52 protein-coding genes and 9 pseudogenes (1 of these 61 running past the window's edge) are annotated in these 56,822 nt (G+C 70.4%); 36 read left to right on the plus strand and 25 right to left on the minus strand.

Features of this window, described 5'->3' with window-relative positions:
• Together IO24_RS44280 and IO24_RS0107415 are read left to right on the plus strand one after the other, a co-directional pair.
• A pseudogene (locus IO24_RS44280) lies at positions 1-89 on the plus strand (IS5/IS1182 family transposase); the annotation flags it as partial.
• A 195-nt stretch (positions 90-284) separates the two neighbouring features.
• A complete protein-coding gene (locus tag IO24_RS0107415; protein WP_031133155.1) occupies positions 285-668 on the plus strand; it encodes a hypothetical protein in 384 nt (127 codons plus the stop codon).
• Between the two features lie 575 nt (positions 669-1,243).
• Here the strand turns inward: IO24_RS0107415 and IO24_RS0107425 are convergent.
• The 3 genes from IO24_RS0107425 to IO24_RS0107435 all read right to left on the minus strand — a co-directional run bounded on the left by IO24_RS0107425 (position 1,244) and on the right by IO24_RS0107435 (position 3,283).
• A complete protein-coding gene (locus IO24_RS0107425) occupies positions 1,244-2,128 on the minus strand; it encodes an SAM-dependent methyltransferase (protein WP_031133157.1) in 885 nt (294 codons plus the stop codon).
• Complete coding sequence (locus tag IO24_RS0107430) at positions 2,125-2,631, minus strand: GbsR/MarR family transcriptional regulator (RefSeq protein WP_234335168.1); 507 nt, start codon at positions 2,629-2,631, stop codon at positions 2,125-2,127. The genes IO24_RS0107425 and IO24_RS0107430 overlap by 4 nt, the downstream gene beginning before the upstream one ends.
• Before the next feature lie 136 nt (positions 2,632-2,767).
• Positions 2,768-3,283, minus strand: coding sequence for a GbsR/MarR family transcriptional regulator (locus tag IO24_RS0107435; RefSeq protein WP_078899029.1), 516 nt, complete (start codon positions 3,281-3,283; stop codon positions 2,768-2,770).
• 83 nt (positions 3,284-3,366) lie between these two features.
• Between IO24_RS0107435 and IO24_RS0107440 the strand changes: the two genes are divergently transcribed.
• The 10 genes from IO24_RS0107440 (at position 3,367) to IO24_RS0107490 (ending at position 14,149) form a co-directional block, all read left to right on the plus strand.
• Complete coding sequence (locus IO24_RS0107440) at positions 3,367-4,290, plus strand: ABC transporter ATP-binding protein (protein WP_031133163.1); 924 nt, start codon at positions 3,367-3,369, stop codon at positions 4,288-4,290.
• Positions 4,291-4,345: 55 nt separating this feature from the next.
• Positions 4,346-5,116, plus strand: a complete 771-nt coding sequence (locus IO24_RS0107445; RefSeq protein ID WP_031133165.1) for an ABC transporter permease subunit — start codon at positions 4,346-4,348, stop codon at positions 5,114-5,116.
• Positions 5,117-5,272: 156 nt separating this feature from the next.
• Positions 5,273-6,646 (plus strand): TrkH family potassium uptake protein, encoded by a 1,374-nt coding sequence (locus IO24_RS0107450; RefSeq protein ID WP_037667568.1) that lies wholly within the window; start codon positions 5,273-5,275, stop codon positions 6,644-6,646.
• Positions 6,639-7,361, plus strand: a complete 723-nt coding sequence (locus IO24_RS0107455) for a potassium channel family protein (RefSeq protein ID WP_031133169.1) — start codon at positions 6,639-6,641, stop codon at positions 7,359-7,361. Before IO24_RS0107450 ends, IO24_RS0107455 begins: the two co-directional genes overlap by 8 nt.
• Positions 7,362-7,567: 206 nt before the next feature.
• Positions 7,568-7,657: a K(+)-transporting ATPase subunit F gene (kdpF, locus tag IO24_RS42450; RefSeq protein ID WP_037667570.1), complete on the plus strand. Its 90-nt coding sequence runs from the start codon at positions 7,568-7,570 to the stop codon at positions 7,655-7,657.
• Between the two features lie 8 nt (positions 7,658-7,665).
• Positions 7,666-9,330 carry a potassium-transporting ATPase subunit KdpA gene (gene kdpA, locus IO24_RS0107470; protein ID WP_031133171.1) on the plus strand — a complete coding sequence of 555 codons (1,665 nt, stop codon included), beginning with the start codon at positions 7,666-7,668 and terminating at the stop codon, positions 9,328-9,330.
• The gene (gene kdpB, locus IO24_RS0107475; RefSeq protein WP_031133173.1) at positions 9,327-11,465 is read left to right on the plus strand and encodes a potassium-transporting ATPase subunit KdpB; all 2,139 of its coding nucleotides are present in this window, start codon (positions 9,327-9,329) and stop codon (positions 11,463-11,465) included. Before kdpA ends, kdpB begins: the two co-directional genes overlap by 4 nt.
• A gap of 5 nt (positions 11,466-11,470) precedes the next feature.
• On the plus strand, positions 11,471-12,082 hold the full coding sequence (gene kdpC / locus IO24_RS0107480) for a potassium-transporting ATPase subunit KdpC (protein ID WP_031133175.1): 612 nt from the start codon (positions 11,471-11,473) through the stop codon (positions 12,080-12,082).
• Between the two features lie 121 nt (positions 12,083-12,203).
• A complete protein-coding gene (locus tag IO24_RS0107485; RefSeq protein WP_031133177.1) occupies positions 12,204-12,887 on the plus strand; it encodes a response regulator in 684 nt (227 codons plus the stop codon).
• A 380-nt stretch (positions 12,888-13,267) separates the two neighbouring features.
• Positions 13,268-14,149: a universal stress protein gene (locus tag IO24_RS0107490; RefSeq protein WP_031133178.1), complete on the plus strand. Its 882-nt coding sequence runs from the start codon at positions 13,268-13,270 to the stop codon at positions 14,147-14,149.
• Between the two features lie 50 nt (positions 14,150-14,199).
• Here the strand turns inward: IO24_RS0107490 and IO24_RS0107495 are convergent, their stop codons facing one another.
• Positions 14,200-15,087, minus strand: a complete 888-nt coding sequence (locus IO24_RS0107495; RefSeq protein WP_031133180.1) for a universal stress protein — start codon at positions 15,085-15,087, stop codon at positions 14,200-14,202.
• A 235-nt stretch (positions 15,088-15,322) separates the two neighbouring features.
• Between IO24_RS0107495 and IO24_RS0107500 the strand changes: the two genes are divergently transcribed.
• From IO24_RS0107500 to IO24_RS0107515, 6 genes and pseudogenes are all read left to right on the plus strand, one after another.
• On the plus strand, positions 15,323-16,195 hold the full coding sequence (locus IO24_RS0107500) for a universal stress protein (RefSeq protein ID WP_031133182.1): 873 nt from the start codon (positions 15,323-15,325) through the stop codon (positions 16,193-16,195).
• An 85-nt stretch (positions 16,196-16,280) separates the two neighbouring features.
• Positions 16,281-16,811: a cation-transporting P-type ATPase gene (locus IO24_RS47330; RefSeq protein WP_338055550.1), complete on the plus strand. Its 531-nt coding sequence runs from the start codon at positions 16,281-16,283 to the stop codon at positions 16,809-16,811.
• Positions 16,784-18,793, plus strand: a pseudogene (locus IO24_RS40415) (cation-translocating P-type ATPase); the annotation flags it as partial. The gene IO24_RS47330 and the pseudogene IO24_RS40415, both read left to right, overlap by 28 nt.
• 80 nt (positions 18,794-18,873) lie before the next feature.
• On the plus strand, positions 18,874-19,047 hold the full coding sequence (locus IO24_RS47335; RefSeq protein ID WP_338055549.1) for a cation transporting ATPase C-terminal domain-containing protein: 174 nt from the start codon (positions 18,874-18,876) through the stop codon (positions 19,045-19,047).
• Positions 19,044-19,703, plus strand: a complete 660-nt coding sequence (locus IO24_RS0107510) for a potassium channel family protein (protein WP_031133184.1) — start codon at positions 19,044-19,046, stop codon at positions 19,701-19,703. The genes IO24_RS47335 and IO24_RS0107510 overlap by 4 nt, the downstream gene beginning before the upstream one ends.
• Positions 19,704-19,717: 14 nt before the next feature.
• Positions 19,718-20,359, plus strand: a pseudogene (locus IO24_RS0107515) (potassium channel family protein); the annotation flags it as partial.
• A 95-nt stretch (positions 20,360-20,454) separates the two neighbouring features.
• Here the strand turns inward: IO24_RS0107515 and IO24_RS0107520 are convergent.
• The 16 genes and pseudogenes from IO24_RS0107520 to IO24_RS0107590 all read right to left on the minus strand — a co-directional run bounded on the left by IO24_RS0107520 (position 20,455) and on the right by IO24_RS0107590 (position 34,813).
• On the minus strand, positions 20,455-21,354 hold the full coding sequence (locus tag IO24_RS0107520) for a universal stress protein (RefSeq protein WP_031133188.1): 900 nt from the start codon (positions 21,352-21,354) through the stop codon (positions 20,455-20,457).
• A gap of 24 nt (positions 21,355-21,378) precedes the next feature.
• Complete coding sequence (locus IO24_RS40420) at positions 21,379-22,065, minus strand: V-type ATP synthase subunit D (protein WP_234335167.1); 687 nt, start codon at positions 22,063-22,065, stop codon at positions 21,379-21,381.
• Complete coding sequence (locus tag IO24_RS0107530; protein ID WP_031133190.1) at positions 22,062-23,465, minus strand: V-type ATP synthase subunit B; 1,404 nt, start codon at positions 23,463-23,465, stop codon at positions 22,062-22,064. Before IO24_RS0107530 ends, IO24_RS40420 begins: the two co-directional genes overlap by 4 nt.
• A complete protein-coding gene (locus tag IO24_RS0107535; RefSeq protein WP_045295992.1) occupies positions 23,462-25,225 on the minus strand; it encodes a V-type ATP synthase subunit A in 1,764 nt (587 codons plus the stop codon). The genes IO24_RS0107530 and IO24_RS0107535 overlap by 4 nt, the downstream gene beginning before the upstream one ends.
• Positions 25,222-25,749 (minus strand): V-type ATP synthase subunit E, encoded by a 528-nt coding sequence (locus IO24_RS41955; protein ID WP_051905866.1) that lies wholly within the window; start codon positions 25,747-25,749, stop codon positions 25,222-25,224. The genes IO24_RS0107535 and IO24_RS41955 overlap by 4 nt, the downstream gene beginning before the upstream one ends.
• On the minus strand, positions 25,746-25,979 hold the full coding sequence (locus tag IO24_RS0107550; RefSeq protein WP_031133194.1) for a V-type ATP synthase subunit F: 234 nt from the start codon (positions 25,977-25,979) through the stop codon (positions 25,746-25,748). The genes IO24_RS41955 and IO24_RS0107550 overlap by 4 nt, the downstream gene beginning before the upstream one ends.
• Positions 25,976-26,392 (minus strand): ATP synthase subunit C, encoded by a 417-nt coding sequence (locus IO24_RS0107555; RefSeq protein WP_031133196.1) that lies wholly within the window; start codon positions 26,390-26,392, stop codon positions 25,976-25,978. The genes IO24_RS0107550 and IO24_RS0107555 overlap by 4 nt, the downstream gene beginning before the upstream one ends.
• A gap of 2 nt (positions 26,393-26,394) precedes the next feature.
• Positions 26,395-27,426, minus strand: a complete 1,032-nt coding sequence (locus IO24_RS0107560) for a V-type ATPase 116kDa subunit family protein (protein ID WP_234335166.1) — start codon at positions 27,424-27,426, stop codon at positions 26,395-26,397.
• 118 nt (positions 27,427-27,544) lie between these two features.
• Positions 27,545-28,513, minus strand: a pseudogene (locus tag IO24_RS42740) (E3 binding domain-containing protein); the annotation flags it as partial.
• Between the two features lie 2 nt (positions 28,514-28,515).
• Positions 28,516-29,514, minus strand: coding sequence for an alpha-ketoacid dehydrogenase subunit beta (locus IO24_RS0107565; protein WP_031133200.1), 999 nt, complete (start codon positions 29,512-29,514; stop codon positions 28,516-28,518).
• A gap of 2 nt (positions 29,515-29,516) precedes the next feature.
• The gene (locus IO24_RS46220) at positions 29,517-29,999 is read right to left on the minus strand and encodes a thiamine pyrophosphate-dependent enzyme (protein ID WP_425274820.1); all 483 of its coding nucleotides are present in this window, start codon (positions 29,997-29,999) and stop codon (positions 29,517-29,519) included.
• A 112-nt stretch (positions 30,000-30,111) separates the two neighbouring features.
• Positions 30,112-30,588 (minus strand): annotated as a pseudogene (locus tag IO24_RS46225) (thiamine pyrophosphate-dependent enzyme); the annotation flags it as partial.
• A complete protein-coding gene (locus tag IO24_RS47105; protein WP_341866234.1) occupies positions 30,585-31,121 on the minus strand; it encodes an AMP-binding enzyme in 537 nt (178 codons plus the stop codon). The gene IO24_RS47105 and the pseudogene IO24_RS46225, both read right to left, overlap by 4 nt.
• 84 nt (positions 31,122-31,205) lie before the next feature.
• Positions 31,206-32,233, minus strand: a pseudogene (locus IO24_RS40430) (alcohol dehydrogenase catalytic domain-containing protein).
• 161 nt (positions 32,234-32,394) lie between these two features.
• Complete coding sequence (locus IO24_RS0107585) at positions 32,395-33,870, minus strand: bifunctional aminoglycoside phosphotransferase/ATP-binding protein (RefSeq protein WP_031133204.1); 1,476 nt, start codon at positions 33,868-33,870, stop codon at positions 32,395-32,397.
• Between the two features lie 103 nt (positions 33,871-33,973).
• Positions 33,974-34,813 carry a universal stress protein gene (locus tag IO24_RS0107590; RefSeq protein ID WP_031133205.1) on the minus strand — a complete coding sequence of 280 codons (840 nt, stop codon included), beginning with the start codon at positions 34,811-34,813 and terminating at the stop codon, positions 33,974-33,976.
• Positions 34,814-35,005: 192 nt separating this feature from the next.
• Here IO24_RS0107590 and IO24_RS0107595 point away from each other — a divergent pair, with 192 nt between their 5' ends.
• The 4 genes and pseudogenes from IO24_RS0107595 (at position 35,006) to IO24_RS0107610 (ending at position 38,315) form a co-directional block, all read left to right on the plus strand.
• Entirely contained in the window at positions 35,006-35,827 is an 822-nt protein-coding gene (locus tag IO24_RS0107595; RefSeq protein WP_031133207.1) for a universal stress protein, read from the plus strand.
• Between the two features lie 160 nt (positions 35,828-35,987).
• Complete coding sequence (locus IO24_RS0107600) at positions 35,988-36,593, plus strand: Rv1733c family protein (RefSeq protein WP_031133209.1); 606 nt, start codon at positions 35,988-35,990, stop codon at positions 36,591-36,593.
• A gap of 37 nt (positions 36,594-36,630) precedes the next feature.
• A pseudogene (locus tag IO24_RS40435) lies at positions 36,631-37,993 on the plus strand (nicotinate phosphoribosyltransferase).
• Between the two features lie 34 nt (positions 37,994-38,027).
• Positions 38,028-38,315: a DUF1876 domain-containing protein gene (locus IO24_RS0107610; RefSeq protein WP_031133211.1), complete on the plus strand. Its 288-nt coding sequence runs from the start codon at positions 38,028-38,030 to the stop codon at positions 38,313-38,315.
• Positions 38,316-38,556: 241 nt separating this feature from the next.
• Here the strand turns inward: IO24_RS0107610 and IO24_RS0107620 are convergent, their stop codons facing one another.
• A complete protein-coding gene (locus IO24_RS0107620; protein ID WP_031133213.1) occupies positions 38,557-39,231 on the minus strand; it encodes a CBS domain-containing protein in 675 nt (224 codons plus the stop codon).
• A gap of 133 nt (positions 39,232-39,364) precedes the next feature.
• Between IO24_RS0107620 and IO24_RS0107625 the strand changes: the two genes are divergently transcribed.
• Both IO24_RS0107625 and IO24_RS0107630 read left to right on the plus strand, forming a co-directional pair.
• Positions 39,365-40,291: a DUF1918 domain-containing protein gene (locus tag IO24_RS0107625; RefSeq protein ID WP_031133215.1), complete on the plus strand. Its 927-nt coding sequence runs from the start codon at positions 39,365-39,367 to the stop codon at positions 40,289-40,291.
• Between the two features lie 54 nt (positions 40,292-40,345).
• Positions 40,346-41,338, plus strand: coding sequence for an Acg family FMN-binding oxidoreductase (locus IO24_RS0107630; RefSeq protein ID WP_420823202.1), 993 nt, complete (start codon positions 40,346-40,348; stop codon positions 41,336-41,338).
• Positions 41,339-41,392: 54 nt separating this feature from the next.
• On the opposite strand, the gene IO24_RS0107635 is transcribed toward IO24_RS0107630, so the two are convergent.
• Together IO24_RS0107635 and IO24_RS0107640 are read right to left on the minus strand one after the other, a co-directional pair.
• The gene (locus IO24_RS0107635) at positions 41,393-42,070 is read right to left on the minus strand and encodes a CBS domain-containing protein (protein ID WP_031133218.1); all 678 of its coding nucleotides are present in this window, start codon (positions 42,068-42,070) and stop codon (positions 41,393-41,395) included.
• A 24-nt stretch (positions 42,071-42,094) separates the two neighbouring features.
• On the minus strand, positions 42,095-42,496 hold the full coding sequence (locus IO24_RS0107640) for a Crp/Fnr family transcriptional regulator (RefSeq protein WP_045295989.1): 402 nt from the start codon (positions 42,494-42,496) through the stop codon (positions 42,095-42,097).
• 317 nt (positions 42,497-42,813) lie between these two features.
• Between IO24_RS0107640 and IO24_RS40440 the strand changes: the two are divergent.
• The 6 genes and pseudogenes from IO24_RS40440 to IO24_RS0107670 all read left to right on the plus strand — a co-directional run bounded on the left by IO24_RS40440 (position 42,814) and on the right by IO24_RS0107670 (position 51,673).
• Positions 42,814-43,685: pseudogene (locus IO24_RS40440) on the plus strand (universal stress protein).
• Positions 43,686-43,742: 57 nt separating this feature from the next.
• Positions 43,743-46,142 carry a glycoside hydrolase family 65 protein gene (locus IO24_RS0107650; RefSeq protein WP_031133222.1) on the plus strand — a complete coding sequence of 800 codons (2,400 nt, stop codon included), beginning with the start codon at positions 43,743-43,745 and terminating at the stop codon, positions 46,140-46,142.
• A gap of 113 nt (positions 46,143-46,255) precedes the next feature.
• Complete coding sequence (locus IO24_RS0107655; protein ID WP_031133224.1) at positions 46,256-47,134, plus strand: potassium channel family protein; 879 nt, start codon at positions 46,256-46,258, stop codon at positions 47,132-47,134.
• Between the two features lie 119 nt (positions 47,135-47,253).
• The gene (locus IO24_RS0107660; protein ID WP_031133227.1) at positions 47,254-49,890 is read left to right on the plus strand and encodes a cation-translocating P-type ATPase; all 2,637 of its coding nucleotides are present in this window, start codon (positions 47,254-47,256) and stop codon (positions 49,888-49,890) included.
• 236 nt (positions 49,891-50,126) lie between these two features.
• Entirely contained in the window at positions 50,127-50,876 is a 750-nt protein-coding gene (locus IO24_RS0107665; RefSeq protein ID WP_031133229.1) for a glucose 1-dehydrogenase, read from the plus strand.
• A gap of 119 nt (positions 50,877-50,995) precedes the next feature.
• Positions 50,996-51,673, plus strand: a complete 678-nt coding sequence (locus IO24_RS0107670) for a hypothetical protein (RefSeq protein WP_031133230.1) — start codon at positions 50,996-50,998, stop codon at positions 51,671-51,673.
• 127 nt (positions 51,674-51,800) lie between these two features.
• Here IO24_RS0107670 and IO24_RS0107675 read toward each other — a convergent pair whose 3' ends face one another.
• Positions 51,801-52,328 carry a DUF6448 family protein gene (locus IO24_RS0107675; RefSeq protein WP_031133231.1) on the minus strand — a complete coding sequence of 176 codons (528 nt, stop codon included), beginning with the start codon at positions 52,326-52,328 and terminating at the stop codon, positions 51,801-51,803.
• Between the two features lie 197 nt (positions 52,329-52,525).
• Between IO24_RS0107675 and IO24_RS0107680 the strand changes: the two genes are divergently transcribed.
• Positions 52,526-53,302, plus strand: coding sequence for a PspA/IM30 family protein (locus IO24_RS0107680; RefSeq protein WP_031133234.1), 777 nt, complete (start codon positions 52,526-52,528; stop codon positions 53,300-53,302).
• Positions 53,299-53,577 (plus strand): PspA-associated protein PspAA, encoded by a 279-nt coding sequence (gene pspAA, locus IO24_RS0107685; protein WP_031133236.1) that lies wholly within the window; start codon positions 53,299-53,301, stop codon positions 53,575-53,577. The genes IO24_RS0107680 and pspAA overlap by 4 nt, the downstream gene beginning before the upstream one ends.
• 67 nt (positions 53,578-53,644) lie before the next feature.
• Here pspAA and IO24_RS0107690 read toward each other — a convergent pair whose 3' ends face one another.
• Positions 53,645-54,880, minus strand: coding sequence for a SpoIIE family protein phosphatase (locus IO24_RS0107690; protein ID WP_031133238.1), 1,236 nt, complete (start codon positions 54,878-54,880; stop codon positions 53,645-53,647).
• Positions 54,881-55,516: 636 nt separating this feature from the next.
• Between IO24_RS0107690 and IO24_RS47110 the strand changes: the two are divergent.
• From IO24_RS47110 to IO24_RS0107700, 4 genes and pseudogenes are all read left to right on the plus strand, one after another.
• A pseudogene (locus tag IO24_RS47110) lies at positions 55,517-55,633 on the plus strand (diacylglycerol/lipid kinase family protein); the annotation flags it as partial.
• 107 nt (positions 55,634-55,740) lie between these two features.
• The gene (locus IO24_RS47115) at positions 55,741-56,055 is read left to right on the plus strand and encodes a diacylglycerol kinase family protein (protein WP_267886812.1); all 315 of its coding nucleotides are present in this window, start codon (positions 55,741-55,743) and stop codon (positions 56,053-56,055) included.
• A complete protein-coding gene (locus tag IO24_RS46230) occupies positions 56,009-56,200 on the plus strand; it encodes a hypothetical protein (protein ID WP_234335173.1) in 192 nt (63 codons plus the stop codon). Before IO24_RS47115 ends, IO24_RS46230 begins: the two co-directional genes overlap by 47 nt.
• Before the next feature lie 230 nt (positions 56,201-56,430).
• A protein-coding gene (locus IO24_RS0107700; protein ID WP_031133240.1) for a zinc-dependent alcohol dehydrogenase family protein crosses the window boundary here: on the plus strand, positions 56,431-56,822 show its start. The gene runs 679 nt beyond the window's last position; 392 of the gene's 1,071 nt are visible here — the first part of the coding sequence; the start codon lies at positions 56,431-56,433; its stop codon lies beyond the right edge, outside the window.

The raw sequence follows: 56,822 nt of genomic DNA on the forward strand, positions 1-56,822 counted from the left end.
ACCGCCGCTACGAGCGAAAGGCCGAACACTTCCTGGCCTTCGTCGGCATCGCCGCAGCCCTCATCAGCTACCGCCGACTCACCAAGTGAAACAACGTCTTATGCGACGTAAGGGTGTCCCGGAGGGAATGTGAAAGAAGTTACTGGAGGTGGTTTCGGAGATGCTGCATCTCGATTTAAACGGACTCCCCAAAATGAGCAGAGTGGATTTCACTAGTTCAGGACCTTTCGCCCACCTATGTCTCTGTGGTCACAGCGACTCACTTGAATGGCAAAGGAGTACGCGTGTTGCGCCTGCTGGAAAGAGCGTGCGCGGTCATCGCGGTGCTCTACGCCACGCTGTTGGCGTTTTTTACCGACTGCGACGCCTTCCTGGTCACGTACAAGAACGGCGACCTCACCCCGACGATCGCGGTCTTCACAGGGGCATGTGTCGGCTGGCTGGGCCTGCGCCTGGTGCGGTCACCGCGACGCCCGCCGGTTGGGCTGTTCGTCGGTGGTGTGTGCACCGTTGGTCTGGTGGCCGTGCTGTGGTGGATGCTCCACCCCACCGTGGAGGAGCAGCAACACGTCACGCCCACCCCGAGCACCGGCGGCTTGAAGTCCCAGTCCCCCGACAGCGCTCCGGGCACGGCGCCCCTTCCGGCACCGCCGACCGCCCGACCATAGCCAGCCCGGTTTGAAGCGCTCGGCCACCGCATCAGCGGCGTGCACTGGCGGCGAAATACGCACTGCACCGCCGTACGGTTCGGCGGGCGTTGACGTCGGCGGTGCCACCACCGGAATTTCGCCGATCCCACCCTTCGTGATGGAGACGACGCGGTGAACGCGGACCGCGAGCCGACCGAGCACTCGCCGTCGGCTCTGCGGTCCCCGGCGCTGGCAGGCACCCGTTCGCCATCGTGCCCGGCTCTCGGTCAAACCCCGCCTGCGAACGGCACGATGCCGAACGACTTCTTCTGGCACGACGACAGAACGGTTCGACGACATGAGCTACGGGACACGGGGGCCGAAGGTGCAGAATCCATTCAGGCAGGGCGATGTGGTCGACATCGCGATGGGGTGGCTCGCTGCATGAGGCTTCGCGTTGGTGGCCGATGATCGCAGGCGCGATGGTCGTACTCGGCCTGCACGGCCTGTATCGGATCCGCCGGGACAGTCGCCAGAGCAGGCTGTGAGTGCCCCTCGCCGACTGGCCGCGGCCCTCCAATCACGCGCCAAGTCGGCCACGGGCAAGAGCCGTCTCACTCCTTCTCGCCATAGACGAATCGCTCGATCTCGGATACGGGCAGGTCCCGCCCGGTCGGCCGGATATAGCGGGCGAGGTAGTCCCGCCTGCCGACCTGCTCCCTCTCGGCCCAGCCGTACCCCAGAAGCAGACTCCGAGCGTCGTCGGGGTCGAGACCGAAGTGCCACATCCGTTGCTTCACGACGAAGTCCTGGTGGGCTCGCTCGGCGCCGTAGAAGTCGATTCCGTCGAGGAAGTCCTTGCGGACGTAGGTGAAGATCAACCGGCTGCCTACGGCGGCCTGGGCGAGGAATGCGAGGGTCCTGCGCACGCCATCCTCCGACAGGTACTGCGTCACGGCCTCCCAAACGAACATCGTCGGAGTCTTCGGACTGAGGCCATGGGCGTGCAGCACGTCGGCGAGGTCATCGGTCTGGAAGTCGACCGGGACCAGAACCACGTGATCGGGTACCCGGCCGTAGACCGCCTCCAGCCGTTGCCGCTTGTAGGCGATGTTGGCGGGCAAGTCGATTTCGAACGCTCGTCCGCCAGCCGACGGCACCAGTCGGTACGCCCGGGTGTCCAGGCCCGCGCCGAGAAACACGAACTGCTCGATCCCCGCCAGCACCGCTTCGGAGACCTTGTCGTCGGCATACCGTTTCCGGGACAGGACGCTCGCCCAAAGACCCAGGGCCTTCTTGTCCGTCGCGTCGGTCAGGAGATCGCGCACGGGGCGCCACCTGCAGGCCCCGACGACGAGCCGCAGTCCGGGCGGCAGGAACTGGACGGCCAGCTCGTCGCTGAGCACCCGCTGGGAAGCGGGAAGGTGCTGCTCGCACGCCGCGATCACCATCGGGCCTAACGCGGTCTGAGCTGCGGGGGGTCGCTTCGTCACAGTCATCTCTCCTTCGCGGAACGGGCTGCGGAAGGCGGTGGCGGCGCGTCGGCGAAGACCTGCTCCATCCAGAGGAAAACCTCGTGGGCGGCGCCGATCCGGGCGCTGCGGGTGGTGGAGGGGCCGGCCAACGTCATGCCGTCCCGCATGATCTGGCCGAGCGAAGCGAGCGAGGCGATCTGTCGTTGTACGACCTTCTCCCAGGCGTCGTCGTCGACCCGGTAGTACACCGTGCGGCTTCCCGGCTTGGTGAGCCGGTGCACGAAACCGACCGAGCTCAGCAACCGCAGGTTGGTCGACAGCGAGGCCCGGCTCGCCCCGATCGCGGCGGCGATCTCCTCCGCGGACTGCTCAGGTGGGTCGCAGATCATCAACCAGCCCAACACCCGGCCGGCGATCAGCGGCACACCGTCCTGGTCCGCGCAGTACTTCGCGATCCGCTCGACCCACTCCAGCACGTCCTCGTTGCCCGACTCCGCCATACGCGCACCGCTCTTCAGCTGATTCATTAATACCTAGGGATTTCACTCTCAACTGAAACTAGGGTCCACGCTGCCATGCGGCAAGACCGTGGCTGGGAACCTTGCCCGATTTCCGCAGCGCCGATCGCCTGGACGATGACCGGCCTGCCCGGGAAGGGTGTGGTCAGCGCTCCACGTCGTACTGATCCCGCCACCGGTCGACGAGGGCGGCCATCTCGCGCTGGAAGAAGGCGTAGAAGTCCCGCATTTCGTGCAGGCGCCGTCCCGCGGTGCTGTCCTCGCCCGCGGCCTTGATGCCCTCGGTGGCGGCGTCGCCCATGACGGCGAGCATGGCGTTCTGGTTGCTCATCAGCCTTGCCCAGGCGTGTTCACGGAAGCGGTAGTGGTCGCGCCGGCTGCCGGGTGCCGGAACCCGCTCGATCATGCCGATGGGGAGGAGTTGCTTGACCGCGCCCGACACCGCACCGGAGCTGATCTGCAGCTCGTCGCACAGGTCGTTGGCCGTCATGGTCTCCTGGCGGCTGAAGAGGAGCGCGGTCATCACGCGCGCGGTGGTCTTCTGCATCCCGCCCTGGGCCAGGGTGAGCGCGAGCCGCTCCGCGGCCTCGCGCAGTTGCCTGCCCTGTTCGTCGTCCGTGGCTCGAGTCTGTGCCGTCTCGCGGGTCTGCTCGCTGTCCATGACCTGCATCGTACCCGGAACTCTCAACACTCGGATATCTCAATACGTTTACAGATCTCTGAAACTTCGGTACGTTCTGGTTCATGGAGAACGCGATCGAGCTCCGTGAGCTCACCAAGACGTACGGCGCCCGACGCGGCCTGAGCGGGCTCACCCTGGACGTCCGTGTCGGTGAAGTCTTCGGCTTTCTCGGCCCCAACGGTGCGGGCAAGTCCACCACCATCCGGCTCCTGCTCGACCTGATCCGCCCCACCTCGGGGAGCGCCGTCGTGCTCGGCCTGGACCCGCGCGCCGACGGCCTGCGACTGCGTTCCCGGGTCGGTTACCTGGCCGGCGACTTCGTCTGTGACGTGCGGCAGAACGTGCGTGGCTACCTGCGCTTCCTCGCCGCCCTGCGCGGTGGCGTGCCGCAGGAGCGCATCGACGGCCTGGCCGACCGGCTCGGCCTCGACCAGGGCACGAGGATCAAGAAGCTGTCCAAGGGCAACCGGCAGAAGCTCGGCCTGGTGCAGGCGTTCATGCACACCCCGGAGTTGCTGGTCCTGGACGAGCCCACCTCCGGGCTCGACCCGCTGGTCCAGCAGACCTTCCTCGACCTGGTCACCGAAGCTGCCGTGAACGGTCAGACCGTGTTCATGTCCAGCCACATCGTGAGCGAGGTCGAGGCTGTCGCCGACCGGGTCGGCATCATCCGCGACGGCCTCCTCGTCGCCCTGGACACCGTCGCCGCCCTGCGTGCCGGGGCCGTCCGCGACATCGAGGTCACCTTCGCGCACCCCGTAACCGCAGACGCCTTCGCGGGCGTTGACGGACGGCTGCACCTCGACGCGGACGGCACCACCCTCACCGGCCAGATCACCGGCAGCCCCGACGCCCTCGTCAAGGCCCTCGCCGTACACACCGTCACCGGCCTGCGCGCCACCGAACCCGCTCTCGAAGAGCTCTTCCACTCCTACTACGAGGGTGCGGAAGCCGCCCCGCGCACCACGACAGGCCAGCCCGCCTGACCGGAGTCGGCTGCCTGCTGCCCCGACCCTCGCGCTCCCATCGAAAGGCCCCTCGATGAACCTGGCCGTCTACACCAAGTCCCTTTCCGACAGTCGCCGCGGCCTCGTCGGCTGGATGCTCGGCACCGCCGCCGTCGGCATGATGTACGCCTCCACGTACCCCTCGCAGAAGGACAACACCGCGAGCCTGCCCGAGGCCCTGCGCGAGTCGCTGCACATTGACGCCACCGCCGCCGGCTACCTCCAGGCCAGCGTTTTCGGAGTGATCCTGCCCCTGTTGGCCATGATCTACGGCGCCGCCACCGGATCCCGGGCTGTCGCGGGCGAGGAGGAGTTCGGGCAGCTCGACCTTGTCCTCGCCCACCCCCTCACCCGCACCCGGCTCGTCCTCCAGCGCTTCGCCGCGCTGGCCACCGGGGCAGGCGCGATCTCCGCCCTGGTCTGGCTCGCCCTGCTCGCCATCCGCGACAGCGCCGAACTCACCAGCGTCACTCCGGCCGAACTGCTCGCCCAGTGCATGAACCTGGCCCTGCTCGGCATCGTCTTCGGCGCCCTCGCCCTCGGGCTCGGGGCCGCCTTCGGCCGCCGTAACGTCGCCCTCGCCGGCACCGCCGCCATAGGGCTCCTGGCCTACACCGCGCACACCTTCGCCGCGCAGATCGGCGCAGACCGGCTCGCGTACCTCTCGCCCTTCCACCACTACATCGGCGGCCAGCCGCTGCGGCACGGCTTCCAGTGGGCCGACATCGGCATCCTTGCCGCGACGGCTAGTGCCCTCGTGGCTCTGGGCACGTGGCGCTTCGCGCGCCGGGACATCAACACCTGACGCCCTGCCCCGGGCGACGAGAGCAGGCCGCGTCTGAGCCGGACGGTCCCTGCGAGCGACTGCGGGGTAGGGTGACGGCCGCGCGGGGTTTGACGGGCTCCGTACGAAGTCCATACCAATCCTTGACGGACTGGACGTACACGAGGAAGGCAGCCGGTGGCAGGACGTTCCGCGCGGGTGCGCCGGTCGCTGTTCACCGCGCATCCGGCCCGCACGGTCGTGCTGGCCTTCGCCGCGGTGATCGCCCTGGGGACTGCGCTGCTGGCGCTGCCGGTCGCCGCCGAGGACGGCATGGCCACCGGGATGGTGACCGCGCTGTTCACGTCCACGTCGGCTGTCTGCGTGACGGGCCTGGCGGTGGTGGACACGGGCACGTACTGGAGCGGCTTCGGTGAGGGCGTGATCCTCGCGTTGATCCAGGTCGGTGGCTTCGGCATCATGACGATGGCCTCCCTGCTCGCCCTGCTGGTCTCCGGGAAGCTGCGGCTGAGGATGCAGCTCACGGCGCAGGCGGAGACCAAGAGTCTGGACATCGGTGACGTCCGCCGGGTGCTGCTCGGTGTGGCCGGCACGACGCTGATCGTGGAACTCGCGGTCGGCGCGGTCCTCTCCCTGCGGTTCCGCTTCGGCTACGGCAACTCCATCGGCGACGCCGTGTACCTGGGCTACTTCCATGCCGTGTCGGCGTTCAACAACGCCGGCTTCGGCCTGCACGCCGACAGTCTCACCCGCTACGCCGATGATCCGTGGGTCACCCTGCCCGTCGCCGTGGCCGTGATCCTCGGCGGTCTCGGCTTCCCTGTCCTCCTGGAACTGCTGCGCCACCGGAACCGCCGCCGCACCACCGGCCGCCGCAACTGGACCCTGCACACGAAGCTGACGCTGGCCACGACCGTCGTTCTGCTCGCCGTGGGCACTTTGCTGACCTGTCTGCTGGAGTGGACCAACTCGGGCACCCTGGGCCCGCACGACTGGCCCGAGAAGCTTCTGAACGGGTTCTTCCATTCCACGATGACCAGGACCGCGGGCTTCAACTCCCTGGATATCGGGGCGATGCACGCCTCCACGCTCCTGATGACCTGCATGCTCATGTTCGTCGGCGGCGGCAGCGCGGGCACCGCCGGCGGCATCAAGGTCACCACGTTCGCGGTCCTGGCCGTCGCGATCATCGCCGAGGTGCGGGGCGAACCCAACTCCGCGGTCCTCGGACGCAAGCTGGGCCCGCACGTGTTGCGCCAGGCCCTGACCGTGGCGCTGCTCGGCGTCGGACTGGTCATGACCGCCACGCTCGCCCTGCTGAGCACCACCTCCCTGCCCTTCGAGCAGGTCCTGTTCGAGGTCGTCTCGGCCTTCGCAACCGTCGGCCTGTCCACCGGCATCACCGCCGACCTCCCGGCCACCGGGCAGCTGATTTTGACCCTGCTGATGTTCATCGGCCGTCTGGGACCGGTCACCCTGGTCTCGGCGCTGGCCCTGCGCGAGCGCAAACGCCGCTACGACCTGCCCGAGGAGCGACCCGTCATTGGCTGACTACCTGCACAAACTGCGGCTTCGGCGCCGCAAGCGTCTCGCCGAGCAGCACGCCCAGAGCGTCGGCGACCAGCGGGTCGCGGTCATCGGCCTGGGCCGCTTCGGTTCCTCCCTCGCCAACGAGCTGATGCGGCGCGGCTGGGACGTCCTCGGCATCGACACCGACGCCCGCCTCGTCCAGAAGTACAGCGACGGCCTGACGCACTCGGCGGTCGCCGACTGCACCGACCCGGAGGTGCTGCACCAGCTCGGCGTGCACGAGTTCACCAGCGCCGTGGTCGGCATCGGCACCGACATCGAGGCCAGCATCCTCATCGCCTCCAACCTGCTGGAGGCCGAGGTCCCCAACCTCTGGGCCAAGGCCATCAGCCGACAGCACGGCAAGATCCTCGAACGCCTCGGCGTCCACCACGTCGTCCTGCCCGAGCACGAGATGGGCGAGCGCGTCGCCCACCTGGTCACCGGGCGGATGCTGGACTTCATCGAGTTCGACGACGATTACGCCCTGGTCAAGACCGTCGCCCCGGACATCGCGACCGGTGTCCCGCTCGGCCAGAGCCAGGTGCGCACCAAGTACGGAGTCACGGTCGTCGGCATCAAGCGCCCCGGCGAGGGCTTCACCTACGCCAGCGCGGAGACGGTCGTCCAGAAGGGCGACGTCATCGTGGTCACCGGCAAGATCCACGCGGTGGAAGCCTTCGCCGAGCTCAGCTGAGGCGTATGGAGTGCGTCAAAGATGTACGGGGCGCCTTCAGGGAGGCGTTAAGGACGGCCGCAGCCGCCTGGAAAGAGGGTTCCCTCTAGAGGTCCGTTCTTCCCGAACCTCATCCAGGAGCTTGCGATGGCCGACGTGGCCTTCGTCCTCACCACGATCGCGGTGTTCGCGCTTGTGGCTCTCGTCGCCAAGGGGGTGACGAAGCTGTGACCGCCGAGAACGTCATCGGACTGGTCGTGGCCGTCGCCCTGCTGGGTTATCTCGTCCTCGCCCTGATTTTCCCGGAGAGGTTCTGAGCACGCCCATAAGCTCCGTTCTTGCTGACGTGCTCCTGGTGGCCGCGCTCATCGGCGCGCTCGCCCTGGTGCACCGCCCCCTCGGCGACTACATGGCCGCCGTCTACAGCTCCAAGAACCACCTGCGCGTCGAGAAGTGGATCTACCGCTCGGTCGGCGCGAACCCGGACGCGGAGATGCGCTGGCCCGCCTACCTGCGCGGGGTACTGGCGTTCTCCGCGGTCGGCGTGATCTTCCTGTACGTGCTCCAGCGGGTGCAGGACAAGCTGCCGCTGTCGCTCGGCTTCAAGCCGATCAGCCCGGACCAGGCGTTCAACACGGCCGTGTCGTTCGCGTCGAACACCAACTGGCAGTCGTATTCGGGTGAGACGGTGATGAGCCACGTCACCCAGACCGCCGGGCTGGCCGTGCAGAACTTCGTGTCGGCGGCCGTCGGCATCGCCGTCGCCGTGGCGCTGGTGCGCGGCTTCGCCCGGTCCCGCACCGGGGACCTGGGCAACTTCTGGACGGACCTGGTGCGCGGCGTCGTCCGTATCCTGCTGCCGCTCTCCGTAATCGCGGCCGTGCTCCTCATCGCGGCCGGAGCCATCCAGAACTTCGGCGACCTCCACACCATCACCACGCTGACCGGCGACAAGCAGGCCATCAGCCCCGGCGCCGTGGCCTCGCAGGAGGCCATCAAGGATGTCGGCACGAACGGCGGCGGCTTCTTCAACGCCAACTCCGCCCACCCCTTCGAGAACCCCAACGGCTTCACCAACCTGCTGGAGATCTTCCTGCTGCTGTTGATCCCGTTCTCCCTGCCGCGCACCTTCGGCAAGATGGTCGGCAACGTGCGTCAGGGCTACGCGATCGTCGCGGCGATGGGGATCATCTGGTTCCTCGCCGTCGTCGCGGTGACCTGGATCGAATACGCCCACCCGGGCACCGCCTCGCAGATCGCGGGCGGTTCCATGGAGGGCAAGGAACAGCGCTTCGGCGAGGGCCCGTCCTCACTCTTCGCGGTCTCCACGACGATGACCTCGACCGGCTCGGTCAACTCCTTCCACGACTCCTACCAGGGGCTGTCCGGCGGGGTTCTGCTGCTCGGCATGATGCTCGGTGAGATCGCGCCCGGCGGCGTCGGCTCGGGCCTCTACGGCATGCTGATCATGGCGATCATCGCGGTGTTCCTCGCCGGGCTGATGGTCGGCCGGACGCCCGAGTACCTGGGCAAGAAGATCGGCACCCGCGAGATAAAGCTGGCCGCCTGCTACATCCTCATCCCCCCGGCCCTGGTGCTGATCGGCACCGCGGTGGCCATGGCCCTGCCGGACGGCAAGGAAGCCATGACCAACATCGGCGCGCACGGCTTCTCCGAAGTCCTGTACGCCTACACGTCGGCTTCCAACAACAACGGTTCCGCCTTCGCGGGCTTCGGCGCGAACACCCCGTTCTTCAACACCACGCTGGGGCTGTGCATGACGCTGGGCCGGTTCCTGCCCATGGTGTTCGTGCTGGCCCTGGCGGGCTCGCTCGCCGAGCAGAAGCCCATCCCCGCCACCGCGGGCACCCTGCGCACCGAGAAGCCGCTGTTCACCGGTCTGCTGGTAGGCGCGATCATGATCATCACCGGTCTGACATTCTTCCCGGCTCTCGCCCTGGGCCCGCTCGCCGAAGGGCTGGCGACATGACCACCAACACGAAGAAGCAAGAGGACCCGATGTCCACGGTTACCCCGACCCGGGCACCGCACCAGGACGTACCGACCGGACACAAGCACCCCGAGGGCCGCGTCGGCGCCGGTCTCTTCGACCCCAAGCAACTGGTGAAGTCGCTGCCGGACGCCTGCCGCAAGCTCGACCCGCGGGTAATGGTCAAAGCGCCCGTCATGTTCGTGGTGCTGGTCGGCTCGGTGGTCACCACCGTGCTCGCGATCAAGGATCCTGGCGACTGGTTCGGCTGGGTCATCACCGCCTGGCTCTGGCTGACCGTCGTCTTCGCCAACCTGGCGGAGGCGGTCGCCGAGGGCCGCGGCAAGGCGCAGGCCGACACCCTGCGCAAGGCCAAGACCGACACCGTCGCCCGCCGCCTCGCCGGAGACATCGAGGAGCAGGTGCCGGGCACCGAGCTGAAGATCGGCGACCTGGTCGTCTGCGAGGCCAGCGACATCATTCCCGGCGACGGTGACGTCGTCGAAGGTGTCGCGAGCGTCGATGAGTCGGCGATCACCGGCGAGTCGGCGCCCGTGATCCGCGAGTCCGGCGGTGACCGCTCGGCCGTCACGGGCGGTACGAAGGTCCTCTCCGACCGCATCGTCATCAAGATCACGACGAAGCCCGGTGAGACCTTCATCGACCGCATGATCAACCTGGTCGAGGGCGCGGCGAGGCAGAAGACGCCGAACGAGATCGCCCTGAACATCCTGCTCGCCTCGCTGACCATCGTCTTCCTGCTCGCCGTCGTGACGCTGAAGCCGTTCGCCATCTACGCGGGCGCCGACAAACAGACCTCGATGATCGTGCTCACGGCCCTGCTGGTCTGCCTGATCCCGACCACGATCGGCGCGCTGCTCTCCGCGATCGGCATCGCAGGCATGGACCGCCTGGTGCAGCGCAATGTGCTGGCCATGTCCGGGCGGGCCGTCGAGGCCGCCGGTGACGTGTCGACGCTGCTGCTGGACAAGACCGGCACCATCACGCTCGGCAACCGGCAGGCCGCCGAATTCGTACCCGTGCGCGGCACCACCGAGGCCGAGGTCGCCGACGCCGCCCAGCTCTCCTCGCTGGCTGATGAGACCCCTGAAGGCCGCTCCATCGTCGTCCTCGCCAAGGAGAAGTACGGGCTGCGCGAGCGCCACCAGGGGGAGCTGGCCGGCGCCGAGTGGATCGCCTTCACCGCCCAGACCCGGATGTCTGGTGTGGATGTCGACGGGCGCAAGGTCCGCAAGGGCGCGGCCGGGTCGGTCATCGCCTGGGTGCGGGAACAGGGCGGCGAGGTCGCCGAGGACGCGGACACCCTCACCGACCGCATCTCCGAGGCCGGCGGCACGCCCTTGCTGGTCGCCGTCCAGGACGATCAGGGCGCCCGCGTCCTGGGTGTCATCCACCTCAAGGACGTCGTCAAGGACGGCATGCGGGAGCGGTTCGAGGAGCTGCGCCGCATGGGCATCAAGACGATCATGATCACGGGCGACAACCCCCTGACCGCCAAGGCGATCGCCGAGGAGGCCGGCGTCGACGACTTCCTCGCCGAGGCCACACCCGAGGACAAGATGGCCCTCATCAAACGCGAGCAGGCCGGCGGCAAGCTCGTCGCGATGACCGGCGACGGCACCAATGACGCCCCCGCACTCGCGCAGGCGGACGTGGGCGTCGCGATGAACACGGGCACGTCGGCCGCCAAGGAGGCCGGCAACATGGTCGACCTCGACTCCAACCCGACCAAGCTCATCGAGATCGTCGAGATCGGCAAGCAGCTCCTCATCACCCGGGGCGCGTTGACGACGTTCTCCATCGCCAACGACGTCGCCAAGTACTTCGCGATCATCCCGGCGATGTTCGCCGTCGCCTACCCGTCGTTGGACAAGCTCAACATCATGGGCCTGGCCTCGCCGGAGTCTGCGATCCTCTCCGCCGTCATCTTCAACGCGCTGATCATCATCGCGCTCGTACCACTTGCCCTGCGCGGTGTGCAGTACCGGCCGATGAGCGCGGACAAGATGCTCCGCCGCAACCTCGGCATCTACGGCCTGGGCGGCCTCGTCGCCCCGTTCATCGGCATCAAACTCATCGACGTACTCATCTCGCTGATCCCCGGGATCGGATGAAGGACATGAACACTTCTGTGGTGAACACCGCGCGGATGCTGTGGGCCGCGCTGCGCATGCTGCTCGTCCTCACTCTGGTGACCGGCGTCATCTACCCGCTGGTGGTGACGGGCATCGGACAGGTCGCCTTCCACGACCAGGCCAACGGCTCGATGGTAAAGGCCGACGGCAAGGAGGTCGGCTCCAAGCTGATCGGGCAGAGCTGGAACATCAAGGGCACCGACAAGCCGGACCCGAAGTGGTTCCAGGGCCGCCCCTCCAACAGCGGCTACGACCCGCTGGCCACCGGCTCCAGCCAGCTGGGCGCCAGTGACCCGACGCTGGTCAAGCACGTGAAGGCGGCGAAAGAGCAGGTCGCCGAGTTCAACGGCGTCCCCGAGTCCGAGGTGCCCGTCGATGCGGTCACCGGCTCGGCCTCCGCCATCGACCCGGACATCTCCCCGCAGTACGCGGACATCCAGGTCAAGAGGGTCGCCGAGGCGAACGGGCTGACGGTCGCCCAAGTCGAGAAGCTGGTCAAGGACCATACCCAGGGCCGTTCGTTCGGCTTCCTCGACCAGCCGCGCGTCAACGTCCTCGAACTCAACATCGCGCTCAAGGAAGCGGCCAAGAACTGATGGCCTTAGCAGGCAGGACCGCGACCGAGGGCCGGTGGGCCGAGAGCTTCCGCTCCCCCGGCCCCCGGCGCGGCTCCGAACGCCTGACCCCGTCCACCGAAGACAGGAAGGCCGCACACCGATGACCCGGGTGCTGGTGGTGGAGGACGATCCACAGCTCGTACGAGCCCTCGTGATCAACATGCAGGCCCGGCATTACGGAGTGGACGCGGCGCCGGACGGCACCACGGCCCTCCGGCTCGCCGCCGCCCGCCAGCCCGACGTGGTCGTCCTCGACCTCGGGCTGCCCGACATGGACGGCGTCGAGGTGATCAAGGCGCTGCGCGGATGGACCCGGACACCCATCCTCGTCCTGTCCGCACGCCGCGCCTCCGAGGAGAAGGTCGCCGCGCTGGACGCGGGCGCCGACGACTACATCACCAAGCCGTTCAGCATGGACGAGCTGCTGGCCCGGCTGCGGGCCGCCGTCCGCCGCACCGAGGCCGTGCCCCTGGCCCCCGAGACGACGGTGGTGACGACCGACGACTTCACCGTCGACCTGCTGGCCAAGAAGGCCGGCCGTGACGGCCACGACATCCGCCTCACCCCCACGGAGTGGCATCTGCTGGAGATCCTGGTGTCCAATCCTGGCCGCCTGGTGACGCAGAAGCAGCTGCTCCAGGAGGTCTGGGGCCCCACGTACGCCACCAAGACGAACTACCTTCGGGTGTACATGGCACAGCTCAGGCGCAAACTCGAACCGGACCCCGCCCACCCCCGCTACCTGATCACCGAGCCGGGAATGGGCTACCGCTTCGAGACCTGACCTGCCAGGCGATCCTAAGCAGTTCGTCTACGGCCACTACACTCCGCTGCCGACCGGGGCGAAGGGCGACGAGGCCACGGCGAACTACCAGCATGGCGTCCTGACCATCAGGATGCCGGTGCTGGAGACGGGGCCCGGCACCGGAGCCACCCCGGTGCGGGAGCCTCTGAGCGTGACTGTGCCCTGAGTCGCGCATGAATGCGCCGTGACTCGCACGGTTTTGCGACCCCCGCGAACGGCCGGCTTGCCGGTCACGGGCGGGCCTGACCGCTGGGCCGAACGTCCCCGGTAGGGACTGAACAGCCCCTCGCCACCGGCTGTACCGGGTGTGACGGCGAGGGTGAACCTGGAGACTGCCCGGCAGTGAGGCGGTGGGAACGATGAGACTGGAACTGCCCCTGGTCATGGGCGTGGACGGATCGGACGGTTGCCTGGTGGCGCTCGACTGGGCGGTGGATGAGGCCGCTCGGCACGGACTTTCGCTGCGGCTGGTGTACGCCTCCCGCTGGGAGCGCTACGAGGGCATCACCCCGTCGGTCAGTACCGAACGCCCGTCGGAGCAGGTGATGGCCGACCACATCGTCGCCTCCGCGGCGGAGCGCGCCCGGCGGCGCAACCCCGACGTGAAGGTGTCCACCGAGGTCCTCCCGGCCGAAGCGGCGGACGCGCTTCTGCGGGAGAGCAACAACGCCTCCGCCCTGGTCACCGGTTCGCGGGGCCGTGGCGAGCTGAAGGGACTGCTGCTCGGTTCCGTCGGGCTGGCCGTCGCGGCCCGTGCGCACTGTCCGGTGATCGTGGTGCGGGGCGACACGGCCGGCCTGACCGGTACCCACGAGCGGATCCTCCTCGGGGCCGGGGACCCCGCTGCCGGCGGGGAAGCGGCGCGGTTCGCCTTCCGTGAGGCCGAGGTGCGCGGGTGCACCCTCGACGTGGTCCGGGCCTGGCGCAAACCCGCACACGAGCCCGCCGACACGGGCGGGCTCGCCGAGGCACCCGCCCGGTACCACGAGGAGCGGGCCCGCGCCCAGCTGGACGAGCTGATCCGTGACCCGGTCGCCGAACACCCGGACGTGAGGGTGCGCCGCACGACGGTGGAGGGATCCGCCCGCAAGGTACTGGTGGACCGCTCGGCTGCGGCCGACCTCGTGATCGTCGGAGCGCGGCGACGGCAGGACCACTTCGGGCTCCAGCTCGGCCGGGTGGCCCACACACTCCTGCATCACGCCCAGTGCCCTGTTGCGGTCGTGCCGCAGCACGTATGAGTACTGCGGCGTCGGCAGCCGCGCAGGCGGCACTCGAGGGTCATGGCCCATCAGCTTTCCCGCTTTCCGCCACGTACTACGGCGACGGGGCAGTGCGCGTGGTGCAGCAGTGCCTGGCTGACCGAGCCGAGCAGCAGCCCCGTGAAGCCGCCGCGGCCGCGGGCACCGGCCACGACCAGCTGTGCCTCGCGGCTGGCCTCGATCAGGGCCGGGCGGACCCGGGAGCGGGCCAAGACCCGCCGCACGGTGACCCTGGGATGGCGTTCCTGCCACGGAGACAGCGTGTCGTCCAGCAGCCGCTGCTCCTCGTCGCGGAGCCGCTCGATGTTCACCACCACGTTCAGAGGATCACCAGGACCCTCGTAGGCCCGCTCGCTCCGGGTGTTCCACACGTGCAGGGTCACCAGGTCCACGCCGCGCAGAGACGCCTCGGCGAAGGCGAACTCGACGGCTTTCTCGCCCGCCGGTGAGCCGTCGACCGCCAGCAGCACGGGACCGTTCGGGTCCGGCCGGCCGCGCACCACCAGCACCGGGCAGCGACCGTGCGCGGCCAGGTGCACGGCGGTGGAGCCCAGCAGAAGGCTGCCGAACGCGCCCAGTCCCCGGCTGCCGACCACGACGAGCGTCGCGGTGCGCGACTCGATCTCCAGCACCATCAACGGCTCACCGACGCTGACCTCCCGGGTGATCTCCACCTGCGGCGCGGCTCTGCGGGCCCGCTGTTCGGCCTTGATCAGTGTGCCGTCTACCAGTTCACGCACCCCTGCCGCGGCCGGATTCCACGGGGGGCCGCCGGGTGGTACGTGCATCGACGGCCACCCGAAGGCGTGCACGAGCCGTAGGCCCGCGCCGCGCAGACCGGCCTCGCGTGCCGCGACCTCCACCGCGTGCAGGCTCGATGGCGAGCCGTCCACTCCCACGACGACCGGATTCGCCACGACAGACTCTCCTTCTCACCTGGCGGCCGGTCCCTGACTGCCGCTCGAGTCGGCCGGCGCTGGTGCACTGCCGCTCTCCTTCCAGCCTTCACCAGCTTGCGACGCCCCGCATCGTGCGGAGCGTGAGACGAGCCAACCGGCCGCGCGAAGCCGTCGGCGTGGCGGCACCCGACGGCAGGGGTGAGGCTGGAAGAACAGTGAACGGACGGGCGGCGGGGAGATCCCTGGAGGTGCCATGACTGGTGCGGACGGGCGTCGGCGGATCGTGGTGGGCGTCGACCCGGACCCTTCGAAGCGGTTGGCCCTCGCCTGGGCCGCCGACGAGGCGGACCGACGTCACCTGCCGCTGCGGCTCGTCCACGCCCAGGGTGTGCCGACCGGCGGGTACCGGTCGGGGGAGGCGCGGCCGTCCTGGGAGGAGTGGAACCGGGCGCTGCACGGGCTGGGTGAGCAGGTGCTCAAGGAAGCGGTCGCCTTTGTCGAGTCCCGGCGTCCGGCGGCGGAGGTGTCGACGCTGCTGGCGGAAGGAGAGCCGGCGTGGGTCCTGCGCGAGGAGGCTCGGGGCGCCGCCCTGGTCGTGGTGGGCTCCTGGCACCTGAGCAGGCGGCGCGAGATGTTCTCCGCCGCCTCTGTGGTGCTCCCGATCACCGCCCACGCTCCCTGCCCGGTCGCGGTCGTGCCTGAGCCGGAGCACGTCACCCAGCAGCCCGCGTACTTCGTGGTCGGCGTCGATGGCAGCCCGCATTCGGCCGCGGCAGTGGATGTGGCGTTCGAGGAGGCGGCCCTGCGCGGAGCGCTCCTGCGGGCCCTGTACGTGTGGCATCCGCCGCTCCTCGGTGTCCTCGATGAGGAAGCCGCGGTGCGGGAGTGCCGCCGGGTGCTCTCGGAGACGGTCGCGGGCCGCACCGCGAGGTACCCGGAAGTGGAGCTGCACCACGAGGTCGTCCGCGGACACCCGGTGCAGGTCCTGACGGAAGCCTCGGAACACGCCCTTGGCCTGGTCGTGGGAACCAGGGGACACGGAGGGTTCACCGGCATGTTGCTGGGCTCGGTAAGCCAGGGAGTGCTGCACCACGCCCGCTGCCCCGTCATCACGGTCCCGGCGTGAGGCAGCGAACGGCCCGGGACCTGTCTCCCGGACGGCTCTGTCCTTGCCGGTCGGCCCTTCACACGATGAGAGAGCGCCGCCGGTCATGAGCGGCGAACAGGCGAGCACGGACCCGCTGGTACCGGATCTCCCCGCTGGTGAGGTCTTCACCGCGCTGGGCACCTCACGACGCGGCCTGCCGACGGCCCAGGCACGGGCCAGGCTGGAGAGGTACGGGTCCAACGAACTGCCGCGCGCCGGGCGTCGCGCCGTGTGGCGGCAGTTGGGTGCGCAGTTCACGGATCTCTTCGCGGTGGTGCTGATCGTCGCCTCGGGGATCACCTTCCTGGCGTACGGGCTGGAGGAGCCGCGTGACATCGGCACCTTCCAGCTTGCGGTGGCGATCCTGGGCGTCGTGGTCCTGAACGCCGCCATCGGCTTCGCCCAGGAGTACTCGGCCGAGCGAACGGCTCAGGCCCTGGAGGCGATGGTGTTCCACACCTGCCGGGTGCTGCGCGGCGGCGAACGGCTGGAGCTGCCTGCCCGGGAGTTGGTCCCGGCGACGTGGTGGTGCTGGAGTCCGGGGACGCCGTGTCGGCGGACTGCCGGGTGGTGGAGGCGCACGAGCTGGCCGTGAACAACGCGCCGCTGACCGGGGAGAGCAACGCCGTGGGCCGCACGGCCGACCCGGTGGCCGTCGGACCGCCGTTGGAGGCCCGCAACTGCGTGTTCATGGGGACCGACGTCGTCGCCGGCTCCGGGCGGGCCGTGGTCTTCGCCACCGGCGCGGCGACCGAGTTCGGACGGATCTACCGGCTGGCCGCGGCCGCCCCGCGGCAGAAGACCCCGCTGCAGCTCCAGGTGGCCTCGATGGCGCGGCGGGTGGCGGGGGCGGCCCTGGCGATCGGTGCCCTGATGTTCGCCGTGCGACTGCCCACCGGCGAATCCGCGGTGACCCTGTTCGTGTTCGCACTGGGTGTGATGGTGGCGCTGGTGCCGGAAGGGCTGCCCGCGACGCTGTCGGTGTCGCTGGCGATCGGCGTACGGCGGATGGCACGCCGCCACGCCCTGATCAAACAGCTGCTGGCAGTGGAGGCGCTCGGGTCGACCACGGTCGTGTGCACCGACAAGACCGGGACGCTCACCCAGGCGGAGATGACCGTCGCACACGTGTGGGCGGGAGGTGCGCCGCATCCGGTGAGCGGTGTGGGGTACGAGCCGAGCGGCGAGGTCGCCGACGCCGCGCCGGTGCGCGAGCTGCTGCGGGTGGCGGGCCTGTGCTGCAACGCCCGGCTTGTTCCACCTACGGGCCCTCGGGAGCACTGGCGGGTGCTCGGCGACACCACGGAGGGGGCGCTGCTCGTCGTCGCGGCCAAGGCCGGTCTGGATCTGGGCGCGGAGGAGGCGGCGGCGCCGCGGGTGACGGAGTTCCCCTTCGACTCGGACCGCAAGCTGATGACCACGGTGCACAAGACCGGCGCGGGCTACCAGGCGTGCGTCAAGGGAGCGCCCGGAGAGCTGCTGGCGCGGTGCACCGACGTGGAGTGGGACGGGCGGCATGGGCTGCTGACCGGGGCGGAACGGGAGGCGGTCGTCGCGGTCGGCGACGCGCTGGCGTCGCAGGGGCTGCGGGTGCTGGCCGTCGCGTGGCGGGAGCTGGGCGGGCCCCGCCTGGCGCAGGAGGAGGCGGAGTCGGCGCTGACGCTGCTGGGACTGGTCGGCATGCTGGACCCGCCGCGTCCGGAGGTCACCGACGCGGTCGCCGTCTGCCGCCGGGCCGGCATCCGGATCGTCATGGTCACCGGCGACCACCCGCTGACCGGGGAGGCCGTGGCCCGTCGGGTCGGGATCGTACGGCGGCCGGATCCGGTCGTGGTGACGGGCGCCCGGCTCGACGCGATGGACGACGAGGCGCTCGACTCGCTTCTCGCCGAGCCGTCCGACCTGCTGCTGTGCCGGGTCAGCCCGGAGCACAAGATGCGTGTGGTCACCGCCTTCCAGCGGCGGGGCGAGGTGGTGGCGGTCACGGGGGACGGCGCGAACGACGCCCCGGCGCTCAAGCACGCGGACATCGGCGTGGCGATGGGCGCGTCGGGCACCGACGTCGCCCGGGAGGCGGCCTCGATGGTGCTGCTGGACGACTCGTTCGCCTCCATCGCGACTGCGGTGCGGCTCGGCAGGTCCGTCTACCAGAACATCCGCAAGTTCCTGATCTACGTCTTCAGCAGCAAAATCGGCGAGCTCGGCCCGATTCTGGCGGCGACGTTCGCCGGATTTCCGCTGGTGCCTATCAGCGCGGTGCAGATCCTTGCGATCGACCTGGGCTCGGACGTGATGCCCGCCCTGGCGCTGGGCGCGGAACGACCCGAGCCGGACGTGATGGACCGCCCGCCGCGCTCCCGGCGCGAGCGGCTGTTCTCGGCGGCGGTGGTGGGACGCATCCTGTTCCTGGGCGGCATCCAAGCGCTCGGCGTATGCGCCGTGTTCTTCTGGCACATCCATTCCTCCGGCATCCCGTTCGACGACTTCACCGAGGACCACCCCGTCTACCGGGAGGCCGTCACGCTGGACCAGGGCGGGATCGTGCTCAGCCAGTTCTTCGTCTCCCTCGCGGTGCGCACAGAGCGTCAGAGCATCCTGAAAGCAGGTCTGCTGTCCAATCCGGCCCTGCTGGCGGCGGGCGGCTTCGGGTCGCCGTCATGGTCGCGATCAGCTATCTGCCGCCGCTGCAGGCCGTCTTCAACACGGCCCCGCTCGACGCCGCCGACTGGGCGGTCCTGGTCGGGCTCGGCACCCTGCCCCTGCTCGCGGACGAAGGCCGCAAGGCGTGGCTGCGCCGGCGCGCCGCCCGCCCGAAAGGAGGCTCACGGTGAAGGTGATCGTCGTCGGCTGCGGACGGGTGGGGTCCACCCTCGCCGGTCTGCTCGCCTCGGAAGGGCACCTCGTTCAGGTCGTCGACCGGCGTCCCAAAGCGGCCCGGCGGCTGCCCGACAGCCCTCGTATCCGCTTCCACGAGGGCAACGGCTACAGCCGCGCGGTGCTCCAGAACGCCGGGATCGAGCACGCGGACGCGTTCGTGGCCGTCACCTCCGGGGACAACAGCAACATCGTCAGCGCGCGCACCGCGAAGGAGAACTACGGGGTGCCGATCGTCCTCGCCCGCATCTACGACCCCCGGCGCGCCGACATCTACCGCGAACTCGGCATCCCCACCATCGCCAGCGTCCGCTGGACCGTGCACCAGATCCACCAGATGCTGCTGCACCGCCACCTGAGCCCCGAACTCAGCTTCGGCAACGGGGAGACGCTGCTCGTCCGCTCAAAAGTGCCCGACTACTTCATCGGGCGGCGGCTGGCCGAGTTCGACGTCGACGGCGAGATCCGCGTCGTCGAGGTCACCCGCGGCGGCCACTCCCTGATCCCCGCGCACAGCACACCCGCACAGGCGGGCGACCTGGTCACCTTCGCCGTCGCCGCCACCGCGCTGGGCAGGCTGCGCGGATTTCTCGACAAGGAGCTGGGGACGTGAACGTGCTCATCGCCGGCGCGGGACGGCTCGGTACCCAGATCGCCCGGGTGCTCTCCGCGGCTCGCAACGAGATCACGCTGATCGACGTCGACGACGACCGCGTGGCCGAACTGGAGAGCCGCCTCCCGGGAGTGCGGCTGGTCACCGGCGACGCGTGCGAACCGGCCCTCCTGGAACACTCCGGCGCCCTGACCGCCGACCTTGTCATCGCCACCACCGGGGACGACGAGGACAACCTCGTCATCAGTCTGCTCGCCAAACGGCAGTTCTCGGTGACCCGCGTGGCCGCCCGGGTCAACGACGCCGACAACGCATGGCTGTTCGACGCGCGCTGGGGTGTCGACGTCGCCGTCCCCGCCGCCACCCCGCTGATCTCCCTCATCGAGGAGGCCACCGGGGCTACCGACACGGTCGCCCTGCTGCGGCTCAGCAAAGCCGGCGTCGACGTCATCGAAACGGCCATCACACCGCAGTCCAGGGCGGTGGGCCGCACTCTGGGCGAGGTCCGGCTGCCCGAAGGCACCGTTGTCGCCACGATCGTCCGCGGTGGACAGCCCACCGTGCCGGATCCGGCGATCCGGCTGCATGCCGGGGACGAACTCCTCCTCGTCTCGCACTCCGCGACCGAGCAGGAGATCCACGCGGCGTTCCAGTGAGTCGGGCCCGGACCAGGAGTGGCACGGTCACACCTCGGCGTTCGGAGCGACCCAGCGCCCGCTGCCCAGGCACCGAGCCTCCGTGACCGGCGCCCTCAGTGACGCTCTACCGCTCCCCGCACCACAGCCACCGGGCAGTGCGCGTGGTGCAGCAGGGCCTGGCTGACCGACCCCAAGAGCAGTCCGGAGAAGCCGCCGCGTCCCCGCGCACCGACCACCACCAGCTGAGCGGACCGACTCGCCTCGATCAACGACTCCCGCGTCCCGCCGTGCACCACCTTGTGTTCCACCGTCACACCCGGATAGCGCTCCTGACGGCCGGCGAGCGCCTCGGACAGCAGCCGCTCCTCCTCCTCGGCCAGCGCTCCGGGCGGGTTCGCGTACGGCATCGACTTGTCCTGCGGGGCGGGCATCGGCGCGTTCCACGTGGTCCAGGCGTGCTGCGCCACCAGCGGCGCATCGCGCAGGGCGGCCTCGGCGAAGGCGAAATCAACGGCCTTCTGTCCCGCGGCCGAGCCGTCGACGCCCACCACGATCGGACCGTCGGCGTGCGGCTGCTCGCGCACCACCAGGACGGGACAGGAGCCGTGCGCCGCCAGATGCACCGCCGTCGACCCCGCCAGCAGCCCGACGAACCCGCCCATGCCCCGGGACCCCACCACCACCAGCTCGGCGGCACGCGACTGCGCCTCCAGAGCCGTCACCGGCTCAGCGGTGACCACGACGTGACTGGTGTCGACGTCCGGCGCCACCGTCCGCGCCCGCTCGACCGCTTCTGTCACCAGGCGATGGGCCATGTCCCGCAGCCCGCCCTCCGGCGGCTCCGGCGGCTCCAGCGGCGGCGGCCCCAAGGGCACATGCGTCGCGGGCCAGACGACGAACGCGTGCACCACCCGCAGCCCAGCCCCCCGCAATCGTGCCTCCCGTGCCGCCACCTCCACCGCGGCAAGACTCGACGTCGAACCGTCCACGCCCACGACCACGAGACCACTCACCATGCCTCCCTCGCACAGAAGCCGTTACCTCTCACCTCCAGCTTCACCCCGGTCACGCCCCACCGCCTCGGGACCGAGCGGAGCAGTGAGGCGTGGAGAGTCACTGCCGGGCAGCCCAGCGCCGCCGGACGCTGTCCTCGTGTTCGGTCTGTTCCAGGGCCAGATCGGCCCGGTCGAGCGCCTCCCGCAGGCGGGGATCCAGTGGCGTCGCAGGGCACGGGCCCGGTGCCGGGTGCTGACGACCTCCGCGCCAACGAGCTCGGCGGCGGCGTGTGCGGCCGCGTGCTCGGCGGCGGCACGCGCGGCACGACCGTAGGCCGCCTCGGAGTACACCAGGGCCGTGTTGGTGGGAGCGGCGGTGGTTGGCGAACGGGCGGGTACGGACACGGCGACCGACGCCGGATGGCTTACCCCCATGGAGACGGTCCACTGGACCGTGATCTCGGCGGGGCCGATGCCCGCGGCGGCCGAGTCCAGGGACTGTTCCCCGCCCAGGAGCAGTCCACGCAGCAGCCAGGTCTCGGCCTCGGCCAGCAGGTCCTGCCAGGCGTGGGCGGCTGCCTCCTCCGCGCGTAGCAGCCGCTGGTGCTCGGAGCGGAGGATGCGGAGCTTCTGCTCCAGCAGATCGGCTCCGCGCTCGGCGACGTCGAGGCTGTGCCGCAGCCGCAGTCGTCCCGCACGACCGGGCGGCGTACGGCGGGTGCCGGTCATGGGGACGCCTCCGTGTCCGGGGCGTCCTTCGCGCCATGGGCATCGAGGAGGCGGGCGGGGAGCATGGAGAGCTGGCTGCGGGGCAGGGTGAGGAGCGCCCGCCAGCCGCGTTCCAGCGAGGTGGCGAGGTCACGCGGTTCGTCGCTGCGCTGGTCGGCGAAGTCCCGCAGGAACGCTTCCTCGAAGGCCAGGTACCTGCGGTCAGTGGAGCTCAGGGCTGCCTGACCAACCAGGTCCGCGAGGTCGCGAACCTGCCGGGCCCGGGCCAGGGCGGCCAGCAACTGGGCCGCGACGTCGAGGTGGTCGTCTCGGGTGCGGCCCGGGCCCGCGCCCTTGCGCATCAGCCGGGAGAGAGATGACAGGGCGTCCAGCGGCGGGTACACGCCGCGCGCCTGCGTCTCGGGCGAGAGCACGATCTGGCCCTCGGTGATGTAGCCGGTCAGGTCCGGCACGGGGTGGGTGATGTCGCCTGCGGGCATGGTGAGCACCGGCAGCACGGTGACCGAGCCTGGACGGCCCCTGACACGTCCGCAGCGTTCGTACAGGGAGGCCAGGTCGCTGTAGAGGTAGCCGGGGTAGGCGCGGCGGGCGGGGATCTCCCCGCGGGCGGCGGAGACCTCGCGCAGGGCCTCGGCGTACGTCGTCATGTCGGTCATCACGACGAGGACGTGCCGTCCCTCGGTGAAGGCGAGGTGCTCGGCGACGGTGAGCGCGATCCGCGGGGTGAGGATCCGTTCGATCACCGGGTCGTCGGCGGTGTTGAGCAGCAGGACCAGTTCTCCGGCGGCGGACCGTTCCTCCAGGGCGGCGCGTACGAAGGAGGTGTCGGCGTGGGTGAGACCCATTCCCGCGAAGACGACGCTGAACGCTTCACCGCCGGCGGTGGCCTGTGCGGCGATCTGGGCGGCCAGTTCCAGATGCGGCAGCCCGGCCACGGAGAACACCGGCAGTTTCTGCCCGCGTACCAGCGTGGTCAGCGCGTCGACGGCCCCGACCCCGGTGAGCACCGCCTCGGACGGCGGCTCGCGCCGCACCGGGTTGATGGGGGCGCCGCCCACGTCGGCGTCGTGGGAGCCGAGAACGGGCGGGCCGCCGTCCAGGGGCGCCCCCCGGCCGTTGCAGACGCGGCCCAGCCAGTCCGTCCCGACCGGGACGCGCAGGGGGCTGCCCGAGAAGGCTGCCCGGACACCCTCCGGATCCATGCCCGCGGTGCCCTCCAGCACCTGCAGGACCGCCAGGTCGCGGTCGGCGTCCAAGACGACGCCGTGGCGCCGTTCGCCGGAGGCGAGGGTGACGCGTACGTACTCGTCCCAGCCGACCCCTGAGACGCCCTCGACGATCACGATCGGCCCTCTGAGCTCGCGCACCGCCGTGTACTCGATCCCGCCGAGCAGACTCATGACCGCACCTCGTCCAGCTTGGCGAGCATGGCGTCCCGGCGAACCAACACACCGGCGCTGTCGTGGGGGCCTGTGTCCTCCCTGGCGCGCAGCAGCGGACCGAAGTCGAGCTCCTCGACCGAGGCCGCCGGGACACCGGAGTCCACCAGCTCGTGGCAGCGGCCGGTGACCGCCAGGACGGCGTCAGCCAGCGCGGCCGTCTTCTCCGGCCCGCAGTACGCGTCCCGCTCCGACAGCGCGCTCTGCTGCAGCACACCCTCGCGGACCAGCCTCCCCGCCAGCACGCTGATGCGTTCCCGCGCGGGCAGGGCGGCGATGCCGATCAGGTCCACCAGATCGGCCAACCGGTCGGCCTCCGCCAGCACCGCCCCCACCCGTTCGCGGCGCCGGGCCCACTCCGGATCGCCGGCCAACCTGTGTCCGGCGGCCAGCACCGGGACGTCGCGAGAGAAAGATCCCGCCCAGGACACCGCCGGGTAATGGCGGGCGTAGGCGAGATCGCGGTCGAGGGTCCACAGGCAGCGGACGAAGCGTTCGGTGTGCGCGGTCACCGGTTCCGTCATGTCACCGCCCGGCGGAGACACCGCGCCGATCACGGTCACCGAGCCGCGGTCCCCGCCGAGGGTGGTCACGGCGGCGGCCCGCTCGTAGAAGGCCGCGATGGCGGACGCGAGGCCGGCCGGATAGCCCTCCTCGGCGGGCAGCGCGCCGGTACGGGAGGCGAACTCGCGCAGCGCCTCGGCCCACCGGGAGGTCGAGTCGGCGATGACCACCACGTCGAGGCCCATGTCCCGGAAGTACTCCGCGACCGTCACCCCGGTGTGGACGCTCGCCTCACGGGCCATCATCGGCATGTTGGAGGTGTTCGCGATCGTCACGGTGCGGTCCGCGAGGCGTCCGCTCGTGCGCGGGTCCTGGAGCTCCGACAGCTCCGTGATGACATCGGCCATCTCGTTGCCGCGCTCCCCGCAGCCGACGTAGACGATGACGTCCGCGTCGCACCACTTGGCGATCTGCTGCAGCAGGACGGTCTTGCCGGTGCCGAAGCCACCGGGGACCGCCGCCGTACTGCCCCGGGCCACGGGGAAGAGCAGGTCGATCACACGCTGGCCGGTGCTCAGGGCCTCGTGGCTGTCGACCCGCTCCCGCACCGGGCGCGGCCGGCGCACCGGCCACAGAGCCCCGGTGGTCACCTCGGTACCGCCCACCACGGCCACCACCGCGTCGCGCGCACGCTCCGCCGCGACACTGACCTCCGTGACCGTTCCCCGGCAGCCGGGTGGCACGAGGACCTTTACCGGCACCGGCCCCGCGCCGCGGATCGTCCCGAGCGCCTGCCCCTCGGCCACGTGCTCGCCCCGCGCCACCAATGGAGAGAAGGACCAGGTGCGTTCCTCGGCCGCGGCCCGCTGTGCGCCGGGCAGCAGCCAGTCGCCGGCCCCGGACAGAGGACGCAGCAGGCCGTCGAAGACTCCGCCGAGCAGTTCCGGACCGAGCCGCACCGACAGCGGACGGCCCTGGGGCAGCGCCGGCTGTCCCGGGGCGAGGCCGCCGGTGTACTCGTACGCCTGGACGGTGACCACGTCACCGCTGATGGCCACGACCTCGCCGGGCAGCCCGCCGGGGCCCAGCGAGACCAGGTCGTACATCGCCATGCCGCTCGTGTACTCCATCTCGACCAGCGGTCCGGTGACGCGCAGGATCCGGGAGGCCGGCTGCCGGTCAGTCGGGCGTCGGCGCGTCTCAGCGGCTTCCGTCACGGCTCCCACAGGCTCCGCACCTCCGCTCCCATACGCTCCAGTGCGCGGTCGGCCAGCGCGGGCAGCGAGAGGTCGACCCGCCTTCCCGGCGCCCGGGCCACCACGCCCCCGTCGGCGTGCTCGCTCACCTCGGCGGCAGGACCGAGGAGGACACGGGCCCGGTGTTCCAGCCGTTCGCGCAGAGACGCGTAGCCGTTGGCCCGGCGCAGGTTTCCGGCCCGTTCGGCGGCTTCGCGGCGCAGCGCGTCGTACGCCTCCCGGCGGGCGGCGAGCGGGCGTGACCTGGCCTTGCGCCGGGCCCTGACGAGGAGGTCGCGGGCGGTGTCGGCGCCGTCGGCCTTGCCCTGGCGCCGGGCCTCGTCGAGGATCGCCCCGGCCTCGGCGCGGGCCTGGTCGAGCAAGGCGGCGGCCTCTTGCTCGGTGCGGGCCAGGAGCGCTTCCGCGTCGGCCTGAGCGGCCCGCAGCAGCCCCGCCCGGACCGGGTGGAGCGCGTCCGTCGTCTGGTCGGGGGCCGGAGTCGTCATGGCGCCATCACAGCGATCAGCGGGCGGTGGCCTCCGGGTGCCGCTGGGTGCGACTCCAGCGCTTCGGCCGCGGCAGGGGTGAGGATCACCAGGTCGATGCCGTCCGGCAGGTCACGCCAGACCCGGCGTACGGTTTCGGCGTCCTCCGCGACGAGGACGGCTGCTCCGGCAAGGGCCAGACCGACCACTCGGGCCCGCTCTCCGATGGCGGCGACGCGTCCCATGGTCATGCCTTCCCGATGAGGATGACCGCGACGACCAGCCCGTAGATGGCGATGCCCTCGGCCAGGCCGACGATGACCATCGCCCGGCCGAAGAGTTCCGGCCGCTCGCTGAGTGCCGCGAGGGCCGCCGCACCGGTGTAGGCGACGGCGATGCCCGCACCGATCGTCGCCCCGGCCACCGCGATCGCGGCGCCGATCAGGGCGGCGGATCCGGAGCCCGAGTCCTGTGCGGCCGTGGTCGCGGCCTGCGCGGATCCGCCGCTGAGCGCCAGGGTCAGCACCACGGTGGCGGCCACCAGGAGCACGGCGTCGGCGGCGACCATCCACCACAGGGCCGTGCGCCCCGAGCGTCGCAGCACAAGGCGTACGACGACGAATCCTGCGACGATGACGGGCAGGGCCAGGAACCAGGTGATCACGATTACTCCTCCCTCGCCGGGTCTTGTCGGACGGCCTGCGCCGCTGCGGGCGGCCCCGCGGCAGCGGCTGAACCCGGGGCGTGCTCCACCGGCAAGTGCCAGGGTTCGAAGGGGCGGCCCTCGCCCTCGAAAAGCCGGGAGAACAGCTCGTAGAACTCCAGCCGCAGCGCCTGGACACCCGCCACCAGCGCCTCCAGGCAGAAGGCCAGGGCATTGCCGAGCAGGAAGACGAGAACCGCCGCGACGATGCCCACCGGGCCCCGGCCCGCCAGAGCCGTCGTACCGTCCCAGACGATCGCGCCGAGCGCCGCATGCGTCAGGCCGAAGGCCGCGAGTCGTGCGAAGGACACGACGTTGGAGCCGATCCGGACCACCGCGTCGAACAACTGAATGCCGGTCTGCACGGCGCCGCCCGGACCGCCCGCCGTGGTCGCGAAAAGCCCTACCCCGGCTAGCGCCAGGCCGACCGTCGCGATCACGGCCCCCACGACGCCGTACAGCGCCTGGCCGAGCCAGACAGACCCGGCGATGATGGCGAGACCGAGATAGAGCGCCGCCCCGGCGATCCCGGTCGTCGCGTACAGGGCCGCCGCCGGTCCGCCCTCCCGCCACCGGTTGGCGATTCCCGCGGCGTAGGCGACCGCGAGCAGCACGGCGCCGAGCCCGACGGCGACGGCCAGCAGCCGCATGGGCTCCTCCAGCGGCTCCAGCCACAACACCGGCAGCACCCCGGTCGGGCCGAAGAACTCGCCGTACGCCACCCCGGCCAGGGTGGCGGCCAGCCCGGCCCCGGCGACGAAGGGCCACAGCGGACGCAGCGCCGCAACTCGGCGTGGACGTCCCGCCCGAAGCAGGAGCGCGATGGCGACCAGCAGCAGCCCGTGACCGGCGTCGCCGAACATCAGGCCGAACATCACCACGTAGACGATCCCGGCCGCCATCGTCGGGTCGAGGTCGGCGTAGGGCACGGTTCCGTACGTCGTGACCAGGGGTGTGAAGGAGCGCCGCACGGTCGCCGCGGAGCCCGGAGGCACCTCGCCCGCTCCGGTCAGCAACGTCGGCGGGTCGACGCCACCCCTCGCCCGCCGTGAAGTGGTCGTCGGTCCAGAAGCCGTTGAACTCCGGGACCTCAGTGGCCGCCAAGGCCGCCGCCTTGAGCAACAGGGCCGCGGGGAGCAGCCGTTCACCGACCGGGCTGCGTCGGTTGTGCTCAAGCAGCCAATCCATCGCGGCGGCCATGTCCACAGTGGTGGAGAGGTAGTAGTGGGGGATGTCCCGGTTGGCGCGGGTCATCAGGCCGGCGATCGCCTGCCGCATGGCCACCGTCCGGTTTTCAGACGGGCGTGCCACAGAAGGACGTACAGGGGAAGGACGGTGTGGCGCGGCCCCCGCGGGCGGGGCCGAAGGGCCGGGGGCTGCTTGACGTACGTCCGCCGCACGGACGGCCGACTCCCTGCCCGTCCCCGTCACCGCGGCCAGATCCACGCCCAGTTCGGCGGCGAGGCGCCGGGCGAGGGGAGTGGCCCGCACCCGCGGTGCCTTGGTGCCGGCACGGGTGGCGGCCGCATGCTCGACATCGGTCCGTGTGACGCGTCCTCCTGGTCCGGAGCCGTGCAGTGTCTCCAGGTCGACGCCGCTGTGTTCCGCGAGGTGCCGGACCAGGGGACCCGCCTCGATGTGGCCGCTCGGGCGCACGGCGGACGGTACTGGAACCGGGGTGGGTTCGGGTGGTGGGGAGGGGCGTTCGGGGGCCGGGCGCCTTTTCTGTGTGTGACGGACCGGTCGCCGCTCCTCGGCCGCCTCGGCTTCCTCGGCTTTCCCCGGGCTCGCGGACTTCCGGGGCTTCGCGGGCTTCTCGAGTTCCTCCGGCTTCCCGGGTTTCTCCCCCTTCGGCCCGATGAGCGCGAGGGGGGTCCCCACCGGCACCGTCGTACCGGGCTCGACGAGCAGCTCCGTCATGGTCCCGGTTTCGAAGCACTCAACCTCGATGGTCGACTTCGCGGTTTCGACGACCGCGACCGGATCGCCCTTGTGCACGGTGTCACCGGGCCCTACCAGCCATTCCAGGAGCGTGCCCTCATCCATGTCCGCGCCGAGGGACGGCATGGTGAACTCGGACATGATCAGTCCACCGCCCGGTGCGTGGCCGCGACGATGTCGGCGGTCTGTGGCAGAGCGGCCTCCTCCAGTTGCCGGGCGTATGGCATGGGCACCTCCGCGCTGCACACCCGCTCGACGGGAGCGTCCAGGTCGTAGAACGACCCTTCGGTGATGCGTGCGGACACCTCGGCGGCGAGGCTTCCCGTGCGCCATGCCTCGTCGACGACCACGGCACGGTGCGTGCGGGCCTCGGAAGCGGTGATGGCCGCGTCGTCGAGGGGACGGAGCGTGCGCAGGTCGATCACCTCCGCGCTGATGCCCTCGACCCCCAGCTGGTCCGCCGCCGCGAGGGCCTTGGGCAGCGAACCGCCGTACGTGATCAGGGAGATGTCGGTGCCGGGTCGGCGGATCGCGGCGTGGTCCAGGTCCACGGGTTCGGTCGGCGGCGGCAGGAGTTCGGCGGAGACGTTGTAGAGGCTGCCGTGCTCGAAGATCAGTACGGGATCGGGGTCGGCGAGCGCCGCTGCGAGCATGTGGCGTGCGTCCTCCAGGGTGGCGGGTGTGAGGACGCGGATGCCGGAGATGTGCGCGTACCAGCCTTCCAGGCTGTGGGAGTGCTGGGCGCCAAGTTGCCGTCCGGCGCCCGTGGTCATGCGGATGACCAGCGGCACGGGCAACTGCCCGCCCGACATGTGCAGCAGGGTGGCGGCGTTGTTGAGGATCTGATCGAGGGCGAGCAGGCTGAAGTTGACGGTCATGATCTCGACGATGGGCCGCAGCCCGGCCAGGGCGGCGCCGATGCCGGCGCCCACGAACGCGGACTCCGACAGCGGGGTGTCGCGGACGCGCTCGGGGCCGAACTCCTCCAGCAGGCCGAGGCTGACGCCGAAACATCCGCCGTACCGGCCGACGTCCTCGCCCATGAGGAAGACGCGTTCGTCGGAGCTCAGCGCCTCACGGAGCGCCTCCCGCATAGCCTCGCGGTAGGTCGTCTTCGCGTCATGCGTCGTGTCGGCGCCCATGGTCAACTCACCGCCTCCGCAGAGGAACTGGTGACGTGGCGGAGCAGGTGCCCGACCGGTTCCTCGGGTGCCTGTTCGGCCGCTTCGACGGCGTGGTCGATCTCGTCGGTGACCCGCTGCTCGATCCGGGCGAGCTCCTTGTCACCCAACTCACCGTTCTCACGCATGCGGTCCATGAGCAGGCTCACCGGGTCCCGGGACTTCCACTGCTCGATCTCCCCCTTGTGGCGATACCGGTCAGGGTCGTACATCGAGTGGGCGCGGAAGCGGTACGTGCGCAGTTCCAGGAAGTGCGGTCCGGTGCCGGCCCGGATACCCTCGACGGCTTCGGCGTCCATGCCGTCCACGGCCCAGGCGACCATGCCGTAGGAGGCGGCGCGCATGGCCAGGTCGGTCTGTGCCTCGTGCCGCTCCAGGGCCGTGCCCATGGCATAGAGGTTGTTCTCGCAGACGAGCAGCAGGGGCAGCTTCCACAGGGCCGCCAGGTTCGCGGTCTCGTGGAACTCGCCCTCGGCGAAGGCTCCGTCGCCGAAGAAGCAGCAGGTGACATTGGGCCCGTTCGCGCATGCGGTCGGCGAGCGCGAGGCCGGCGGCCAGGGGGAGTCCGCCGGCGACGATGGCGTTGCCGCCGTAGAAGCGCCGGCTCGCGTCGAACAGGTGCATGGACCCGCCGCGGCCGCCGCTGCACCCCGTCGTCCTGCCGTACATCTCGGCCATGACGGCCTCGGCCGTGACTCCACGGGCCAGGGCGTGGCCGTGTTCGCGGTACGTGGAGACGACCGCGTCCTCGGGCGTCAGCGCCTCGTTGACGCCGACGGCGACGGCCTCCTCGCCGATGTAGAGATGGACGAAGCCGCGGATCTTCGCTGCGCTGTACAGCTCGACGCACCGCTCCTCGAAGCGCCGGATGCGCAGCATCGCCTCCAGCAGATCCGTCCGGTGTTCCGGGCCTGTTCGACCGGTCGGAGGCCCGGTGTTCGCTTTCCGCTGGGTCGACTTGGTCGTCGCGGCCTTCTTGCCGGCTTTCGGGTGCGCCGGGTCCTTGCGCGTTCGGGTGTGGCGGGCCACGCTCATGTGGATCCCTCCAAGGTCGACAAGTCGCCCGCAGGCAGGCCCAGTTCACGGGCACGCAGCAGACGGCGCATCACCTTCCCGCTGCGGGTCTTGGGCAGGTTCTGGTCGAACGCGATCTCCCTGGGAGCGACGGCGGGACCCAGCTTGCGGCGGCCGAACGCCAGCAGTTCCCGCTCCATATCCGCGGTCGGATCGACACTCGGCCGCAGTGACACGAACGCCTTGACCCTGCGACCAGCTGAAGGCCGAGCGAGCCCGGTCGTAGTCGGTGAGACGGGGCGGGACGACCGGTGGGGCGTCCTTGTGAATGGTTTCCCAGTGCATCGGTGCTCCTCCCGGCACTGCCCCCGCTTTCCAGAGTCGCCGAGCCCGGCCCGCGTGCACTTCGGCGGAAGGACACGGCCCGAAAGGGCGGGCGCCGACCTGGGGCCGACGCCATGGAGCCGAGGACCGCCCGCTTCTTGCAGGCCCGAATCACACGGTGCGCGGCTCTGGTCCGCTTCTCCGTGTCTCCTTGTGGCCCTCGGCTCAATTCCATGGCACCACCCATCACCGGCGTGCTGTAGGGCCGGACGGCCCCGACCTGGGGACCGGTCGGCCCCCTGTCGGCCGGCCTGTCACTCGCGGTGCAGTACGACCTTGGGAGCCCCCGTGGTGGTGCCTCCGGCGAACGCCTCATAGGCGTCCTCCATCCGGTCGAGGGGGAGGGTGTGGGTGACCAGTCCGGAGATGGGCAGGTCTCCGTACCTCACCAGCTCCAGCAGCCACCGTGTGGAGGATGTGTCCACCTGGCCGGTGCTGATGGTCAGGTTCTTGCGCCACAGGGACTCGAGATGCAGCGTCACCGGCTTGCCGTGCACCCCGATGTTGGCGATGTGCCCTCCGGTACGGACGGCGCGGGTAGCCAGAACGAAGCCGTCCGGTTCGCCCGATGCCTCGATGACCACGTCGGCACCCGGTCCCTCGGACAGCTCGGCGATCATCTTGCCGGGCACTTCGGCGGCATCGGCCCCCACACCGGCGGCGGCTTCGAGCCGCTCGGCGGACAGGTCCACCACGATGATCCGCCGGGGCGAGTACAGCCGCGCGATGACCACCGAGGCGAGACCGACGGGACCCGCCCCGACCACGACCACGGTGTCACCCGGGCTCACGTGGCCGTTCCGCACCCCGACCTCGTAGGCCGTGGGGAGGAGTTCGGCGAGCAGGACCGCTTCGTTCAGCGGGACCTTCCACGGCCGCCGGTGGGTGGAGTGGTCGGCGAAGGGAATCCGCACCAGCTCGGCCTGGGTCCCGTTGATCAGATTGCCCAGAATCCATCCGCCGCCCCCGCTGCACTGCCCGAACTTGGTGTCACGGCATTCCCGGCAGCGGCCGCAGGCCGAGACGGCCGACATGATCACCTGGTCTCCGGACGCACGTGGTGGACGTCGCGTCCGACCTCCAAAACCTCGCCGACGGCCTCGTGCCCGAGGACCGTCCCCGGCTTCACCTCGGGGAGATCGCCCCGCAGGATGCGCAGGTCACTGCCGCAGACGGTGGTGGCGTCGACGCGCACGATCGCGTCGGTCGACTCCTCGATGGCGGGGTCCGGGGCGGGGTCCCAGGAGATCTGTCCGGGGCCGTGGTAGACGAGCGCTCGCACGATACTCACTCCCTCGCTCCCCCACTCCACGGTCACTCCCGTGGGATGTGCGGGCAACCGGAGTCATCAGCCCGTTGGACCGCCGACACGGCGGGCTCCGTCGTCTCGTCGTTCGGCCTGCGTTCATGACCGCATGGATGGACACGGGGCAACCCGCTCATTCAGTCCGGCTCCATATAGGGGCGGCGGAAGACCGGGGCCTGGCCGGAGCCCCACGGGCGTACGGCTGTCAGCGCCCGGGCGACCGCGGACTCCAACGTGCCGCTGGTGTCGACCGCGACCGCCTCCGGCCATGGCGGTTCCCTGGCCGCCATGGCGGCGGCGATGTCGAGGCCGGCGTCGGAGATTCCGGAGGCGCGCGTGGTCAGGCGGGCGGCTGTCACGTCGCCCGGCACGTGGCAGTGGAGGGCCACCAGGTCGGCGCTGGTGCGTTCGGCCGTGTGGAGTGCCGCTTCGCGCTGTCCCGCATAGGACCAGGTGGCGTCCAGCACGACGGATTCGCCGGAGGACAGCAGGGCGGACGCGCGGTCGAGCAGGGTGGCGTAGGTCCTGGCCGTCCACTCGGGGGTGTACAGGCCCTCGCCGTAGTCGGCGGCCGCGGGCTGCTCGGCGGGGATGCCCGCCAGCTCCTTGCGGAGGCGGTCGCTGCTGAGCAGCGTGACCCCCAGCCGGTCGGCCAGAGCTCCGGCGAGGGTGGATTTCCCGCTGCCCGGCAGCCCGCCGACGAGCGTCAGACCCACGGCGGAGGTGCGCAGATGGCGCAGCGTCGTCGAGACCAGCCGTCGTGACGCCGTCTCCGCGTCCGGCGCGCCCTGGCGTGCCTGGATCAGGGAGACCTTGGCGCGGACGAACGCGCGGTAGGCGACGTAGTGGTGCCACAGGGAATGGGGTGCGGGGTCGCCGGAGTACTCGCTGTACTGGGCGAGGAAGTACGCGGCGGCCTCCGGGGCGCCGAGCTGTTCCAGGTCCATGGCGAGGAAGGCGGCGTCGTCGAGACCGTCGACGTAGCGCAGGTGGTCGTCGAACTCCAAGCAGTCCAGGACGCGAGGACCGTCGTCGAGGCTGAAGACGTCCTCGGCGAGCAGATCACCGTGACCGTCGACCACCCGCCCCTGCTCGATACGTGAGGCGAACAAGCGCTCGCGCCCGGCGAGATAGCGGCGCACAAGCCGCTCCACCTCCGCAACGCCGTCGGGCACGAAGCCGTCGGCGGCCAGTGTGCGGACCTGCTCGAAACTGGCCTCCCAGCGGGACGACAGCGCATCCCGGGTGCCCTGTTCGTCCACGTCCCGGCCGCGGGGGGCCTCCGCGTGCCACGTCGCGACCTGCCGGGCGAGGCCCCGCAGGATGTCGTCGACGGCGGCCCCTTCCCGCACCAGTCGGGAGAGGCGGCGATTCGCGGGCATGCGGCGCATCACCACGAGCGGTTCGGGCGCTTCCGCGTCGGGGCTGCGGATCTCGCCCAGGCCCAGGTAGACGTCGGGGGCGAAGCGGCGGTTGAGAGTGACTTCGCGTTCGCACGCGGCTCGGCGAGACGCCAGCGCGGTGTAGTCAAGAAACCCCAGATTCACCGGCTTCTTGAGCTTGTAGGCGTGGTCGCCGACGAAGAACACGACGGAGGTGTGCGTCTCGCACACCTCCGCGCGCGGCAGGGGCTCGCCATGGTGCCGGGCACCGGAGCGGGGCACTGACGCGTCGTCCGGCGACACCGGCCGATCCGATGTCTCACTGCGGCCATGTTCAGTCATGAGGGACGACGGCGACGGGGCAGCGACCATGGTGGATGGCGGCCTGGGCGACGGGACCCAGGTGCGGCGCCAGACCCGGACGGTGTTCGCGTCGGCCGACGACCAGCAGCACGGCGCCTTCGGCGGCCTGCACTACGACCTTGGCCGGGCTTGCGAAACGGATGCTGTCGGCCACCTCCACCTGCGGATACTTCTCACGCCAGGGCCGGAGCGCCTTGCTCAGGTGCTTCTGTGCGTCCCGCCTCATCTCCTCGGTGACGTCGTGATCCACACCCCAGGGCACGCGGGCATGGAGTGGCACGTCCCTGGCCGCAGCCGTATGGAAGGCGAAGTCGAGCAGACTTTCCGAGGAATCGCGCAACTTCAGCGCCACGACCACGCGACTCGCGGGTGCCGGGACCGGCCCCTCCTCCCCGGTGTCGGCGCGGACCAGCACCACCGGCCGCTGGGCCCGTGCCACGACCGGCATGCTGATGTCGCCCAGGAAGTAGCTCGCGACAGATTCCAGCCCTCGTGAACCGAGCACGAGCGCCTCGGACTCCGAGGCCGCTTGCACCAGAGCGTTCTCGGCGTCTTCGGCGACCAGGCTCCCGCTGATGGACAGGTCCGGATGACGCGTCTGAAGCTCCGCCTGCGCGGTGTGGACGAGACGCTTCGCCCAGTAGTTTTGATCGACTTCCCCGGGGACGCGGGCCGGTTCCGGTGCCAGCAGCGGCCACGCGTGCAGCAGGCGCAGAGTGAGCTTGCGCTTCTCTGCCTCGTCGGCCGCCCAGCGGGCGGCCGCAAGGCTCTCGGGTGAACCGTCGAGGCCCACGGTGAGGACTGGTTGCATGGCACCGGCCTCCGTCTCATAGCAAGCTGGAAATGACGGCTGACGAGTCTGATTGCCGGACTGTTCGGATGTTGCCGACATGCCGAGCGTGGCGCGTTCCTCATTCGAGGAGTACCCCAATCCCTTCCGTGGCGCATGTGCACCCGCAAGGGAGGGGCCGGAGGCGGGCCGGCCGGAGAGGAGGCAGGGGCGATGACGATTCCCCTGGTGGTCGGCGTCGACGGGTCCGAGGCGAGCCTGGAGGCGGTGGACTGGGCCGCCGACGAGGCGGTCCGGCACGAAGTGCCACTCCACCTCCTGCACGCGGCGCCGCGCGATCACGAGGTGTCCGACGTCATCGGTCACGCCTCGGAGCGTGCCGTCAAGGGGGCGCCCACGGTGCGGCTGTCGAGCGAGGTGCTGCACGACGACGCGGCCTCCGCCCTGGTCGACAAGGGACGCAACGCCTTTGCGCTGGCACTCGGCTCCAGGGGGCTCGGAGACCTCGCCGGGATGCTCCTGGGGTCGGTCAGCCTCGCCGTGGCGGCACGCGCGGACTGCCCGGTCGTGGTGGTCCGCGGCGCGGCGGAGCACCGGAATGACCGGTTCGGAAGTGTGGTCGTAGGTGTAGAGGAGGGCGAGGGCAGCGGTACGGCCGTGCAGTTCGCCCTCCGCGAGGCCCAGGTTCGGCGCTGTCGGCTGGTCGCTGTACATGCCTGGAGCACACAGGTGGGTGCCCTCACCACAGCTCAGGCCCCCTCGTGGTACGCCCTGGAAGCCCACCGCCGGTCGCCGGCGCAGGTGCTCGATGACGCCCTGCGCACCCCGGATGAGCAATACCACGACGCCCAGGTGAGCCGACGGGTGATCGAGGGACCGGCACGCCAGGCACTGCTGGAAGCCGCGTCGGAGGCGGATCTGCTGGTCGTCGGCGCCCGCAGACGACAAGGGCACCTGGGCTTGCAACTGGGCCTGACCAACCACGCGCTACTGCATCACGCGCCGTGCCCGATCGCGGTCGTTCCCCGGATATGACCGCAGCCGGCAGGGACGGACCACGTCGATGGGTCGGCCTTATTGAGGCCGGAAGCCGGCCCGACAGGGACCTTCGGCCCTGTGACAGAAGTCCGCTGCTGTCCGATGGTGGGACCAAGCGGTGGGGAAACGGGACCAGCGACCTGCTGGAGGCCGACTCATGAGTGCACAAGGTTCGCCGTACGCGTCCGGTCCTTCCCCGTCGCGCAGGGAACCCCCGCCCAAGGGGATGAACCCCCTGATCCGTCCGTCCGACAGGTTCGAAACCTGGATCCGCCGCTTCCTGATGCTCGTTCTGGTCCTCGGACTACCGGTGGCAGCGCTCAGCGCGGGGCTGACAGCGTACGAGTCGTCGATGCGCACCGTGCAAGCCCAGTCGGCCGAACGGCAAGAGGCCACCGCCCGGCTTACGTCGAGCGTCAAGGGCGCCACCGCGGACGGGAAGCAACAGGCGCACGTCCGCTGGACCGACGACAACGGCAAGGTCACGACGGGAACGACCCTCGTGAAGTCGGGAACGCCCGAGGGGGCCACCGTGCCGGTGTGGCTGGACCGGGAGGGAACCATCACCAGCCCGCCGATGACCACGCTCACCGCGACAACCAACGGCTGGTTCGTGGGCGGCATGGCCGCGGTCGGAGTGGTCGGCGGGTTCTTCGCGCTGCGTGGAGGCACGCGCCGCGTGCTGGACCGGAGAAGGCACGCGCAGTGGGACGCCGAGTGGGACCTCGTGGAGCCCCTATGGTCCGGGCGCTTCCGCGGATGACGTGCAGAGACCGGATGTGCGCGAGGAGGCGACGCCGATGTCCGAAGCGACGACCACCGATCTGTACGAGGTGACGATGGCCATGTCCTACCTTCGGGAGGGGATGACCGGCCCGGCCACCTTCAGCCTCTTCGTCCGCGACCTCCCTCCTGAGCGGGGCTTCCTGGTCGCCGCCGGACTGGAGCCGGCCCTGGACTACCTGTCCGGTCTCCGAGTGGGCCCCGAGGACGTCGACGCCTTCGCTTCCGCGCTGCACCGGCCGCCGCGGGATCTTCAACCCCTGCTCGGTCTGGCGTTCAAGGGTGACGTGCGGGCCGTACCGGAGGGCCGGATCGTGCTCGCGGGAGAGCCTCTGCTGGAGGTGACCGCGCCGCTTCCACAGGCCCAATTGGACGAAACGTACGTGCTCAACCAGCTCAGCCACCAGACGGCCATCGCCTCGAAGGCAGCGCGTTGTGTACTCGCGGCGGCCGGGCATCCGGTCGTGGACTTCTCCCTGCGGCGCACCCACGGCCCGCAGGCCGGGTTCCAGGCCGCCCGGCTCGGTGCGATGGTGGGCTTCGCCGGAACCAGCAACGTGGCCGCGGCCACGGCTCTCGGCATCCCCGCCGTCGGCACGATGGCCCACTCCTACGTGGAGGCGTTCGCCACGGAGGAAGAAGCGTTCCGCGCTTTCGCACGCTGCCACCCCGGGCCCGTGACGTTGCTGGTGGACACCTACGACACCGAGGAAGGCGTCCGCGTCGCGGCGCGCGTCCTGCGAGACCTCGACCACGCGGCCCGGGGCCCCGGCTCGGCCGTTCGGCTGGACAGCGGCGACCTCGGTGCCCTGGCGGCCCGGGCACGCTCCATCCTCGACAGCGTCGGCCTGCCCGAGGTACGGATCATCGCCAGCGGCGGTCTCGACGAGTACGCCGTGGACGACCTGGTCCGCTCCAGAGCGCCGATCGACACCTACGCCGTCGGTACCCGCGTCGGGGTCTCCGCCGACGCCCCGTACCTGGACTCCGCGTACAAGATGGTGGAGTACGACGGGCGGCCGGTGATGAAGCTGTCGTCGGCGAAAGTGACCGCACCCGGCCCCAAGCAGGTGTTCCGCCGCACGGCATACGCCGACGTGATCCGTCTCGCCGACGAACAGTCGCCCGGCGACGGCAGCCCGCTGCTGGAGACGGTGAATGCGCGATGGGCAGCGCACCGGTGGAAGGCCCACACTCGACGAGTGCCGGGAGAGACTCGCCGCCGATCTGGCCGGTCTGCCACCGGCCGCCCGCCGGATACGGGACCCGGTCGCGCCCCGCGCGACGGCCTCCGAGCACTTGAGCGCACTCGCCCGCCGCGTCCGGCGCCGCATCGACGAACAGACGTCGGTTCCCTACGCACGGCCCGCGCGTCCATGACGGGCCGATCCGGATCGCAGTGAGGAGGAAAGTGATGCCACATACGGTGGAATGGAAGGTTCGTCTCCACCTCTTCGAGGACGACGAGGGAGCGACGAAGGCACATGTGGTGCTGGACACCGGCACCACGGAGCTCACCGGCCATGGAACCGCGCACCGTAATCCGGCGGACACGAACGTGCCGGAGATCGGCGACGAACTGGCGGCGGGCAGGGCCATGCGGGAACTCGCCCAGCAACTGCTGGACATCGCCGAGCGCGACATCGAGGGCGTGGGGGCGTCCCGGCCGAGCACCCGTCCGTCCGTCGGCTGGCGCTTGTGACCGACGGCGGCAAGCAAAGGAGCACGCAGGGGTGGTACGCAGGCACACCCGCCGCATCGGGGATCCTCACGGTGCGCGTCCCGAAGACCGAGCAGGGGAAGGCGCACCGCATCGAGATCACGGGCTGAGCCGGCTGTGAGGCCGGGCACCGGGACGCGCCCGGGGCCGGCAGGTGAGTGACCGTTTCCGGAGGCCGACGGTTCCGGCGCCGGCCCTCCGCCCGACCACGTTTCCGCAGGGCTCAGCCGCCGGCGGATGAAGGGCGGGCGTCGTCGTTCCGGTAGTCGATGTGCCCGGCGACCGAGACCACGCCGTCGACACTGCCGCACAGCCGCTCGATGACGGGAATCAGACTCCTGAACTCGACGGAGCCACCGAGTTCGACCCGTCCGTCGCGCACCTCGGCCGTCACCTCCGAGGGAGCAAGGCCCATCGTCCGCCGCAGCACGTCCTCGGTGATCTCGTCGCGGATGGCGTCGTCCCGGCGCAGGAAGATCCGCAGCAGGTCACCACGGCTGACGATGCCCAGCAGCCGGTCCGTCTCGTCCACCACGGGCAGCCGCTTGATGTGATGGACCTCCATCAGCCGGGCGGCCTCGACCACGCTCCACTCCGGACGTGCGCACACCGCGGGAGCCGACATCAGCTCCTCGGCGCGGGACCCCTCCGCCTTGGCCCGCTCCCATGCCTCAAGGTGTGGAACCGGGCTTCGACCGGACGGGTCGGCCTGGTCGGCGCTCTTGCGCAGCAGATCGGCCTCCGACACCACACCCGCGGGACGGTCCAGATCGTCCACGACGGGTACGGCGGTGACGTCGTTCTCCGCCAGGATCCTGGCGATCTCCTTGAACGGCGTGTCACGCCGCGCTCGGACGACGTCGTGGGTCATGAGTTCCGCGACCGTTCGGTGGCGCATGTCGGCTCCCATCCGGTACGTGACAGTCAGTCATCTCGGCCCACCCTGCGGATTGGGACCGGTCGGCCCATGCGGTGGCCTGTCGCGCGTGGCACGTTGGTTACAACACCATTCTGAGGAGAGGGCGGCGATCATGCGAGCTCACCTCGGCGACCAACTCGTCATCGAAAGCCCGGCGACCGGCGCCACCAGGCGCGACGGCGAGATCGTCGCACTCCACCACGAGGACGGAACACCTCCCTACGACGTGCGCTGGTCGGACACGAACGAAGTGACGCTCGTGTTCCCCGGCCCTGACGCGCACCTCCACCACGTCGAGCACGGACAGCAGCCCGGGACTCCCCCGGGGGCTTCCCAGCCGGAAAAGGTCGAGCCGGGGTCCGTCTCCGCGGCGGCCCCGCCGACCGGGACTCCCAACCCTGGCGACATCGGTCGGCGCGTGGCCGCGGAACGCCACAGGAGTGGGCTCAGTCTGGGAGAAACGGCCCGCCGCGCCCGCATGTCGCCCGACTACCTGGCGTACCTGGAGGAACAGCCCGCCGACCCGAGTCTGGGCACTCTCATCAGGCTGGCCGACGCGCTGGGCACCACCGTCGCTGCCCTGCGCGGGGGCGGCATCGATTTCCCTCCCGGCCAAGGCCGGGCGCTCCTGCACCCGCGGCTGAGGGATCTCAGCCCGCAGGAGTGCCGCACTCTGCTCTCCACGCACGGTGTGGGGCGCATCGCGCTCCCGGCGTCCGACGGTCGCCCGGCGGTGGTCCCGGTCAACTACGAGGTCGTAGACGACGCCGTCGTTTTCCGGACGGCGCCCGGCTCGGTGCCGGCAGCGGCCGTGGGGAAGGAAGTCGCCTTCGAAGTGGACCATGTGGACGAGGCCATGAGTCAAGGCTGGAGTGTGCTGGCAGTCGGCCCGGCGCACGCCGTCACGGAGCCCGACGCCGTGCACGGGCTCACCCGACGCGCCCACACCACACCCTGGGCAGGCGGTGAACGCGAGATGTGGGTGTCGATCCGGCCCGCGAGCCTCACGGGCAGACGCATCACCCCTGACGACCAGTGAGCCACCGCAGGACTGGTCCCCTGGCCTGCCGCCGACTCGCGAGAGGAGACTCCGGTGAGCGGACAAGAACCGTACGACGAGCGCCTGACGGACCTGGTCCACGACGCTGTCGCCGCCCCGTCGATGCACAACGCACAGCCTTGGCGCTTCCGCTACGTCCGGCGCAGCCGCACGTTCGAGATGCGCGCCGACTTCGAGCGTGCCATGCCCCGCTCCGACCCCCGTACCCGCGGCCTTCACATCGGCTGCGGCGCCGCCCTGCTGAACCTGCGGGTCGCCGTGGCTCACGAGGGCTGGCATCCGGAGACCCGGCTGCTGCACGACCCGTCCGATCCGGCGCTCCTAGCGAGTGTGCGGCTGACCGCACCCGGAGTCGGGGAGAACGACCTCGGCGCGCTGTATCCGGCGATCCACGAACGGCACAGCAGCCGCTTCCCGTTCGACGAGACGGAGATTCCCGATGCCGTGCGGGAGGCGCTCAGCGAGGCCGCCCGGCGTGAGGGAGCCGTGCTGACGTTCCCCACCTCATGGCATCTGCAGGAGGTGCTGGAGGTGGTCCAGGAAGCCGAGGCGCGCAACCGCACCGACCGCGGCAGCGACCAGGACCTGGCCGAATGGACCCGTCTCGATGCTCCGTCGGTGAACATGACCGACGACGGAGTCCCCGAATACGCCTTCGGGCCGCGCAAGCGCGGGGGCAAGGCTCCCATGCGGGACTTCGCGGGCCCGCGGCAAGTGGCGGGACGGGACGCCGCGGACTTCGAACAGAGCCCGCAGGTCGCCCTCGTCAGCACGAGCCACGACCGCCCGGAGGACTGGTTGCGTGCCGGCCAGGCCATGGAACGCGTCCTGCTGCTGGCCACCCTGGAGGGCCTGTCCAGCTCCTTCGCCACCCAACCCCTCGAATGGGCGGACCTGCGCTGGCCGCTGCGTGATCCGGTCACCGGGACGGGCTACACGCAGATGCTGCTGCGCCTGGGATACGGCCCCAAAGGCCCCCGCACGCCGCGACGGCAAGTGCCGGAGGTACTCGACATCCGGCCCTGACCTGCCTGAGGGACCGCAGCCCGTCGGTGCCGGGCGCGGCGGCCGGCACACGGGTCACTGACCGTCCTCGGGCTCGTCCGGAACGGCGGACTGCCCGGTGAGCTGTGGCTCGACGTCCACGACGCCCTCCACGGCGCGCACGAGGCGCACGGCGACCGAGATGAGCGAGGTGTCGCGGATGTGTCCGCGGAGGGTGACGACTCCCTCGTGCACGTTCACGTGGATGGCGTGGCTGAAGGCCGGGAAGAGGTAGGACACCACGGTGCGGCGGACCTCCTCCTCGATGTCCTCGTCCGACCGCAGGAAGACCTTCAGCAGATCGGCACGGCTGACGATGCCCTGGAGCATGCCCACCTGGTCGACCACGGGCAGCCGCTTGACGCGCCGGACGGCCATGATCCTGGCGGCCTGGGCCAAGGTGGTATCGGGGTGGACCGTGATCGCGGGGGTGCTCATGAGCTCCTCCGCCGTCACGCCCCCGGCCTTGACGAGGTCGGACAGGCGTCGACGCTGCTCGAAGAGGCCCGGGTCGCTGTCGCGGAACTCCTCCTTGGGCAGCAGGTCGGCCTCGGACACGACGCCGATGACGCGCCCTTCACCCTCCAGGACCGGCATGGCACTTACCTTCCACTGCTCCATGGTCCGGACGATCTCCTTGAACGGCGCGTCGCGTCCCACGGCCACGACCGTCTGGGTCATCACATCGCTCACGATGTGCGGGGTCTCGGACACCGCGAACCACCTCGCCTCGCCTCGTCAGGGCACCTCGCCCGCGCCGTAGGGCGCGTACAGGTCGAGCAGCCGAACCCGCGCGGACCTGAGCCGCCCCGCGATCACTGCGGCGACATAGGCCAACAGTTCCTGCTTCAGTTCCGGGTCCTTCCCGCACAGCTCACTGACCGCGGCCGCGTCGAACTCGTAGGCGCGCACCGGGCTGGTGGCCTGGGCCCCCAAGTGCCAGTGATGGGGAGGGACCAGCCAGGACCAGCCCAGTAGTTCCCCGGCACCGAGGGTCTCGATGACAGCTGCCCGGCGGCCGGGAACATGGACGTCGAGAGCGACGGTGCCCGTGTGGATGATCCAGAAGCGGTCGGCTTTGACGCCCTCGTTGAAGATGCGCTCGTCGATCGCGAACGACACTTCACGAGCGAGCGACATGAGCTGCTCCTGATGCTTCTTGGTCAGGGCGCCGAAAGCGCCGGTCCTCGCAACCACGATCGCCTCCCTTCACCATGACCTCGAGGCGGACGGGCTCGCATCCGGCCGAAGAGACGGCCGTGGCTGAGATGGCAGGGCGGCACTCCGCTTCTTCTCACAGCCACCTGACTCCACAATCGTCGCAAATCGGCGCCGTGCAACCTGGGCGTGGGTGCCCCTGCCAAGAGTCACTCCACGTGTCGCGACGAGCCCAGGGCGGTGCGACGGTATTGACAGGGACTTCCCGCAGTGCCCGGGGCAGGAAGGTGATGGTGACCATGGAACTCCCGCTGGTCGTCGGTGTCGACGGATCGGAGTCCAGCCTGCAGGCCGTGGACTGGGCGGTGGACGAGGCGGCGCGTCTCGGGCTGTCTCTGCGGCTCGTCCACGCCTCTTTGTGGGAGCGGTACGAGGGTCGCCTCCCCTCCTTCAGCACCGACCGTCCGGCCGAAGAGGTTCTGGCCGAGCACATCGCGGCGTCCTGCGCGGAACGCGCCCAACTGCGCAACCCGCAGGTGAAGGTGTCGATGTGCTGCCCGACGACGCCGTGTCCGCGCTCCTGCACGCGGCTCATGAATCCTTCGCCCTGGTCGTGGGCTCCCGCGGCCGCGGCGAGGTCGCCGGGTTGCTGCTGGGGTCGGTCAGCCTCGCGGTGGCCGCCCGTGCGGTGTGCCCGGTCTTCGTGGTCCGCGGCGGGGAGCGGAACCAGCAGGGCACCTTCGGCAAGGTCACGGTCGGCGTCGGCGATTCGACGGAGGGCTCGGCCGCTGTGCGGTTCGCCTTCCGCGAGGCCGAGGCGCGCGGCAGCGGCCTGCACGCGGTATGGGCCTGGCGTCGCCCCGCCCATGAGCACGTGGACCATCCCCTCGTCGCGGACGACGCCGCCGGTGCCCACGAGGAACGGGCCTCCGCGTTCCTCACCGACGCACTGCGCGACGCCGTACGGGACCATCCGCAGGTCGATGTGCATCGCCGAGCGGTCGAAGGCCCCGCACACAAGGTCCTCCTGGATGCCTCGACCGAGGCCGATCTGGTGGTCGTGGGCGCATTGAGGCGGCACGGTCACTTCGGTCTGCAACTCGGCAGGGTCGCCCACACCCTGCTGCATCACGCCGAGTGCCCGGTGGCCGTCGTCCCGCAGCGGGCCTGACCCGGCGCGCGTCTCACACTCCCGCACATCTCGTCGAGCGAGAAGGGGAGGGCGCGGATGTCGGACTGGACATGGGAGTACGAGGGCTACGACCCCACGGCCGAGCGCCTGCGCGAATCACTCTGCACGCTGGGCAACGGCTACTTCGCCACGCGTGGCGCGGCGCCCGAGTGCCGGGCGGGCCTGGTGCACTACCCGGGGACCTACGCCGCCGGGTGCTACAACCGCCTGGAGTCGACCGTGGCGGGACGGCACGTGGTGAACGAGGACCTGGTCAACCTTCCGAACTGGCTGCTTCTGCGGTTCCGTGTGCGCCGCACCGGGGGAGCGTGGTGCCCGTGGTTCTCTCCTGACACGAGCGCGCTACTGGACTACCGGCACGTCCTGGACCTGCGCCGGGCCACGCTCACCCGCACGCTTCGTTTCCGGGACGACGATGTGGGCGTGCTCGGCGTCCGGCAGACCCGCCTGGTGCACATGGGAGACCCTCACCTGGCGGCCCTGCGGACGGTCTTCACGCCCGAGGACTGGTCGGGGGAGATCGAGATCGAGTCCGGCCTCGACGGTGACGTGATCAACGGCAACGTGCACCGCTACCGCGCCCTCAACGGGAGCCACCTGACCCGTGTGCGGACGGGGCCACAGGAGCCCGGCACGGCCTGGCTGAGCTGCCGCACCAGCACCTCGGGCATAGGTGTCGCCTTGGCCGCCCGGACGGTCGTCGTCGGTCGATCCGCGGCCCCTTCGGAATTGCGTCCCGCCCGGCGCCGTGCCGTGCACCGCCTGGTGGTCCCGATCGCTCCGGGCCGACCCGTGGACGTGGAGAAGACCGTGGCGCTGTTCACCTCCCGCGACACGGCGATCAGCGACCCGCTGGAGGCAGCACTCGACCGGGTGTCCACGGCGGGGGGCATCTCGGATCTGCTGGACTCCCACGTCGCCGCGTGGGAGCGGTTGTGGCGGCGCGCGGACATCCAGGTGCCCGGCCGGGCCGGCCGCGTCCTGCGCCTGCACCTCTTCCACGTCCTGCAGACGCTCTCGCCGCACACCGCGGACCTCGACGTGGGAGTGCCGGCCCGGGGCCTGCACGGTGAGGCGTACCGGGGCCATGTGTTCTGGGACGAACTGTTCGTGCTGCCGTATCTCAACCTGCACTTCCCCGAGGTCTCCCGGGCGCTGCTGAACTACCGCTACCGACGCCTCCCGCGAGCGTGCCGGGCGGCCGCCGCCATCGGCCGGGCCGGGGCGATGTACCCGTGGCAGAGCGGCAGCGACGGCCGCGAGGAGACTCAGGTGTGGCATCTCAACCCGCACTCGGGGCGTTGGCTGCCCGACCACTCCCGGCTTCAGCACCACGTGGGCTCGGCGGTCGCTTACAACGTGTGGCAGTACTGCGAGGCCACCGGCGACACCGAGTACCTGCACACCAAGGGCGCGGAGATGCTGCTGCAGATCGCCCGCTTCTGGGCTGACCTCGCCGACTTCGACCCCGGCACGGGCCGCTACCGCATCCGCGGCGTCGTCGGCCCCGACGAATACCACGACCGCTACCCAGGTGCCACCACGCCGGGGCTTGACGACAACACGTACACCAACGTCACCGCCGCCTGGGTCCTCACCCGTGCCCTGGACCTCCTGCGGCGCCTTCCCGCCTGGCGCCGGGAAGAACTGCTTGAACGCGTCCAGCTGGGCGGCGACGAACTGCCCAAGTGGGAGGAGGTCTCCCGGCGGTTGCGGGTGCCCTTCCACCAGGGCGTCATCAGCCAGTTCGAGGGGTACGACGACCTCGCCGAGCTGGACTGGGACGCCTACCGGGCGCGATACGACGGCATCCGGCGCTTGGACCGGATCCTGGAGGCCGAGGGCGACACGGTCACCCGCTACAAGGCGTCCAAGCAGGCCGACGTCCTCATGCTCGGCTATCTCTTCTCGCCCGCAGAGCTGCGGGATCTGTTCCGGCGCCTCGGGTACGACCTGGACGACGAGGTCTGGCGCAGGACTGTCGACTACTACCTCCAGCGCACCAGCCACGGCTCCACGCTCAGCGGGCTCGTCCACGGCCTGGTCCTCGCCCGCGCAAGACGGGCCGAGGCATGGAAGTACGTCCAGGAGGCCCTGCAGGCGGACATCGCCGACATCCAGGGCGGCACGACCGGCGAGGGCATCCATCTCGGGGCCATGGCCGGGACCCTCGACCTGGTCCAGCGGGGTCTGACCGGGCTGGAGACACGCGAGGACGCCCTGTGGCTGGACCCGGTCCCCCTCCCGGCACTGTCCGAGTACGGATTCTCGCTGCGCTACCGCGGTCACTGGGGTGTCGGCATACGGCGCCGAAGAGGGCAGCTGGGGATCGGTGTGCCCGACTCGGAGGAATCGCCGATCCGCGTGGTGCTGGCCGACCGGGCTGTGACCGTCGCGCCCGGGGAGACCTGCACGCTCGAGCTGCCGATGAGTTGATCAGCGCACATGGGCGTGCCGGGCCCCGCGGCTGCCGCATGATCCACCACACAGGCCATAGGCTCCGAGAAGGCGGGTTCCGCTTGAGGCGACAAGGGCCGTTGGAGACGTGGATGAAGTGGCTGGTCTCGCTGGTCGGTGCGGGGCTCGTCATGATCACCCTGCGGGACCTGTTCCACACCCTCTGGCACCCAACCCGCCACGGTGGCCTGAGCCGCCTCGTCATGACGGCGCTGTGGCGACTGGCCCGGCGCTTTCGTGCGCGTAGGCGGGTGGTCGGGCTCGTGGGACCGCTCGCCATGGTGACGGTGGTGAGTATGTGGGCCGTCACCGTCATCCTCGGCTGGGCCATCGTCTACTGGCCCCACATGCCCGGGGCGTTCACCTTCTCGCCCGGTTCCGAGGCGGCGAAGGAGCCGGCGCTGCTCGACTCCGTGTACCTGTCGCTCGTCACGGTCGCCACCCTGGGACTGGGGGACATCGCACCCGCTGAGAGCTGGCTTCGCCTGGTCTCACCGTTGGAAGCCCTCGTCGGCTTCGCCCTCCTGACAGCCACGGTCTCCTGGGTGCTGGAGATCTACCCGGCGCTGACCCGCAGAAGGGTCCTGGCCATTCGGCTGGCGCTGCTGCGCGACTCGGGCCCGACGACGCAGCAGATCGACTGCACGGCGGGGGCGCTCCTGCTGGACAGCCTGGCCACCGAGGTCGTACGCGTCCGGATCGACTTCACCCAGTACGCCGAGGCGTACTACTTCCACGACGGGGAGGACCACTCGTCGCTGGCGGTCATGGTCGGCTACGCCGATGCCCTTGCCCGACGCGGGCAGGCGGCGCGGCGGCCGGAGGTGCGACTGGCCGGTGACCTGCTCGCCGGTGCCCTGAAGGACTTCGCCGCCATCCTTGACCAGCGCTTCCTCCATACGGGCGGAACGCCGACGGAAGTGTTCGCCGCGTACGCCGACGATCACGGCCGCAGCCGCGCGCAGCCTTGAGCAAGGGTGCACTCTGAGAAGGCGGGGGCACGTCCCTCGGGTCGGTGGCCGGGTACACGACGGGAGCGGTGGATGGCAGCCCACGCACGGAACCGCCCGGACGCGACTCTGTCACGGACATGAACCGGCGGGAGGGAGACCGCAGACCCGCCGCGAAGGTCGACCGGCTCCCGGGCACGACTCCCGCCACAGGGCTGTCGTCGGTCGAGGCCGCGCGGCGGCTGGCTCTCCACGGGCCCAACGAGATCCCCGCGGAACCGCGGACTCCGGTGTGGCGGCGGGTGCTGCAGCAGCTGCGCGATCCGCTGATCCTGGTTCTGCTCGTGGCGGCCGCCCTGACCATCGGGACGGGCGATCTCTCCGACGCCGTGGTGATCCTGTTCGTGATCATCGTGAACACCGTGGTCGGCGTCGTACAGGAGGTGCGGGCGGAACAGGCGGTGATGGCGCTGTCCGCCATGAGCGCCCCCGCCGCCAGGGTGGTGCGGGACGGTGAGGAGCGCTCCGTCGCGGCAGCCGAGGTGGTGCCGGGAGACGTGGTCCTGGTGGCCGAGGGGGACATCGTCCCCGCGGACGGGGACGTGCTCGCGGCGGCGTTGCTGCTGGCGGACGAGTCGTCACTGACGGGCGAGTCCGTTCCGGTGGAGAAGGTCCCCGACAGTGACGAAGTGCGCGGGGCAGTGTCGGCCGGCACGGTCATCGTCCGCGGTCACGGACGGGTTGTGGTGACCGCGACCGGGGCCGACAGCGCGCTCGGCCGGATCGCTTCCCTGATGGGCGGTGCGCCCGGCCTCACCCCGCTGCAGCACCGGCTGGTGCAGTTCGGCCGGACGCTGGCGGCAGTCACGGTGGCGCTGTGCGCGGTGGTGCTCGCTCTCGGGCTGGTGCGCGGCCAGCCCGTGGAGCTGATGATCGTGGCGGCGATCAGCCTCGCCGTCGCCGCCGTTCCGGAGTCTCTTCCCGCCGTGGTGACGCTCGCTCTGGCGCTGGGAGCACGGCGGATGGCGGACCGGCACGCCATCGTCCGCAGGCTGCCCGCGGTGGAGACCCTGGGCTCGGTGACTGTGATCGCCACCGACAAGACGGGCACCCTGACCGAGGGCCGGATGGCGGCCGAGCAACTGTGGACGTCCCTCGGCGAGGCATCGGTCGTGGGGACCGGTTACGAACCCGAGGGCCAGGTCATCCGCGACGACGAGGCGGTGACCGCGGGCGGCGCGCCTGACCTGTCGGCGCTGCTGAGCGTCGCGATGCTGTGCAACGACGCGGCGCTGGAGCCCCCGTCGGACCACTCTGCGGAGTGGAGCGCGCTCGGCGATCCCACCGAGGCCGCCCTGCTTGTGGCCGGGGCCCGCCTCGGGCTGGACCGGGCGGCGCTGGACAGCGAACTACCGCGCCTGGAGGAGATTCCCTTCGACAGCAGCCGCAAGCGCATGACGACCGTGCACCGCCGCCCGGACGGCGGGTTGCGCATCGCGTGCAAAGGAGCGCCGGAATCCGTGCTCCGCCCGCAGATTCTGGCCGACCGCCCTGAGACGGTCGCCCGCGCGACCGCACAGGCGGAGGCGTTGGCACGCCGTGGATACCGGGTGCTCGCCGTCGCCTCGGCCGCCCACGACGGCCGGGCGCAGCCACCCCCGACCTGGGAATCGGGCTTGTCGCTCCTCGGCCTCGTCGGCATCCTGGATCCGCCCCGCAGCGCGTCCGAGCCGACGATCACAGCGTGCAAACGGGCCGGCATCGTCCCCGTACTCATCACCGGCGACCACCCGCTGACCGCGCGGGCCGTGGCCGGGCGCCTCAGCATCGCCACCCGGGACGACGAGGTCACCACAGGCGACCGGATCCGGGCAGGCACAGCAGGCGATCTGACGGATGTACGCGTCTACGCCCGGACCACTCCCGAGCAGAAGCTGGACATCGTCCAGGCGTGGCGCGGGGCCGGGCACGTGGTGGCGATGACGGGGGACGGCGTCAACGACGGCCCGGCCCTGCGTCAGGCCGACATCGGCGTGGCCATGGGCCGGCGCGGCACCGAGGTCGCACGCCAGGCGGCCGATCTGGTGCTCGCCGACGACAACCCGGCCACGATCGTGGCGGCCGTCGAGGAGGGACGCCGGGTCTACGCGAACGTGCGCCGGTTCCTGCTCTACGCGCTCGCCGGGGGCACCGCGGAGATCCTGGTGATGCTCCTCGGCCCCTTCCTGGGGATGCCGCTGCCGCTGCTGCCCGCACAGATCCTGTGGATCAACCTGCTCACGCACGGTCTGCCCGGTGTCGCTCTCGGCGCGGAACCCGTCGACCCGGACACGATGCGCCACCCGCCCCGGCCTCCCGAAGAGAGCGTGCTGGGGGCCGGTCTGTGGCCGCGAATCCTGTTCATGGGGGCTTTCGTCGCGACGGTGACCCTCGTGGTCGGCGTTTGGGCCCGGGAGACCGGACGTCCCTGGCAGTCCATGATGTTTCTGGTGCTCGGGGCGACTCAGCTCGGCGTGGCACTCGGCTCCCGGGCCCGCCCGGGCACCCTGGCCAACCCGTTCCTGCTGGTCGCCGTGGGAGTGGCACTGAGCCTCCAGGCGGCCGGTGTCTATCTGCCGCCCCTGCGGGACTTGCTGGGTACGGAGCCGCTCGCGCTCACCGACCTGGCGATCGCCTGCGTGCTGTCCGGCCTCGGCCATGTCGTCATGCGTCTCCAGGCGCGACTGAGACCGGAACGCCCGCCGCGGGCGGGCCTACCGGCAGCCCAGGGACATTGAGTGACGTGGGCGCCTGTCCCCGGCATGCGCAAGGGAGGCGAGGAATCCACACTGGTCTGGAGGGGCACCGGCCTGAGTGGGCCATGTCGTCGAGATCATCTGCGCGACCCCTTGACCGGCCTGTTGGCCTTCGGCGTGCGGCCCTTGAGACCAGACATGGCATGCCGTCGTGCCGAGTGCGTCGCTGCCGATGCCGCGCTTACGCATTTTCGTCGAGGCAGGTTCAGGAGGTCATGATGGGACGTCTGAACGAGCGGGTGGCGATCGTCACCGGCGGAGCCAGAGGGATCGGCGCCGCTGTGGCGCGGAAGTTCGCGGCCGAGGGCGCGAGCGTGGTGGTCGCGGATGTCCTCGACGCCGAGGGGGAGAAGCTGGCGGCGGAGCTCGGTGGCCCGGCCCGCTACGCGCACCTTGACGTCAGCACCGAGGACGGCTGGCAGACGGTTGTCGCGGAGACGGAGCGGGACCTCGGCCCGGTCTCGGTGCTGGTCAACAACGCCGGGATCCTCGAGTGGGGGACCGTCGAGGAGCAGAGCCTCGAATCCTTCCGGAGGGTCATCGACGTCAACGGCCAAGGCGCCTGGCTGGGCATGCGAACGGCGGCACCGTCTCTTCGCCGGGCCGGCGGAGGCGTGATCGTGAACATCTCCTCGATCGCCGGCCTCACCGGCTACGCCGGCATCGGAGCGTATGTGACCAGCAAGTGGGCACTGCGCGGGCTGACCAAGGCCGCGGCTCTGGAACTGGCCCCGGACGGGATCCGGGTCTGCTCGGTCCATCCCGGTGCGGTGCGCACAGCGATGACGGCCGACTTCGACGACTCGTTCACCGCCGGCCAGCCCCTCCCGCGGTTCGGTGAACCCGAGGAAGTCGCCCGTATGGTCCTCTTCATCGCCACCGAGGCCACCTTCTCGACCGGCGTGGAATTCGTCCTGGACGGCGGCGTCACCGCGGGCTCGCCCACCGCCCTGACTCCCGCCGACTGAGTCTGAGAGGCCAACGACATGCCGTGCGTGAAGTGACGGCACTCGGATCGGCTCGGGCTCCGGGTCGCCGGTGCCGAGTTCACGTGGTGGGACTGGTACGGAGCTGCGACGCTGAAGACATGAGCGAGCACCGGCCTGGGACCGGGCGACGTCCACTCGGTGTGGCGGCTGCCGCGCTGGCCTTGTACGGCGTCTTCCTAAGGCCACGGGTGCTGACCTGGGGCACGACACACGACGAAGCCGACCGCGACCTCCCCGGCGATGGCCTCGTCCCCGATGCCGACGGCACCTCGACCATGGCCACGACCCTGCGGGCGCCGCCCGAGGAGGTCTGGCCCTGGCTGGCACAGATGGGCTGCAACCGCGGCGGCTGGTACAGCTGGGACCGCCTGGACAACGGCGGACGCCCGAGCGCGGAACGCATCGTCCCGGAGTGGCAGCGCCTGGAGCAGGACCAGCACCTGGACTCCCTGCCGAGCGGCGACGCCTGGTTCACCGTCGCGGTCCTGGAACCTGAGCGGACCCTGGTGCTGCGCTCGCAGACGAAACTGCCCTCGGGACGACCCTTCGACGTGCGGTACGAGCCGCTGCCCAAGGCGTACATCGACTCGATCTGGGGCTTCCACCTCCGGCCGGAGCCCGGCGGAAGGACCCGGCTCATAGTCCGCACGAGGGGTCGCAGCCGCCCCCGGCCCCTCACCCGGGCCATGGACGTGCTGTTCTGGGAGCCCGCCCACCTGATCATGCAGACCCGCCAGTTCCGCAACCTGCGCGTGCGTGTCAGTGCGACTGCATGAATCCAGGGAGGACGCCGTGGCACCGCAACTGAGGACCGACCTCGTGCGGGTCCTCGTCGAACAGGCGATACGCACGTCGTCCTCTGCGCCGGATTTCTACGGCGGGCGGGCCCGGACTGTTCGCTTCTTACGAGCGCCGGGTTGATGCGTGCGGGACGGCGACCGCTTGTTTGTACACGTGGTGCGCCCACACCTGCAGGCCGAGACTGGCCTCCACTAAGGCGCGGGCGGCAGCCACCCCCTCAGCGGCATGCTCCATGAGCGCCATGGCCCGGCCGTGACGCTCTTCCACCTGCTCACGGATGATCCCGCAGAGTGCCCGGGTCAGTTCCTCCGCTGAGCCGGCAGCAAGGGCACGCTCAGCAGCCGGGATCACCGGCCCCACATCGAGCCCGGCCGGCTTCAGTCCCGTGAAGGGAGCGCCTTCTCCGGCGCGGTGGACGCGGACGACCGTCTCGAAGAACCAGCGGTCGGCCACTTCCTGTGCGTCCCGGCCGAACGTGCGCGCATTGGCCGTGAGACTGAACGCCTCACGGACCTCTGGTTCCCTTTCTTCGGGTACGTAGGGCAGGACCTGGTCGATATCACTGCCCTCCAGGGCTTGGCGCGCGGCCGTGACGACGGGACCGTCGAGAGAATCACAGTGCGGTGGCATCGCCGGTCACCTCCTTTGCGGTTCACCTCCATCATCGACCCGCCAAGCGCGAGCGGGAGAGTGCTGCCGTCGCAGCCGTGCGCTCGGACGCCGGGACCGAGGTTGCGGCACGGACCACGCCGCCGGAGCCTGGAAGTGTCCCGCAGACGTGGCATGGCCTGGCTGATTCCTCATCGATCGAGAGGAGGCAGGCCGCTATGACCAGCATCGCCCACCGCATAGCCGCCCTGTTCCGGATCAAGGCGAACAAGGCCCTGGACAAAGCCGAAGACCCGCGCGAGGTACTGGACTACTCCTATACCCAGCAGCAGGAGATGCTGCAGAAGGTACGACGCGGTGTGGCGGACGTGGCCACCAGCCGCAAGCGCATCGATCTGCAGATCAACCAGTTGCGCCAGTCCAGCGGCAAGCTGGAGGGCCAGGCCCAGCAGGCGCTCGCCGCCGGGCGCGAGGACCTCGCCCGCGAAGCCCTGAGCCGGCGCACCGCCGTGGCCTCTCAGCTCACAGATCTCCAGACCCAGCAGGCGACGCTGCAGGCCGAGGAGGAGAAACTCACCCTGGCCTCACAGCGCCTCCAGGCGAAGGTGGACACGTTCCGGACCAGCAAGGAGACCATCAAGGCCCGCTACACCGCGGCCGAGGCCCAGACCCGCATCACCGAGGCGGTCACCGGCATCGGCGAGGAGATGGGCGATGTCGGCCTGGCCATGCAGCGCGCCGAGGACAAGACGGAACAGCTGCAGGCCCGCGCCGGAGCGCTGGACGAACTTCTCGCCTCCGGTGCCTTGGAGGACGCCACCTTGCCCGCCGGCCGCGACGACATCCAGGCCGAACTCGAACGCGTCACCGCGGGCCAGGACGTGGACAAGGAACTGGCCCGGATGAAAGCCCAACTCCCCGCGTCCGCCACCCCACCGGTCGTCGAAGGCAGGAGCACCGAGCAGGGCCCTCCGCACCAGGAGGCGACGTCATGATCATGCGGATTCTCGGCGAGGGCCAGTACGAGATCACGGAAGATCACCTCGACCGGCTCAACGAGCTGGATGCCGCTCTGCAGTCGGCAGCCGACGCCGACGACGACACGCTGTTCGCCACCGCTCTGTCGGCTCTGCTGGACGCGGTACGCAGCTATGGCACGCCTCTGCCGGCCGAAACGATCACGCCGTCCGACCTGGTCCTGCCCGACGAGGACACAAGCCTCACACAGGTGCGGGAACTGCTCTCCGACGAGGGCCTCATCCCGGGGTAAGCGCCTCTTCCTGATCCGGGGTGGAGGCTGGAGTATCTCCGGTGCGCTATCAAGAAGTTGCGCGAGGTTATAGGCGGATGATGACGAGAGCGATGTCGTCGGAGACGCCCCCAGCGACGTCTAGCCGGGTCAGCAGTGCGTCGGCCAGCAGGTCAGGAGCGAGGGTTCGGTCCTGGGCCAGGGCAGTGGTCAGGCGTTCCAAGCCGGCGTCGATGTCCTCGCCGCGGCGTTCGATGAGGCCGTCGGTGTACAGCACGAGGGTGTCTCCTGGGGTGTAGGGAAGTCCGGCTTGGGGGCGGGGGACGTGGTGCTCGCGTGTGCCGAGTGGCGGGTCGGTGGCCTGGTCCAGCAGGTCGCAGGTCCCGTCGGTGTGGAGCAGGATGGGCGGTGGGTGCCCGGCGTTGCTGTAGATGATCAGCCTGCTGCGGGTGTCGATGAGTACCTTGACCGCGGTGGCGGCCATGGCGCCGTCCACGGAGCGGGCATAGAGGCCGAGGACTTCCAGGGCCTGGGCGGGGCTGGGGATGGCGCGGGTGACGGCGCTCAGGGCGCTGCGGAGCATGCCCATGACCGCGGCGGCGTGCAGGCCGTGGCCGACGACGTCTCCGATCGCCACGGCGTAGCGGTCGGGTGGCAGGTCGACGATGTCGTACCAGTCGCCGCACACGTTCAGTGACGTAGCCGCGGGCAGGTAGCGCACGGCGATGTTGCTGTGCCGGTCAAGGTCAGGAACGGAGAGCATGGCTTCTTGCAGGATGACGGCGACCTGCTGTTCACGGGCGTGGGCCTGGCGCAGTTCCTGGTTCAGCCGGTGCAGCTCGCGGGCCCGTGCGTACAGCTCGGCTGCCATGCCCTCCGTTCGTTCGGGCGACTCCTCGCTGAGCTGGCGTGCCCGGGGTGAGTGGACGAAGGCCGTGACGTCCTCTATCTTCTGGATGATCCACTTCACTGTGCCGTCAGGCGCGGAAAGCGGAGTGTGAACCACGGACCACCATCGCTCCTCGAACCCGTCCTGCTGATCGGGGGCGGCAACGTCGTACCGCTGGAGCACCGCGGTTTCCGGCTTCCCGGTGTCCAGAAGCCGGTGCAGCGAGGCCTTCAGGTTATGTTCTGCGTCGTCGCGGATGGCGGGATTTTCCGGCAGGGCGTCGAAGAAGTACTTCCCGATCAACTTGTCCTTGGTCATGCCTGCGGTCCGCAGGCATGCCGGGTTGACGTAGCGGATCACAAGGTCCGCATCCAGCACCAGGTACGGGCTTGGTGTGGCGTCGAAGAACGCCGTGAAATCGATGTCCGCTGTCATCACGCGCTTTCCGTGGCCGCGAGCGCGACTGCCTGGATTTCCAATCCGCGACTGCCTGGACTTCCAATCTACGAGCGATCCACTGCTCGGGCTCGTTCGTTCGCGTTCATTCACCCGGCACCGCGACCCCCGACCGGGTCCCAGAAGCTACTGCCCCGCAGCTGGAGCGTTGCCCGCCGACCACGCGCCGGCTCGTTCACGCAGCCGAGGCTGAGCCAGAGGGATGCGGGCTGGAGGAGTCTCCGCCGGAGGCGTCGGCAAGCCTTATGGGGCGAGGACCCCGGCGCTGCCGGCATCGCAGGGAGATCGGCCGAAGCGGCCCAGGGCGACGGCACCCACCCGGCAACTCTCCGTTGACCACCTCCCGCCAGGCAATACGGGGCTGGGTGGAGTGACGATGGAGGGGAACCGATCCACCCCTCTACCTGGAGGGTGAGACAGCATGACATCCCCCTCCGAAACCCCAGCAGGCACGTGCACCATGCCCCCGCACGGCACCGCACCACTGGACCCTTGCTCGGCGGAAGCCTGGCGACCTTGGCGAACATGGGCGGGCAATTCCTTCTCGTCGCCTGAACACCGAGTGTGTGTGCGGTGATGGCCGGCGCTCTAACGCGTGCCCGGGTGGTGATCGTGATGAACCCGCGCTCGGGCGGCGGCAAGACGGCTCGTTACGGCCTGGTACAGCGGGCCGAGGGCATGGGAGCGCAGGTCTGGACGACCAGCGCGGAAGAGGACGCGGCGTCGCTCGCGAGGAACGCCGTGTCGGAGGGGGCGCAGGTGCTGGGGGTCGCGGGCGGTGACGGCACCGTGTTTCGGCGGTCGCCGCGGTGGCCGCCGACACGGGCCGGTCGCTGGCCGTGGTCCCGGCGGGCACCCGCAACCACTTCGCCCGGGACCTGGGCCTCGATCTGCGCGATCCCGGGCGGGCGCTGGACGCCCTGGTCGACGGTGAGCCCGCGCAGGTGGACCTGGGGGGTGCTCGGCTCGCGTGTCTTCGTCAACAACGTCTCTTTCGGTGTGTACACCGATGCCCTGCTGGAGCCCGGGTACCGGGAGGACAAGCCTCGCGCGTTCGCCGCAGTGGCACCCGACTATGCAGTGGGTCGAGGCCCGCGTGGACACACCATGGGGGACCGTCATCTGGTCTGCTCCCGCATCACGCTGCACGGTGAGGTGCGGCATCTCGACGCGGGCGTCGACGGCGAAGCGGTGCGGCTTCCTCTGCCCGTCGTCTGCGGTATCCGGCCGGGTGCCCTGCGTTTGCTGCTGCCGAAGGATCGGACGGGGATGCCGCCGGAGCGCGCGATACGCCACTGAGGGGAAGTCACGAGCATGTTCGCCCCGCGCGCGTGGTCCCCGACCATTACACCGGCACAAGGTGTCGGCGGCAGGGGACAAACAGCCCTGCGACAGGGTCGTCCGGCCCGAGCGAAGGCCACCACTCTGGTCAAAGATGGATTCATGGGGTATCTCCGGCGCGCTCCGTGCCCACCCCAGTCATCCGACGACGTCAGGCCGAACGGCCGGAGGACCAGGGAGGAACGGACATGAAGGGCTTCGTTTTCCACGGCGCCGGGCAGTCCGCATGGGAGGAGGTCCCGGACCCGGGCCTCAAGGATCCCACCGACGCCATCGTCCGGGTCGACGCCGTCACGATCTGCGGGACGGACCTGCACATCCTCAAGGGTGACGTGCCGGAGGTGCCCTCCGGGACGGTGCTGGGACACGAAGCGGTCGGCGAGGTCGTCGAGACCGGCAGCGACGTGCGGACTGTCCGTCCGGGCGACCGGGTCCTCGTCTCCTGCATCACCGCCTGCGGCCGTTGCCGCTTCTGCAAGGAGGGCGCGTACGGCCAGTGCCAGGGCGGCGGAGGCTGGATCCTCGGCCACCTGATCGACGGCACACAGGCGGAATATGTGCGCGTGCCCCACGCCGACCT

Source organism: Streptomyces flavovariabilis (genome assembly GCF_000725785.1).
Lineage (GTDB): Bacteria > Actinomycetota > Actinomycetes > Streptomycetales > Streptomycetaceae > Streptomyces > Streptomyces hawaiiensis.

Coding starts and splice junctions, on each gene's coding strand:
- IO24_RS0107425 (WP_031133157.1), bottom strand. CDS start 2,128: ATGACTGTGACGAAGCGACCCCCCGCAGCTCAGACCGCGTTAGGCCCG.
- IO24_RS0107430 (WP_234335168.1), bottom strand. CDS start 2,631: ATGAATCAGCTGAAGAGCGGTGCGCGTATGGCGGAGTCGGGCAACGAG.
- IO24_RS0107435 (WP_078899029.1), bottom strand. CDS start 3,283: ATGGACAGCGAGCAGACCCGCGAGACGGCACAGACTCGAGCCACGGAC.
- IO24_RS0107440 (WP_031133163.1), top strand. CDS start 3,367: ATGGAGAACGCGATCGAGCTCCGTGAGCTCACCAAGACGTACGGCGCC.
- IO24_RS0107445 (WP_031133165.1), top strand. CDS start 4,346: ATGAACCTGGCCGTCTACACCAAGTCCCTTTCCGACAGTCGCCGCGGC.
- kdpB (WP_031133173.1), top strand. CDS start 9,327: ATGACCACCAACACGAAGAAGCAAGAGGACCCGATGTCCACGGTTACC.
- kdpC (WP_031133175.1), top strand. CDS start 11,471: ATGAACACTTCTGTGGTGAACACCGCGCGGATGCTGTGGGCCGCGCTG.
- IO24_RS0107485 (WP_031133177.1), top strand. CDS start 12,204: ATGACCCGGGTGCTGGTGGTGGAGGACGATCCACAGCTCGTACGAGCC.
- IO24_RS0107490 (WP_031133178.1), top strand. CDS start 13,268: ATGAGACTGGAACTGCCCCTGGTCATGGGCGTGGACGGATCGGACGGT.
- IO24_RS0107500 (WP_031133182.1), top strand. CDS start 15,323: ATGACTGGTGCGGACGGGCGTCGGCGGATCGTGGTGGGCGTCGACCCG.
- IO24_RS47330 (WP_338055550.1), top strand. CDS start 16,281: ATGAGCGGCGAACAGGCGAGCACGGACCCGCTGGTACCGGATCTCCCC.
- IO24_RS47335 (WP_338055549.1), top strand. CDS start 18,874: ATGGTCGCGATCAGCTATCTGCCGCCGCTGCAGGCCGTCTTCAACACG.
- IO24_RS40420 (WP_234335167.1), bottom strand. CDS start 22,065: ATGACCGGCACCCGCCGTACGCCGCCCGGTCGTGCGGGACGACTGCGG.
- IO24_RS0107530 (WP_031133190.1), bottom strand. CDS start 23,465: ATGAGTCTGCTCGGCGGGATCGAGTACACGGCGGTGCGCGAGCTCAGA.
- IO24_RS41955 (WP_051905866.1), bottom strand. CDS start 25,749: ATGACGACTCCGGCCCCCGACCAGACGACGGACGCGCTCCACCCGGTC.
- IO24_RS0107550 (WP_031133194.1), bottom strand. CDS start 25,979: ATGACCATGGGACGCGTCGCCGCCATCGGAGAGCGGGCCCGAGTGGTC.
- IO24_RS0107565 (WP_031133200.1), bottom strand. CDS start 29,514: ATGGGCGCCGACACGACGCATGACGCGAAGACGACCTACCGCGAGGCT.
- IO24_RS0107590 (WP_031133205.1), bottom strand. CDS start 34,813: ATGCAACCAGTCCTCACCGTGGGCCTCGACGGTTCACCCGAGAGCCTT.
- IO24_RS0107595 (WP_031133207.1), top strand. CDS start 35,006: ATGACGATTCCCCTGGTGGTCGGCGTCGACGGGTCCGAGGCGAGCCTG.
- IO24_RS0107600 (WP_031133209.1), top strand. CDS start 35,988: ATGAGTGCACAAGGTTCGCCGTACGCGTCCGGTCCTTCCCCGTCGCGC.
- IO24_RS0107610 (WP_031133211.1), top strand. CDS start 38,028: ATGCCACATACGGTGGAATGGAAGGTTCGTCTCCACCTCTTCGAGGAC.
- IO24_RS0107620 (WP_031133213.1), bottom strand. CDS start 39,231: ATGCGCCACCGAACGGTCGCGGAACTCATGACCCACGACGTCGTCCGA.
- IO24_RS0107625 (WP_031133215.1), top strand. CDS start 39,365: ATGCGAGCTCACCTCGGCGACCAACTCGTCATCGAAAGCCCGGCGACC.
- IO24_RS0107640 (WP_045295989.1), bottom strand. CDS start 42,496: ATGTCGCTCGCTCGTGAAGTGTCGTTCGCGATCGACGAGCGCATCTTC.
- IO24_RS0107650 (WP_031133222.1), top strand. CDS start 43,743: ATGTCGGACTGGACATGGGAGTACGAGGGCTACGACCCCACGGCCGAG.
- IO24_RS0107655 (WP_031133224.1), top strand. CDS start 46,256: ATGAAGTGGCTGGTCTCGCTGGTCGGTGCGGGGCTCGTCATGATCACC.
- IO24_RS0107660 (WP_031133227.1), top strand. CDS start 47,254: ATGAACCGGCGGGAGGGAGACCGCAGACCCGCCGCGAAGGTCGACCGG.
- IO24_RS0107665 (WP_031133229.1), top strand. CDS start 50,127: ATGGGACGTCTGAACGAGCGGGTGGCGATCGTCACCGGCGGAGCCAGA.
- IO24_RS0107670 (WP_031133230.1), top strand. CDS start 50,996: ATGAGCGAGCACCGGCCTGGGACCGGGCGACGTCCACTCGGTGTGGCG.
- IO24_RS0107675 (WP_031133231.1), bottom strand. CDS start 52,328: ATGCCACCGCACTGTGATTCTCTCGACGGTCCCGTCGTCACGGCCGCG.
- IO24_RS0107680 (WP_031133234.1), top strand. CDS start 52,526: ATGACCAGCATCGCCCACCGCATAGCCGCCCTGTTCCGGATCAAGGCG.
- pspAA (WP_031133236.1), top strand. CDS start 53,299: ATGATCATGCGGATTCTCGGCGAGGGCCAGTACGAGATCACGGAAGAT.
- IO24_RS0107690 (WP_031133238.1), bottom strand. CDS start 54,880: ATGACAGCGGACATCGATTTCACGGCGTTCTTCGACGCCACACCAAGC.
- IO24_RS46230 (WP_234335173.1), top strand. CDS start 56,009: ATGGGGGACCGTCATCTGGTCTGCTCCCGCATCACGCTGCACGGTGAG.